The sequence below is a fragment of the Mesoflavibacter zeaxanthinifaciens subsp. sabulilitoris genome, from assembly GCF_014191595.1.
Taxonomy (GTDB): Bacteria; Bacteroidota; Bacteroidia; order Flavobacteriales; family Flavobacteriaceae; genus Mesoflavibacter; species Mesoflavibacter zeaxanthinifaciens.
The window spans coordinates 15562-73232 of record NZ_JACHWV010000007.1; the positions used below are offsets into that span (position 1 = coordinate 15562).

General features: G+C 30.6%; 54 protein-coding genes and 1 tRNA gene (1 of these 55 running past the window's edge). 30 read left to right on the forward strand and 25 right to left on the reverse strand.

The window, feature by feature from the left end:
* Positions 1-110: 110 nt before the first annotated feature.
* From corA to FHS04_RS11140, 7 genes are read right to left on the reverse strand one after another with little or no spacing between them, the layout of a single operon-like run.
* Complete coding sequence (corA, locus tag FHS04_RS11110; RefSeq protein WP_106678724.1) at positions 111-1190, reverse strand: magnesium/cobalt transporter CorA; 1080 nt, start codon at positions 1188-1190, stop codon at positions 111-113.
* 2 nt (positions 1191-1192) lie between these two features.
* Positions 1193-1720 carry a mechanosensitive ion channel domain-containing protein gene (locus FHS04_RS11115; protein ID WP_106678722.1) on the reverse strand — a complete coding sequence of 176 codons (528 nt, stop codon included), beginning with the start codon at positions 1718-1720 and terminating at the stop codon, positions 1193-1195.
* 40 nt (positions 1721-1760) lie between these two features.
* Positions 1761-2663, reverse strand: a complete 903-nt coding sequence (locus tag FHS04_RS11120; protein WP_106678720.1) for a septum formation inhibitor Maf — start codon at positions 2661-2663, stop codon at positions 1761-1763.
* A 33-nt stretch (positions 2664-2696) separates the two neighbouring features.
* On the reverse strand, positions 2697-3290 hold the full coding sequence (locus FHS04_RS11125) for a Maf family nucleotide pyrophosphatase (protein ID WP_106678718.1): 594 nt from the start codon (positions 3288-3290) through the stop codon (positions 2697-2699).
* Positions 3291-3292: 2 nt separating this feature from the next.
* Positions 3293-4201 carry a geranylgeranylglycerol-phosphate geranylgeranyltransferase gene (locus FHS04_RS11130; protein WP_106678716.1) on the reverse strand — a complete coding sequence of 303 codons (909 nt, stop codon included), beginning with the start codon at positions 4199-4201 and terminating at the stop codon, positions 3293-3295.
* A gap of 44 nt (positions 4202-4245) precedes the next feature.
* Complete coding sequence (locus tag FHS04_RS11135) at positions 4246-4776, reverse strand: KdsC family phosphatase (RefSeq protein ID WP_106678714.1); 531 nt, start codon at positions 4774-4776, stop codon at positions 4246-4248.
* Positions 4766-5527: a Rossmann-like and DUF2520 domain-containing protein gene (locus tag FHS04_RS11140; RefSeq protein WP_106678712.1), complete on the reverse strand. Its 762-nt coding sequence runs from the start codon at positions 5525-5527 to the stop codon at positions 4766-4768. The genes FHS04_RS11135 and FHS04_RS11140 overlap by 11 nt, the downstream gene beginning before the upstream one ends.
* Before the next feature lie 59 nt (positions 5528-5586).
* On the opposite strand from FHS04_RS11140, the gene FHS04_RS11145 reads away from it, so the two are divergent.
* The 3 genes from FHS04_RS11145 to mscL all read left to right on the forward strand — a co-directional run bounded on the left by FHS04_RS11145 (position 5587) and on the right by mscL (position 10105).
* Positions 5587-5994, forward strand: a complete 408-nt coding sequence (locus FHS04_RS11145; RefSeq protein WP_106678710.1) for a group III truncated hemoglobin — start codon at positions 5587-5589, stop codon at positions 5992-5994.
* A 75-nt stretch (positions 5995-6069) separates the two neighbouring features.
* Positions 6070-9282, forward strand: coding sequence for a cytochrome c biogenesis protein CcsA (gene ccsA, locus FHS04_RS11150; protein ID WP_106678708.1), 3213 nt, complete (start codon positions 6070-6072; stop codon positions 9280-9282).
* Between the two features lie 364 nt (positions 9283-9646).
* The gene (gene mscL, locus FHS04_RS11155) at positions 9647-10105 is read left to right on the forward strand and encodes a large conductance mechanosensitive channel protein MscL (RefSeq protein WP_106678704.1); all 459 of its coding nucleotides are present in this window, start codon (positions 9647-9649) and stop codon (positions 10103-10105) included.
* A gap of 27 nt (positions 10106-10132) precedes the next feature.
* On the opposite strand, the gene FHS04_RS11160 is transcribed toward mscL, so the two are convergent.
* Positions 10133-10504: a hypothetical protein gene (locus FHS04_RS11160; protein ID WP_027879720.1), complete on the reverse strand. Its 372-nt coding sequence runs from the start codon at positions 10502-10504 to the stop codon at positions 10133-10135.
* A gap of 142 nt (positions 10505-10646) precedes the next feature.
* Between FHS04_RS11160 and FHS04_RS11165 the strand changes: the two genes are divergently transcribed.
* The 4 genes from FHS04_RS11165 to FHS04_RS11180 all read left to right on the forward strand — a co-directional run bounded on the left by FHS04_RS11165 (position 10647) and on the right by FHS04_RS11180 (position 13574).
* On the forward strand, positions 10647-11801 hold the full coding sequence (locus tag FHS04_RS11165; protein WP_106678702.1) for a trans-sulfuration enzyme family protein: 1155 nt from the start codon (positions 10647-10649) through the stop codon (positions 11799-11801).
* A 4-nt stretch (positions 11802-11805) separates the two neighbouring features.
* Complete coding sequence (gene rlmF / locus FHS04_RS11170) at positions 11806-12696, forward strand: 23S rRNA (adenine(1618)-N(6))-methyltransferase RlmF (RefSeq protein ID WP_106678700.1); 891 nt, start codon at positions 11806-11808, stop codon at positions 12694-12696.
* Positions 12697-12700: 4 nt separating this feature from the next.
* Entirely contained in the window at positions 12701-13417 is a 717-nt protein-coding gene (gene bshB1, locus FHS04_RS11175) for a bacillithiol biosynthesis deacetylase BshB1 (protein ID WP_106678698.1), read from the forward strand.
* A gap of 81 nt (positions 13418-13498) precedes the next feature.
* Positions 13499-13574: transfer RNA gene (locus FHS04_RS11180), tRNA-His, on the forward strand.
* Positions 13575-13619: 45 nt separating this feature from the next.
* Here FHS04_RS11180 and FHS04_RS11185 read toward each other — a convergent pair.
* The 5 genes from FHS04_RS11185 to FHS04_RS11205 all read right to left on the reverse strand — a co-directional run bounded on the left by FHS04_RS11185 (position 13620) and on the right by FHS04_RS11205 (position 18186).
* Positions 13620-14072 (reverse strand): hypothetical protein, encoded by a 453-nt coding sequence (locus tag FHS04_RS11185; protein WP_106678696.1) that lies wholly within the window; start codon positions 14070-14072, stop codon positions 13620-13622.
* A 136-nt stretch (positions 14073-14208) separates the two neighbouring features.
* The gene (locus tag FHS04_RS11190; RefSeq protein ID WP_106678694.1) at positions 14209-15768 is read right to left on the reverse strand and encodes a M28 family metallopeptidase; all 1560 of its coding nucleotides are present in this window, start codon (positions 15766-15768) and stop codon (positions 14209-14211) included.
* Between the two features lie 95 nt (positions 15769-15863).
* A complete protein-coding gene (locus FHS04_RS11195) occupies positions 15864-16898 on the reverse strand; it encodes a M28 family metallopeptidase (RefSeq protein WP_106678692.1) in 1035 nt (344 codons plus the stop codon).
* A gap of 160 nt (positions 16899-17058) precedes the next feature.
* Entirely contained in the window at positions 17059-17391 is a 333-nt protein-coding gene (locus tag FHS04_RS11200; RefSeq protein WP_106678690.1) for an FUSC family protein, read from the reverse strand.
* Positions 17392-17394: 3 nt separating this feature from the next.
* On the reverse strand, positions 17395-18186 hold the full coding sequence (locus FHS04_RS11205; RefSeq protein ID WP_027879728.1) for a DUF3108 domain-containing protein: 792 nt from the start codon (positions 18184-18186) through the stop codon (positions 17395-17397).
* A gap of 132 nt (positions 18187-18318) precedes the next feature.
* Between FHS04_RS11205 and FHS04_RS11210 the strand changes: the two genes are divergently transcribed.
* The 4 genes from FHS04_RS11210 to FHS04_RS11225 all read left to right on the forward strand — a co-directional run bounded on the left by FHS04_RS11210 (position 18319) and on the right by FHS04_RS11225 (position 22109).
* Positions 18319-18711: an HYC_CC_PP family protein gene (locus FHS04_RS11210; protein WP_244906280.1), complete on the forward strand. Its 393-nt coding sequence runs from the start codon at positions 18319-18321 to the stop codon at positions 18709-18711.
* Positions 18712-18775: 64 nt separating this feature from the next.
* Positions 18776-19501 (forward strand): heavy metal translocating P-type ATPase, encoded by a 726-nt coding sequence (locus FHS04_RS11215; protein WP_106678686.1) that lies wholly within the window; start codon positions 18776-18778, stop codon positions 19499-19501.
* Position 19502: 1 nt separating this feature from the next.
* Positions 19503-21740 (forward strand): TonB-dependent receptor, encoded by a 2238-nt coding sequence (locus tag FHS04_RS11220; protein ID WP_106678684.1) that lies wholly within the window; start codon positions 19503-19505, stop codon positions 21738-21740.
* A 12-nt stretch (positions 21741-21752) separates the two neighbouring features.
* Complete coding sequence (locus FHS04_RS11225) at positions 21753-22109, forward strand: heavy-metal-associated domain-containing protein (protein WP_106678682.1); 357 nt, start codon at positions 21753-21755, stop codon at positions 22107-22109.
* 45 nt (positions 22110-22154) lie between these two features.
* On the opposite strand, the gene FHS04_RS11230 is transcribed toward FHS04_RS11225, so the two are convergent.
* Entirely contained in the window at positions 22155-23549 is a 1395-nt protein-coding gene (locus FHS04_RS11230; RefSeq protein WP_146131304.1) for a TlpA family protein disulfide reductase, read from the reverse strand.
* A 191-nt stretch (positions 23550-23740) separates the two neighbouring features.
* On the opposite strand from FHS04_RS11230, the gene FHS04_RS11235 reads away from it, so the two are divergent.
* Positions 23741-25360, forward strand: a complete 1620-nt coding sequence (locus tag FHS04_RS11235) for an ABC-F family ATP-binding cassette domain-containing protein (protein WP_106678678.1) — start codon at positions 23741-23743, stop codon at positions 25358-25360.
* Between the two features lie 9 nt (positions 25361-25369).
* On the opposite strand, the gene FHS04_RS11240 is transcribed toward FHS04_RS11235, so the two are convergent.
* Entirely contained in the window at positions 25370-26350 is a 981-nt protein-coding gene (locus FHS04_RS11240; protein WP_106678675.1) for a hypothetical protein, read from the reverse strand.
* Between the two features lie 169 nt (positions 26351-26519).
* On the opposite strand from FHS04_RS11240, the gene FHS04_RS11245 reads away from it, so the two are divergent.
* Complete coding sequence (locus tag FHS04_RS11245) at positions 26520-27098, forward strand: fasciclin domain-containing protein (protein ID WP_181256116.1); 579 nt, start codon at positions 26520-26522, stop codon at positions 27096-27098.
* Positions 27099-27168: 70 nt separating this feature from the next.
* Here the strand turns inward: FHS04_RS11245 and FHS04_RS11250 are convergent, their stop codons facing one another.
* The 5 genes from FHS04_RS11250 to pheT all read right to left on the reverse strand — a co-directional run bounded on the left by FHS04_RS11250 (position 27169) and on the right by pheT (position 31765).
* Positions 27169-27396, reverse strand: a complete 228-nt coding sequence (locus FHS04_RS11250; protein WP_106678673.1) for a putative signal transducing protein — start codon at positions 27394-27396, stop codon at positions 27169-27171.
* Positions 27397-27446: 50 nt separating this feature from the next.
* Positions 27447-28163, reverse strand: coding sequence for a hypothetical protein (locus FHS04_RS11255; protein ID WP_106678671.1), 717 nt, complete (start codon positions 28161-28163; stop codon positions 27447-27449).
* 100 nt (positions 28164-28263) lie between these two features.
* Entirely contained in the window at positions 28264-28458 is a 195-nt protein-coding gene (locus FHS04_RS11260) for a hypothetical protein (RefSeq protein WP_106678669.1), read from the reverse strand.
* 12 nt (positions 28459-28470) lie between these two features.
* Positions 28471-29328 (reverse strand): phosphatase PAP2 family protein, encoded by an 858-nt coding sequence (locus FHS04_RS11265; RefSeq protein WP_106678667.1) that lies wholly within the window; start codon positions 29326-29328, stop codon positions 28471-28473.
* 7 nt (positions 29329-29335) lie between these two features.
* Positions 29336-31765 (reverse strand): phenylalanine--tRNA ligase subunit beta, encoded by a 2430-nt coding sequence (gene pheT / locus FHS04_RS11270; RefSeq protein WP_106678665.1) that lies wholly within the window; start codon positions 31763-31765, stop codon positions 29336-29338.
* Positions 31766-32055: 290 nt separating this feature from the next.
* Here pheT and FHS04_RS11275 point away from each other — a divergent pair, with 290 nt between their 5' ends.
* The 3 genes from FHS04_RS11275 to FHS04_RS11285 all read left to right on the forward strand — a co-directional run bounded on the left by FHS04_RS11275 (position 32056) and on the right by FHS04_RS11285 (position 34320).
* Positions 32056-32268: a hypothetical protein gene (locus FHS04_RS11275; protein WP_106678663.1), complete on the forward strand. Its 213-nt coding sequence runs from the start codon at positions 32056-32058 to the stop codon at positions 32266-32268.
* A 2-nt stretch (positions 32269-32270) separates the two neighbouring features.
* A complete protein-coding gene (locus FHS04_RS11280; protein ID WP_106678661.1) occupies positions 32271-33026 on the forward strand; it encodes a coiled-coil domain-containing protein in 756 nt (251 codons plus the stop codon).
* Positions 33027-33114: 88 nt separating this feature from the next.
* On the forward strand, positions 33115-34320 hold the full coding sequence (locus FHS04_RS11285; protein ID WP_106678765.1) for a peroxiredoxin family protein: 1206 nt from the start codon (positions 33115-33117) through the stop codon (positions 34318-34320).
* Positions 34321-34324: 4 nt separating this feature from the next.
* Here the strand turns inward: FHS04_RS11285 and FHS04_RS11290 are convergent, their stop codons facing one another.
* The 3 genes from FHS04_RS11290 to recG form a co-directional block, all read right to left on the reverse strand.
* A complete protein-coding gene (locus tag FHS04_RS11290; RefSeq protein WP_106678659.1) occupies positions 34325-35299 on the reverse strand; it encodes a hypothetical protein in 975 nt (324 codons plus the stop codon).
* Between the two features lie 291 nt (positions 35300-35590).
* Entirely contained in the window at positions 35591-36121 is a 531-nt protein-coding gene (locus tag FHS04_RS11295; RefSeq protein ID WP_244906279.1) for a CIA30 family protein, read from the reverse strand.
* A 54-nt stretch (positions 36122-36175) separates the two neighbouring features.
* Positions 36176-38314, reverse strand: a complete 2139-nt coding sequence (gene recG, locus FHS04_RS11300; protein ID WP_106678763.1) for an ATP-dependent DNA helicase RecG — start codon at positions 38312-38314, stop codon at positions 36176-36178.
* 355 nt (positions 38315-38669) lie between these two features.
* On the opposite strand from recG, the gene FHS04_RS11305 reads away from it, so the two are divergent.
* Both FHS04_RS11305 and FHS04_RS11310 read left to right on the forward strand, forming a co-directional pair.
* Positions 38670-40718: a M1 family metallopeptidase gene (locus tag FHS04_RS11305; RefSeq protein ID WP_106678655.1), complete on the forward strand. Its 2049-nt coding sequence runs from the start codon at positions 38670-38672 to the stop codon at positions 40716-40718.
* A gap of 25 nt (positions 40719-40743) precedes the next feature.
* On the forward strand, positions 40744-41676 hold the full coding sequence (locus FHS04_RS11310) for a patatin-like phospholipase family protein (RefSeq protein ID WP_027879747.1): 933 nt from the start codon (positions 40744-40746) through the stop codon (positions 41674-41676).
* A 3-nt stretch (positions 41677-41679) separates the two neighbouring features.
* On the opposite strand, the gene FHS04_RS11315 is transcribed toward FHS04_RS11310, so the two are convergent.
* Complete coding sequence (locus tag FHS04_RS11315) at positions 41680-42198, reverse strand: DUF7935 family protein (RefSeq protein WP_027879748.1); 519 nt, start codon at positions 42196-42198, stop codon at positions 41680-41682.
* A gap of 248 nt (positions 42199-42446) precedes the next feature.
* Between FHS04_RS11315 and FHS04_RS11320 the strand changes: the two genes are divergently transcribed.
* The 9 genes from FHS04_RS11320 (at position 42447) to FHS04_RS11360 (ending at position 51390) form a co-directional block, all read left to right on the forward strand.
* Entirely contained in the window at positions 42447-42887 is a 441-nt protein-coding gene (locus tag FHS04_RS11320) for a hypothetical protein (RefSeq protein WP_106678653.1), read from the forward strand.
* Positions 42888-42896: 9 nt separating this feature from the next.
* Positions 42897-43562, forward strand: coding sequence for a hypothetical protein (locus tag FHS04_RS11325; protein WP_146131303.1), 666 nt, complete (start codon positions 42897-42899; stop codon positions 43560-43562).
* Between the two features lies 1 nt (position 43563).
* Complete coding sequence (locus tag FHS04_RS11330) at positions 43564-44010, forward strand: hypothetical protein (RefSeq protein ID WP_106678649.1); 447 nt, start codon at positions 43564-43566, stop codon at positions 44008-44010.
* A gap of 11 nt (positions 44011-44021) precedes the next feature.
* Positions 44022-44339 (forward strand): hypothetical protein, encoded by a 318-nt coding sequence (locus tag FHS04_RS11335; protein WP_106678647.1) that lies wholly within the window; start codon positions 44022-44024, stop codon positions 44337-44339.
* A 4-nt stretch (positions 44340-44343) separates the two neighbouring features.
* Positions 44344-44895, forward strand: coding sequence for a hypothetical protein (locus tag FHS04_RS11340; protein WP_106678645.1), 552 nt, complete (start codon positions 44344-44346; stop codon positions 44893-44895).
* Between the two features lie 11 nt (positions 44896-44906).
* Positions 44907-45929, forward strand: a complete 1023-nt coding sequence (locus FHS04_RS11345; RefSeq protein ID WP_106678643.1) for a putative metal-binding motif-containing protein — start codon at positions 44907-44909, stop codon at positions 45927-45929.
* 49 nt (positions 45930-45978) lie between these two features.
* Entirely contained in the window at positions 45979-48816 is a 2838-nt protein-coding gene (locus FHS04_RS11350) for a sensor histidine kinase (RefSeq protein WP_146131302.1), read from the forward strand.
* The gene (locus FHS04_RS11355; RefSeq protein WP_106678639.1) at positions 48816-49553 is read left to right on the forward strand and encodes a LytR/AlgR family response regulator transcription factor; all 738 of its coding nucleotides are present in this window, start codon (positions 48816-48818) and stop codon (positions 49551-49553) included. The genes FHS04_RS11350 and FHS04_RS11355 overlap by 1 nt, the downstream gene beginning before the upstream one ends.
* 73 nt (positions 49554-49626) lie before the next feature.
* Positions 49627-51390 carry a carboxypeptidase-like regulatory domain-containing protein gene (locus tag FHS04_RS11360; RefSeq protein ID WP_106678637.1) on the forward strand — a complete coding sequence of 588 codons (1764 nt, stop codon included), beginning with the start codon at positions 49627-49629 and terminating at the stop codon, positions 51388-51390.
* Between the two features lie 54 nt (positions 51391-51444).
* Here FHS04_RS11360 and FHS04_RS11365 read toward each other — a convergent pair whose 3' ends face one another.
* Positions 51445-52998, reverse strand: coding sequence for an FMN-binding glutamate synthase family protein (locus FHS04_RS11365; protein ID WP_106678635.1), 1554 nt, complete (start codon positions 52996-52998; stop codon positions 51445-51447).
* A gap of 113 nt (positions 52999-53111) precedes the next feature.
* Here FHS04_RS11365 and FHS04_RS11370 point away from each other — a divergent pair, with 113 nt between their 5' ends.
* The 3 genes from FHS04_RS11370 to FHS04_RS11380 all read left to right on the forward strand — a co-directional run.
* Positions 53112-54662, forward strand: a complete 1551-nt coding sequence (locus tag FHS04_RS11370) for a hypothetical protein (protein WP_106678633.1) — start codon at positions 53112-53114, stop codon at positions 54660-54662.
* Between the two features lie 75 nt (positions 54663-54737).
* Positions 54738-57077 (forward strand): ATP-dependent helicase, encoded by a 2340-nt coding sequence (locus tag FHS04_RS11375; RefSeq protein ID WP_106678631.1) that lies wholly within the window; start codon positions 54738-54740, stop codon positions 57075-57077.
* A 109-nt stretch (positions 57078-57186) separates the two neighbouring features.
* Positions 57187-57671, forward strand: the 5' portion of a protein-coding gene (locus tag FHS04_RS11380) for an L-threonylcarbamoyladenylate synthase (protein ID WP_106678629.1). The gene runs 136 nt beyond the window's last position; only the first 485 of its 621 coding nucleotides appear in the window; its start codon is at positions 57187-57189; its stop codon lies beyond the right edge, outside the window.

The following is a 57671-nucleotide window of genomic DNA, read 5'->3' on the forward strand; positions in this document are numbered from 1 at the left end:
GCTAACTGCTAACTGCTAACTGCTAACTGCTAACTGCTAACTGCTAACTGCTAACTGCTAACTGCTAACTGCTAACTGCTAACTGCTAACTGCTAACTGCTAATTGCTAACTACAGCCACTTTTTACGTTTAAAGTAGTACAACATGGCTAAGAAAATAAGAATCATAACAGCCCAAACTACATGATAACCATACTTGTATTGTAGCTCTGGCATGTTAATAAAGTTCATCCCGTAGATACCAGCAATAAAGGTTAATGGAATAAAAATGGTGGCGATAATGGTTAACACCTTCATGACTTCGTTCATTTTATTGCTAATGGTTGTCATGTACATATCCATTAAACTCCAAATCATTTCGCGATAAATATCTAAGTTTTCTGTAACCTGTATAATATGGTCGTAAACATCTCTAAAAAAGTGTGTTGTCTGTTCTTCAATTAAACTATTTGGGTCTTTTTCTATGCGACCAATAATTTCGCGAAGCGGAAAAATAGCGCGTCGTACTTTTAAAACTTCACGCTTTAAATTTTGTATTTGTTGAGAGATATCTTCTTGAGAAATTCCATTAAAAAGCTCGTCTTCAAGGTCTTCAATTTTATTACCCATAGTTTCTATAATGGCATAATAATGATCTACGATAGCATCTATTAAGGCATACAATAAATAGTCTGCACCTTCTGTACGTATACGTCCTTTTTTGTGTCTTATACGATCTCTTACATTTTCAAAAACATCACCTTCGGCTTCTTGAAAAGTCAATACATAGTTTTTGCCTAGTACAAAACTTACTTGTTCTGATATAATAGTTTCATTATCATCGTAATACATCATTTTTAAAACAATAAAGATGTAACTTTTATACTCGTCAATTTTTGGGCGTTGAGAAGTATTTACAATGTCTTCTAATAGTAATGGATGAAGTTGATAGTAACTACCTATGGTTTCTATCTCGTTTATATTATTTAATCCGTTAAGGTTAACCCATGTTACAGACTCTGTATCTTTAAACACAAACGCTTCTTCTATGTTAGAAAGGTCTTTTTCGTGAATGTCGTTATCGGTATAATCAAAAGAATGAAGGTGTAATTTTACGTCTTCTTTTTTTCCTGTATAAACCAATGCGCCAGGTATTTGACCTAAGTGCTTTTTATAGTTTTGTGTGCGTTTTTTTTGTTTGTTTTTTGCCATAATTAATGGAAATCTCCAAAGTCTTCAATTGCGTCTTTCTGAACTAAAGTTACAGCTTTTTGTAGAATTAAATTGTTTGGATACGTCACTAAATCTCCATTATCTAATCTTAGATGAAGTTGAAACGCACGAATATCTTCAATAATACCTTCTAAAGGCGAATCTTTATCGTGGATTTTTATTTTGTCTCCAACTTTATAAGGAAACGAAAAAAACATGATTATTCCAGAAGTAATGTTACTTAAAATAGACCAAATGGCAAATAAACCAATACCAATAACGGCAAAAACCGAAGAGAAAAGTAGTGTTAAGTTTTCTAGTGTTGCACCAAATATATAAGAAACAAATAGTAAAAATATTAGAATTAGAGTAAAGGTAGAATATCTAGATATTAACCCAATTCTAGCATCATTGATGCTACTTTTTTGTCCTATTTTTTTAATTGAAATTTTTAAAATAGACCTTATTATTAAAAATATAATAAGAAGAACTATTGTTTTTAAAATTTCGTCTTGTAAATGCTCAAACATATATTAAAATTTTGGTAAATATAGATTTTAAACTGAATTGTTAATCTAGTTGCAATGTTTTTCTTAACGGTAAATCCTTATTACTCTTTTGACTCCAATATGCGGTATTTATAGTTTTAAGTTTTGTCGCTTTTGTGGTTAATCCGTCTATAGTTTCTTCCCAACTTGTAATGGTAAAAGGGAAATTGTTTTCAAAATTAATAGTAAGTGTTTTGTTTAATTCTTCAATTGAAAGCTTGTATTTCCCTTCTGAAATTTCCGCGAAAGCGTTATAAGCTTTTAAAGGTTTATGTTTTAAACGAATGTATTCTAAACTTGGAATAATTTTAAAATCGCCAGTAGGAAGGCTTTTTGGATTAATGCGAAGTTGTGTCCAAATTTCGTTCTCTAATACTGCTTTTTCTAAGTTAAAATTTTGATCTGCTTCACCTTCAAAATAAGAATGTGATATAACTTCAAATTGCTCTCTGTTGTTAATTTGTGTGTAAACTTGTCCGCACCATTCTTGTATAGAAGCACTAACTTTTATAGCGTGTTGGTTGTTTGCAACGGGATAAAATGTGCTTTGCATAATGCTGTACGGATAAATACCAGTATTGAATTTTTTAGTGGCATTTAACTTTAAAACGCTTATGTTTTCTGGGTTTTTCTGGTCTGCTTTTACTTGAATATTTGGTAAAAAAGGTTCGGTGACATATACTAAAACAGCTTTTCCGTCACGTAACTCGCCATAACGTGCCTGTTCTATTGTATAGGAAGTGATTTCAGCTTTTCCAGCATACCAATAGTCTTTAAATTGTTGGTTAGGTTTATAGGCTGTCGGTAGTTTTTTTTCTTCTTTTTTAGTTGTAATTTTTTTAGGTGAATCTGTAGTTTGTTTTTGTTCTTTGCAAGCAAAAATAAAAATACAAAAAAGTAGAATTGTGGTTAATTTTAATCGCATGGTTATAAGAAATTGTAGTATAAATTTACAATCTTAAAACTCTTCTGCAATGGTATTTAACGTTTTGTAAACAAGGTGAGTTGGCATACCAACAACGTTAAAAAACGAGCCTTCAATACTGGTTACGCCAATTTGTCCAATCCATTCTTGTATACCATATGCGCCAGCTTTGTCTAAAGGCGAGTAGGTTTTAATGTAATGCCAAATCTCTTCATCTGTAAACGCTTTAAACGTCACTTTTGTAGTTGCATTTACCGTTTTTTGAAAGATTTTTGTACGTACACATACAGATGTAATCACTTCGTGCGTATTATTGCTTAAAGATTTAAGCATTGCAAATGCTTCATCATTGTTTCTAGGTTTGCCTAATGCTACGCCTTTATGCCAAACAATGGTATCGCTGGTTACTAGTATTTCATGTTCTTTAAGTTCGTCTAAAAAAGGTAAAGACTTTAATTGCGCAAGATAGTCGCTAATTTCAAAATGCATTAAGCGATTAGGGTAATCTTCTTTAGTGTCTTTCAATCGGACTTCAAAATCTAATCCTAAATCTCTAAAAAACTGTTGTCTTCTTGGTGATCCAGAAGCTAATATTATATGTCTGTCTTTTAGTTTTTCTTTCAGCATAATTATATGATAAAATAGTACACGACCATAGATAGCATGCCTAATAGCATTACGACTTTTAATAATCTGCTAATCAATTTGAAATCTTTTTTGTTTTCAGCAGAAAACAATTTTATAGCAATATAGATTAAAGGCGCTATCACAGCAATTAAAAAGTAAATAATGGCTATGGTCTGCATATAAAGATACGCATTTAAGTAATAGGCTAATATTAAAATGGAAGCAATAGTTAACCCAAAAGCAATTTTTGCAGCTCTGTTTTTACCTAAGACTATAGGTAAAGTTTTCATCTGCGCGTTGTAATCGCCATCTATATCTTGAATATCTTTTACAATTTCTCTAATAAATGTGATTAAAAATGCAAAAACGGCGTAATCTACAATAACTTCAAACATAGAAGATTGTATAAACTTATTTTGCATGTTTATGGTAGGTAGTAAATCGAAAATACCAACAACAATTAGACTTAATGCTACAAGACCACTTATTACAATGTTACCAACAAGTAGCATTGGTTTTAAAAAGGAAGCATAAATGTAAAGTAGTGCGGCAATGACTACAAAAATGCCAAAAAAGGTACTTCTGTTAACATCGTTAGCTAGGTAAAACCCAGTAACAACGCCAATAAAAGTAAATGCCATATAATAATTATAGGCTTTATCTTTTGCAATGGTTTTTCCTACTATTTGCTTGTTAGGTTTATTAATTGCGTCTGTTTCTACATCAAAAATATCGTTAATAATATAACCGCCAGAAGCGATACATACAGTTGAAATAACCAAAATGATAAATTGAAAAGTACTAAGCGTTGTATCTACATTAAAAGCAGGAAACATAGCATATTTTATAAGCACTTGTACTAACGCAATTAAAATTAAGTTTTTATATCTAATTAGGTTGATAATATTCACTAGTTGTTGGTTTTTTAGTTTTTTGTTATTCTAATTTTGTTGCATTAAAATGTTTGGGCATCAAAATCGCTGTCCCATTTACCTTGAACTTTTAATACTTGTTGTATAACATCTCTTACGCAACCTTCGCCACCTAATTTATGTGATACATAATTACATATGTCTTTAACTTCTGGTACTGCGTCTTGTGGACAAGTAGCTAATCCTACTTGTTTAAGTACTGGGACATCTGGTATATCGTCTCCCATATACAACACGTTTTCTGCATTGATGTTATTATTGCTAATATATTCGTTATACTGAGTTAATTTTTGATGAGCGCCCAAATAAACATCTTTAATACCCAAATGTTGTAAGCGCAATCTAACACCTTCGTTTGTCCCGCCAGATATAATACAAATATTAAATCCATGATTAAGTGCTTGTTTGATTGCATAACCATCTTTAACATTCATATGTCTTATCATTTCGCCAGAAGTAGTTATAGTAACCATTCCGTTAGTTAAAACGCCATCTACATCAAAAATAAAGGTGTTGATTTGGTGTAAGTATTCTTTGTAGCTTTTATCTTCCATTATGTGTTTTTTTTATAGATGAGGTCATTAGTTTATAAATAGCTTCATGATGCTCATTATCTAATAATTTTAAATGTCTTTTTATTGTTTTTTTGTCGTTACGTTTAGCTGGACCAGTTTGTGCCTTGTATGGCGAAACGTCTTGAACTTTTTTACCAGTTTCGGTAATTAATGGTTTTAAAATATCAAATTCTGCACCATGGTGTTCTGTTATTTCATGTGCAACCCTATACAATTGATTAGTGAAATTATTTACAAAAACAGCAGCTAAATGTAAAGCTGGTCTTTGATCAGGATTAACTTTGTAGGTTTGACAACCTAACGCTTCTCCAACAGATTTTAAAAGTTTAAAATCTTGTTTTCTTAATGTTTCTATACAAATTGGTACTGTTGTAAAGTCTAAAGCAACATCTTTACTAAAAGTTTGCAACGGATAGAAAACACCACGATAGTGTTTTTTGTCAATATCATATAAACTAGCACTTCCAGAAGTATGAACAACTAAACGCTTTTCAAAAGGAAGGTTGTTGCTTAAAGTTTCAATTGCATCATCGCTTACGCAAATAATATATAAATCAGCATCAACTAATTCGTTTAAATTATCGGTAATATTAACTTCATTTTTGTATAATGAAATATTGTTTAAAGTACGATTATACCATTGTATAACGCTAATGTTATCAGTAGCAGAAATTGCTTTATATAAATGAGTGGCTACATTTCCTGCGCCAAGCAAAACTATTTTTATCATGGTGTAAAAATAATAAGAAAATATCTATAAAAAACGGACATTAACGTATCTTTGTTATAATGATTAAAGACGATATAAATACACGAGAAGATGTTGCTTTATTAGTAGATCAATTTTACAAAAAAGTAAGAGCAAACGCTATTTTGGGACCAATTTTTAATCAAGCTATTACCAATTGGGATCAACATTTAGATCACTTAACCACGTTTTGGGAAAGTAGCTTGTTTATGGGGAAACCTTTAAAGAAAAAATATACAGGAAACCCATTAGAAGTGCACGTAAAAGTAGATAAAGCAAATAATAATAGTATTACAGAACATCATTTTGGTATTTGGTTAAACCTTTGGTTTGTAACTATAGAACACTTATTTGCAGGTGAAAATGCAGAGTTAGCTAAACGAAGAGCAAGAAAAATGGGTACATTTATCCATCTTAAAATTTTTGAAGCAAGGCAACAAAACAGTTAAACTTTTTAACTATTTAAACTGATTTTAAACCAACAAAAACAACTATCTTTGCACGAGCAAAAAAAGGCTTTACCTATGCAAAATAAATTGGGCAAGATTCTATTCTCAACACGATTAACAGCTATATTATTTATTGTATTTGCCATCGCTATGGCTACTGGTACATTTTTAGATGCCAAAATGGATACATCTCCAACACCTTACACGCGTAATTTAATTTATAATGCATGGTGGTTTGAAGCCATAATGGTACTTTTTGTGGTTAACTTTATAGGTAATATTTCAAGATACAGGTTGTTACGTAAAGAAAAATGGGCAACACTTTTATTACATCTAGCATTTATATTAATTATAGTAGGTGCAGGAATAACAAGATATTACAGTTTTGAAGGTATGATGCCTATACGTGAAGGAGAAACTAGCAACGCATTTCTTTCTCAAAAAACATACATCACAGCATATATTGATGGTGATTATATGATTGATGGCGTACCACAACGTCTACCAATAGAAGAAGAAGTTGATTTTTCTGGTAGAATGAAAAATAGTTTCAATCTAAATACGGCTTATAATAATCAACCGGTAAGTATTGAGTTAGTCGAGTTTATTAAAGGTGCAGAAGAAACAATTATCCCAAATGAAAATGGCGAAAATTATTTAAAAATCGTAGAAGCAGGTCAAGGCGCACCACACAATCATTTCTTAAAAGAAGGCGAAGTACAAAGTATACATAATGTGCTTTTTGCATTAAATAAGCCAACAGATGGTGCTATTAATTTAACAAAGTCTGAAAACGGAATTACAATTAATTCTCCTTTTGATGGCGAATATTTGCAAATGGCAACAATGAGCCAAGGAAAACTTGTTAAAGACAGTATTCAACCATTTATGTTACGTTCGCGTTACATTATTGGAGACATGCAATTTGTAGTTCCAAATCCAATAATTAAAGGAGAAATAGGCGTTGGTAAAAAATCTCAATTATTAAAATTTGATGAAGATGGTGTTATACTAGACGTTACCGCAAACGGAAAAACCAAACGTGTTGGTTTAATTGGTGGACAAGGAACAAACAATCCTTTCAAAAAAATTACGATTGATAATTTAGATATTAACCTAAAATACGGCGCAAAAGTCTACAAATTACCATTTAGTGTAAAGTTGAATGATTTTATCGCTCAAAAATATCCAGGGACACAAAACTCTTATCAAACCTTTGAAAGTAAAGTGACCATTTTTGATAAAGAAGAAGGCGATTTTGATTATCATATTTACATGAACCACGTTTTAGATCATAAAGGTTATCGATTCTTCCAAGCTGGTTTTGATCCAGATGAAAAAGGAACAAAACTTTCTGTAAATCATGATTTTTGGGGAACTTGGGTAACTTACATTGGTTATTTCTTATTATACATAGGTTTGATGGCGATTATGTTTGATAAAAATTCACGTTTTGGAGATTTAAAAAGACTTTTAGAAAAAGTAAAAGCTAAAAAAGCAGAACTTTTAACTATATTTTTCTTGTGTTTCGCTTTAAGCGGAATAGCTCAAAACGACCATGATCACACAGAAGACGATGGTCATGATCATCAAGTTACGGTACCAAAAACACCATCAAAAAGGCAAATAGATTCTATTTTAAAGGCAAATGTAGCACCAAAATCTCACGCCGAAGAATTTGCAAAGTTAGTTTTACAAGATTTAGATGGTCGTATGATGCCTATAGATACCTATGCTTCAGAATTACTTAGAAAATTAAGTAAATACGAAGCTTATGAAGGTATGACTGCCAATCAACTCTTCTTAAGCATTCAAGAAAGTCCGATGTTGTGGTATAACGTGCCAATTATTTATATAAAACCACGTAAAGGAGATTTGATACGTAGTATTATAGGTATTAGTAAAGACCAAAATTATGCTAAGTTATTAGATTTCTTTGGAGACGATTTTAACTACAAATTAGATAGACAATTAGAAGAAGCTTATGAAACGCAAGTAAAAACAGCTATTCAAAAAGAGTTTATAGAGGTTAATAATCGTGTTAATTTATTAAGTAATGCAATAGAAGGTAGATCGTTAAAGATTTTCCCTGTACCTAACGATGATAATAATACTTGGATTTCTCCATTCGAATATAAAAATGAAGGTTATAGTGAGAAAATTCAAGACTCTACCTACGGAAGTTTTATAAACGCCGGATTTGATTGGTATTTATATAGCTTAAATGAAGCTAAAAAAACAGGAGATTTCTCCCAGCCAGAAAAACTATTAAAAGCTTTTAAAACCTCTCAATCTAAAGTAGGAGCCGAGGTAATGCCAAGCGAATCTAAGATAAATGCAGAAATACTTTACAATAAATACGATGTATTTAAAAAATTATTTATTTACTATTTAACAGCAGGAATTTTATTGTTAGCCTTATTAATATGGCAAATTTTTAAAATAGATAGCAAATGGTTAAAGACAAGTATTAAAGTATTTAAAGTCGTAATAATAATACTTTTTGTTATCCATACACTAGGCTTAATTGCAAGATGGTATATTTCTGGACATGCACCATGGAGTAATGGTTACGAGTCTATGATTTATGTGGCTTGGGCAACCATGTTTTTTGGTTTAGGATTTGGAAGAAAAAGCGAGCTAACTATTGCAGCAACTTCCTTTGTAGTTTCAATATTATTAATGGTAGCGCATCTAAGTTGGATGGATCCTGCAATAGCAAACTTACAACCGGTATTAAATAGTTATTGGTTAAAAATACATGTAGCAGTCATTGTTGCTAGTTATGGTCCGTTTACGCTAGGCTTTATAATTGGTTTAGTAAGTTTATTCTTAATGGCATTTACTAATAAAAATAATAAAACCAAGCTAGATTTAAGTATTAAAGAATTAACTTATATAAATGAAATGGCTTTAACCGTTGGTCTAATAATGCTTACTATTGGTAACTTTTTAGGCGGTCAATGGGCTAATGAAAGTTGGGGAAGATATTGGGGATGGGACCCAAAAGAAACCTGGGCTTTAATAAGTATAATGATATATGCATTTGTAATACATATGCGATTAATACCTGGCTTAAGAGGAAGATGGACATTTAATTTATGGTCTGTAGTTTCTATTGGAAGTATTATTTTTACTTATTTTGGTGTAAACTTCTATTTATCCGGATTACATTCTTATCAATCTGGACAAGATATTAGCTTAATTTATATTGGTGTATCAGCTATTTTAATTGCAATTTTAGGTGTTTTCTCTTACAGAAAATATATCAAGTTTTATAAAAAGTAAGTTTTTAATTACTATCTAAGAAAATATTGACTAACTTGATACAAATTATAAATTGTTAATTTTTAGTGGAATATATTAAAAAGTTAGGTTGGGCTAACATATTTATGTTAATTCTTTGTCTAGCAATCATTATAGTAGCCGAATACTTGTTTCTTAACGGATATCAACTTCATGGAATATTTATTGGGCTTTGGGCACCAATGCTTATTGGTATATTGATTTTTATAAAGCTTATAAACGATGGGAAATAATATTGTATTTTGGTTTTCTATTATAGTATTTATTTTAGTGGTTTTATGGGCTTTTTTCATGCTAAGAGCTTATAATAAAATCCGAAAAAAATAACTTCACGTTAAATATTTAGATGAAATTTTTAAAAGAATTTAAGGAGTTTGCCGTAAAAGGCAATATGATGGATATGGCTGTAGGTATTATTATTGGTGCCTCATTTAATAAAGTGATAGATGTTTTAGTGAAAAAAATATTTATGCCACCATTGTCACTAATGACAGATGGATTAAACTATCAAGATAAACGATATGTGTTAAGAGAAGCTATTACCAATAAAAATGGAGAAGTAACTACACAGGAAGTTGCTATTTATTACGGCGAGTTATTTGAAGCTTTTTTAGATTTTCTAATCGTTGGACTAACTGTCTTTTTAGTTGTTAAAGCAATGAATAGGTTAAGAGCCAAGTCTCATGATACAAAAGATAAAACTGTAACAACACCAAAAGACATAGAGTTGCTTAGCAAACTTTCAGATTTAATGGAAGAACAAAACAAACTCCTTAAATCTAAAGCAGATATAAGTTCAAAATAAATAAGCCTGTTTTAAACAGGCTTTATGTTATAGTTTAATAAGGTTTTTATCTAAATTAAGATCATCTAAAATTTTATTTGTAAAACTATAATGACCTTTTGTCGTAATAATTTTAAATCGGCTGTTTTTCATTCTTGAAACTACATCAATCAAACGCCATTTGGTTTTTAAAAGATTAGGTTTTTTACTTTTAATACCAAGCTCAAAATAATATTTCCTACTTCGTTTAAAAGCAGTTATATCTGGTGTGACCGTGACCTCTCCATTCTTTTTGGTAAAAGAATTTGGCGTATCATAACCATCAAGGTCTGCTTTAATGTTTTCAAAACCTAAATATTCTAGGTGTTTAATAGATTGTTCTAAAATGTCCGTATGTTCTTGCTTATCAATTGTTACCATAACCCATAGTATACAAAAAGTAGATGTTTTTTTAGGTTAAAGAAGTGTTAAAACCAGTATAAAGTCAGTTTATAAATCTATAATTATCAATGTTAAAGATGCATATTTTTGTATTTTAGTTTTTTAAAAATTGCAATATAAAATGAAACATAAAAACTTAGGGTTAAACACTATTTGTTCTCACGTCGGAGAAGTAGAAGATAAACAATTTAAAGGCGCAGTTTCGCCTATATTCTTATCTTCTTCATATGAGTTTATGGATGTAGAAGTAAAACGCTATCCAAGATATTTTAATACACCAAACCAAGAATATTTATCCAAAAAAATAGCAGCTTTAGAGCATACAGAAGCAGCAATGATATTTGGTTCTGGTATGGCAGCTATTAGTCATATGTTTTTAGCATTTTTAAAAGCAGGAGATCATATTGTGGTACAAAACACAATTTATGGAGGCACAACAAATTTTATAAGAGAAGAATTTCCTAAGTTAAATATAGAATTTACTTTTACAGATGGTTATCAAGTAGAAGACTTTGAAGCAGCAATACAACCAAACACGAAGTTAATTCATATAGAAACACCTTCAAATCCATTATTAACAATTACAGATATTAAAGCTATAGCCAAATTAGGGAAAGAAAAAGGTATTGTTACTAGTATTGATAACACATTTGCAAGTCCTGTAAATCAAAATCCAGCAGATTTTGGTATCGATTTAATTATGCACTCTGCAACTAAATATTTTGGTGGACATAGTGATATTTGTGCAGGCGCAGTAGCAGGAAGCAAAATACACATGGATCGTATATGGAATGTCTCTAAAAACCTTGGTGGTAGTCTTAGTGACTTTACGGTTTGGATGTTAGAACGTAGTATGAAAACCATGGGACTACGTGTTAAAGCACAATCTAAAAACGCTTTAAAAATGGCTAAATGGTTAAATAAGTTAGATGAAGTTAAACAGGTTTATTATCCTGGTTTAAAAGATCATCCTGAGCATAAATTGGCAAAGTCACAAATGAAAGATTTTGGAGGTATGTTATCTTTTGAATTGAAAGATCATTTAGACGCAGAAGCTTTTCAAAAAGCATTACAATTAATTAAACCATCAATGAGTCTTGCTGGTGTAGAAAGCACTATGTTATCTCCAGCGCAAACATCACACTCTTTACTAACACCAGAGCAGAGGAAGCAATTGGGTATTAGTGATGGATTAATACGCTTTTCTGTAGGGATAGAAAATACTAAAGATCTAAAAGCAGACATAAAACAAGCTTTAAAAAATATCAAAAAGTAACATTTTGAAATCTGCTAAAGGACATACAAATAATTATAACTTTGAAGTTTTAATAGATAACTACCCTAAACTTCAACCATTTGTTTTTAAAAATAAGTACGGTAATTTAACTATAAATTTTTCTGATGCTAAAGCAGTTAGAACATTAAATACTGCAATCTTAAAAGCAGATTACGGTATTAATTATTGGCAATTTGATGACAATAATCTAACACCTCCAATACCAAGTCGTGTTGCATATATTCATCTTTTAAAAGATTTATTACTAAGTAGTAATTTAGATGGAAACATAAAGGTTTTAGATATTGGTACTGGCGCAAATTGTATTTATCCGTTACTTGGTCAATCAATTTATAATTGGCAGTTTGTTGGCTCAGATGTAAATAGAAGTTCGATAAAACAAGCTGAAAAAATTATAGCTAAAAACCAATTAGAGGATGAGGTATCAGTAAGATTTCAGAGTAATCCTAATCAAATATTTCAAGGTATTTTGACTAAAACAGATACCTTCACCTTAACTATGTGTAATCCGCCTTTTTACAAAGATGAAACTGAAGCAAATTCAGCCACATTAAAAAAGTTAAAAGGATTAAATCAAGACACAAATAGTATAAACAGAAACTTTTCTGGAATATCAAATGAATTGTGGTATAAAGGTGGAGAAAAAGCATTTTTACACAATTATTTATATGAAAGTAGCTTGTTTAAAAATAAGTGCTTTTGGTATACAACATTAGTTGCTAATAAAGACAATATAAAATCGATGTATGCGTCTTTAGATAAATTAGGGGCAAAAATTATAAAAACTTTACCAATTAATATTGGTCAAAAAAAGAGTAGAGTAGTAGCTTGGACTTTTTTAAATAAAGACCAACAAAAACAGTGGAATAAATAACATAATGAAAGTAGATATATTAGCATTTGGGGCACATCCAGATGACGTAGAGTTAGGCGCAGGAGCAACCATAGCAAAAGAAGTAGCAAATGGTAAAACAGTAGTTATAGTAGATTTAACTAAAGGAGAACTTGGTACACGTGGTACAGAACACACACGTAAAGCAGAAGCCGAAGACGCAAAAAATATACTAGGTGTCGCAGCAAGAGAAAATTTAGACTTTGCCGATGGTTTTTTTACTAATGATAAGCAACACCAGTTAGAAGTCATTAAAATGATACGCAAATATCAACCGGAAATAGTGTTGTGTAATGCTATAGATGATAGACATATTGATCATGGTAAAGCTAGTAAACTTGTTAGTGATGCGTGTTTTTTAAGTGGATTATTAAAAATTGAAACAGAAATAGAAGGAAAGCCACAAGAAAAATGGAGACCCAAACAGGTTTACCATTACATACAATGGAAGCATATAGAACCAGATTTTGTTGTAGACGTTTCAGATTTTATTGATATAAAAATGAAAAGTGTCTTAGCTTATAAAACACAATTTTATAATCCAGACAGTAATGAGCCTCAAACACCAATTTCTAGTAAAAATTTTACAGATAGTATTATTTATAGAGCAAGAGATTTAGGGCGTTTAATTAATAGTGAATACGCAGAAGGTTTTACAGTTGAGCGGTTTGCAGCAGTAAATAGTCTTTTTGATTTAAAATAGTATAAAAATTATTTAAAAATCTTTTGTGATATTTAGTAAATAAACTACATTTGCACACGCATTTTAATATGCGTTATACACGGTGGTTGTAGCTCAGTTGGTTAGAGCGCCTGATTGTGGTTCAGGAGGTCGTCGGTTCGAGACCGATCTTCCACCCAAAAAGTAAAAGCCTTTCAGAAATGAAAGGCTTTTTTTGTAAACTTTATTTAAAAAACTTTTCTTTTAATAATTTATAACCATTCCAATTACAAGTATCATCTTTTCTTACTATACTTTTATCGTTATTTAACTTAAACGTGTAAGAGTTTACTGTTGTGCAGCCTCTTTTTGTGTTGTTTATATTTATTAATTGTGTTTCAAATTCAATTAAATAGTCAATTTCTGTTGGTTTTATGATTGTCGATTTTTTAATATCGTTGCTTAAAAGTGTAGCTGTAAGAGTTTTGTCTAAATATTTAAATTCTAAAGTTTCTGAATGTTGATTAAAACAACCATAGGATTGATAAGTTATACTTAATTGATCTCCTTCTTTTAAGTTTTTAAAAAAAAGGGATTGATTTTCTTCTTGTTTAATAGTCTTTAAGACTAAAGAAGCTGATGTATAATATATGTTTGTATAAGAAAAAAGGATACTAAATAAGAGTAAGAATTTCATTTTAATAAATTTTTAATTACTCTAAATAAAAAATAATCTACCTTTTATTAAAAGCGTAATGAGTAAACGTTACGTTTTAATGAGTAAAAGATAGATTATTAATGGTAAAAGTTATTTTACTTAGCAGTAGTTATATTTATTCTGCTTTATCTACAACTATTCTTTGGTCACGGTTAGCTAATTCCCAAGCTGTATAAAATACTAAACGCGCTCTATTTTCTAATAGATCATAATTAATTTTTTCTACAGTATCGCTTGGTCTATGGTAATCATCATGTGTACCATTAAAATAGAATATAACCGGAATATTGTTTTTTGCAAAGTTGTAATGGTCACTTCTGTAGTAAAAACGGTTTGGATCGTTTTCATCATTATAAGTGTAATCTAATTCTATATTAGTGTACTTACTGTTTACTTCTTCAGAAATATTATGTAATTCTGTACTTAGCTTATCGCTACCTATTAAGTAAACATAATTTCTGTCACCTTCACGTTTTGGGTCAATACGCCCAATCATATCTATATTTAAATCTGCAACGGTTTGATCTAAAGGAAAAATAGGATCTATATCTGTATAATAGCTACTACCTAATAAGCCTTTTTCTTCTCCTGTAACATTTAAAAATACAATAGAACGTTTTGGTCCGTGACCATCTTTTTTAGCTTTAGCAAAAGCTTCGGCTATTTCTAAAACTGCAACAGTACCAGAACCATCATCGTCTGCACCGTTATTAATTTCGCCATCATGATTACCAATATGGTCTAAATGTGCAGAGATTACAATGTACTCGTTTGGTTTTTCTGTACCTTCAATAAACGCAACAACGTTGTTTCCGTTTAAAGCTTCAGATTTGTTAGTGTAATCTATAGCAATATTTGTATTGTAAGTTTTGTTAGTAAACGCATTGTCTATTGCTGTGTCTGTATTTAAAATAGCTTTTGCAGCTGCATTATTTAATAACATATAATACATATTATTGTCATTACCACTTAATACCATACGACCGCTAGAACTACCGTAACGTCTTGCAGCCATACCAAAAATATTTGGGTTGTAGTATAGTACTGCTTTAGCGCCTTTTTCTTTAGCAATATCACGTTTTGTAGCAAATTCTTGTCTTAGGTTAGACCATTTAGTAGCTTCTTCTGTACCAGAGATTAGGTAAGTGCCATCTTCGTTTTTAGGTTCTCCAGAACGTATAAAAACGACTTTACCAGAAACATCTATATTTTTATAATTAGAGTAATTGTCGGCCTCTATACCATAACCTAAATCAATAACTTGGTTTGCAGAAAATTGACTTGTTGGCATTGCTGTGATAGATACAATGTCTTCTAAGTTTTTTAAAGCGGTACCATTAGCAGTTAAGGTTACATCCGGAGCTGCTAGTTTTTCTAGTGGTACTTTTTGAAAATAATCATTGTTTCCTTTGGCAGCAGGAACACCATAAGTCATGTAGTGGGCTTTTAAAAAGTTTACTGCTTTTTCTTCACCTTCTGTACCTGTTTCTCGTCCATTAAATTCATCTGATGCATATTCATAAAGAAGAGTTTTTAACTCGGCTTCAGTAATTGTTTCGGCATAAGTTGTTGGACTAACTTCTTTTTGAGTTGTTTTTTGTTCTGCTTGTTTTTGTTGACTACCACAAGCAGCAAGTAGTAAGCTAAAGCTAGCAATAGATAATAATGATTTCATATGTATTTGTTTTAAGAGCTATAATTGCCTCTCAAAAATAACACAAAATTCTAGTTTGAAGGTCTAAGATTTAATAATTAAGAAGAATTTAGTTGTTAAATATCACTGTTATGTAATAGGAATTCTTCTTTATGCGCTAAGTACCATGCTGTAGAAAAAATAAGTTTAGTACGCTTAGCTAATAAGTTAAAATTAATTTTATCTGCAGTATCAGAAGGTTTGTGGTAATCTTCGTGAGTACCATTAAAGTAGAAGATTACAGGAATATTTTCTTGAGCAAAATTATAATGATCTGATCTGTAATAGTATCGGTTGGGATCATCTTTTTGATTAAACGTATAATCTAATTCTATGTTTGTTGAGGTAGAATTTACCATTTCTGAAATAAAATGAAGCTCTTTACTAATTCTGTCAGAACCTATTAAGTATATATAATCTGGATTGTTTTTATGTTTATCATCTACACGTCCAATCATATCAATATTAAGATCTGCAATGGTGTTTTCTAAAGGAAAAAGCGGATTTTGTGTGTAGTATAAAGAGCCTTGTAAACCAATTTCCTCTGCAGTAAGGTGTAAAAATAATATACTTCTTCTTGGTGAAATCCCATTACGTTCTGCTTCTTTAAAAGCTTGTGCTATTTGCAGCATGGCAACAGTACCAGATCCATTATCGTCTGCACCATTATTAATCTGTCCATCAGTTACGCCTAAATGGTCGTAATGTGCAGAGATAATTAATACTTCTTCAGGTTTTTCTTTACCTTTTATGAAGGCTACAACATTTTCTGTAGCATTATATTGTTTTGGAAGAAATGACTTTGGTATATATTGAAAATACGTTGAATCATTACCAGGTAATATTTTTTCTTTGACATAAAAATCTTTAATGTAGTTTGCAGCTAACTTTTGACCTTTACTTCCAACTTCTCTACCATTAAAAGAGTCTGAAGCTATGTTATAAATTTGAGATTTAAGTTCTTCTACAGTAATTGTTTTTGCATATTTACTAATTGTTGCAGAATCTTTTATAACAATAGAATCTTTAAGATTATTTATTTTAGTTGAATATTTAGTGGTTGTACAAGAACCAACTAAGGATAATGCAGAGATTATTAAAAGCGATTTCATTATCAGGATGAATATTTGGTCGGTAAAGATATGCTTATTTGTTTCAAAAATATATATTTTTCTTTTCAAAATTTATCAAAACACATTAATTATCAAGACAATAAAAAAGAGGAACCTTAAAATAAGATTCCTCTTTTTTGATTAGATAGGATTTAATCTGTTATTCTAGATCAATATCTAAATCTTCAAGTTCTTCTAAAGCTTTTTCTTCATTTTCTTTTTCACGTTGCTCAAGTTCTTCTGTGTTACCAACTTCTTGTACAGTAAAAACAGTTTTATAAGTAGATAAGCCTAAAGCTATTATTACTAATAAAAAAGAAACCTGTACGACATGCGTAGATTGGTTATCTTTTTTTGATTTTATAAAGGATATAATACCAAAAACTAACGCTAAAATTGCTGGTATAAAAGCTAATTTAAATAAAGGTAATATAGCTAAGATAATTGCTAAAATAGCACAAACTAAAGATAATATTAAGGTTACTTTTTTCATAATTTAATTTTTTAAGCCAGTTGCAGATTTAATTTTTAATTCTCCACTTCCAACCGCTATTTTAAATTTAGCATACACAGGTATCTTATTCTCATCTGCGGTAAGCCATATAATATTAGCGTTACTTCCTTTTAAAACATTATTATTAGTAACGTTTATGGCTATTTTATAGCATTCTTTTCTACCAATAGCAGTGTTAATAGTTTCTTTACCTAAAAGTTTAAAACTACATTTAACTTCTTTGTTATCAAATAAAACTGTAAAGGTATCACTAGCGCCAACAGGTGCTTTGTGTATGTCTAAAGTTCTTAATTTATATAAAGTAGAAACTATGTCTCTTGTACCTGGCTTAATTTTTATAGTATTATTTCTGTCCCAAAAACCAGAAGCAAAGTTTTTAGATTTTTTTCTAATTAAACTAGAAACTGTGTTGGTCTTGTAACTGTACTTGTACTTTACAAATTTATAATAACCACCTTCACTAATATCTCTTTGGTATAAATATGGAGCTACTGTTTTTGGATTAACATAGCTTTCATATAAATCTCTAATTTTAAAAAAACTATCAAAATTAGAATACGTAGTGGCAGAACATTTTAAACGATATAATGTAGTTCCGCTTGTATTTACAGCGCTTGTTTCCATTTTAACTTCGGCTATATCTGTTAAAATACCAGACATATTATAAGCTGCTGAAAATGTTAGTTTTTCACCTGCTTTAAAAGCATTATTATTTTGAGCAAAAGAAGCACAGGATAATAATAAAACAGTAATAGTTGTAAAAAGATGTTTCATAGGTTGTTTATTATAATTTCAAAGATATAATATAACACGAATTGTGCCGAATATTAATCTACAATATTTTAAAGACATGTTAAACCAAATGTTAAACGCTTAGTAAGTCATTTTATTTTGTAAATTTGCATCGTGAAACTAAAAATTTTACATAGCGTCTTTTCAGTATTAATGGCATTTTTAGTACTGTTCTCTACATTATCTTTTACTGTAGAAAAGCATTATTGTGGTGATCGTTTGGTAGACTCAGCAGTGTTTTCTAAAGTAAAAAAATGCTCTGATGTTATTGAAATGCCAAAATCATGTTGTAAAGACGATGTAGAAATAATTAAGGGACAAGACAAGCTTAAAGTTACTAAGTTTGAAGACTTAGATATAAGTAAGCAAATTGTTTTTACAGCGTTTGTTTATAATTTCTTTTTGTATAAAGAAAGTTTGCCAAAGCAAACTATTCCGCATCAATTTTATTCACCACCAAATCTGGTTGTAGATTTACAGCAACTTCACGATGTTTACATAATTTGATTTACAATTTTTATATAGCTCCGCTTTTGCGGAATTAAAAATTGTACAATTAAATTAAAAAATCATGACACACACATATAACGTTACAGGAATGACCTGTAATGGTTGTAAAGCTTCTGTTGAAAAAGCTTTACAAAGTTTAGACCACGTAACAGATGTTTCGGTAGATTTAGAAAATGCCGAGGTTGAAATAAGCATGTCTAAACACATTTCAATAAATACTTTACAAGACGCATTGTCTAGTAAATATACTATTAATAAGAAAAGTAAAGAGAACAACGTTTTTGATTCAGTTTCTAAAGAAAAAGAATCATTAATAAGACAGTTATTTCCACTATTTTTAATCTTTGGATATATTATTGCTGCCTCATATTTACTAAATAGAAATAGGTTTGATGTTTCAAACTTTATGCTAGATTTTATGGGTATTTTTTATATCGTATTTAGCTTTTTTAAGTTTTTAGATTTAAAAGGTTTTCCTGAAAGTTTTAAAATGTATGACCCGTTAGCTAAAGCTTTACCTGCATATGGTTGGATTTACCCTTTTATAGAATTAGCTTTAGGTATAATGTTTTTAATGCGAATAGAAATTTCTGTAGCATTAATAATTACAATAATAATTTTAGGCATTACAACAGTTGGTGTAACAAAATCTTTATTGGACAAAAAAGCAATACAATGTGCTTGTTTGGGTACTGCTTTAAAATTACCAATGACCAAAGCTACATTTATAGAAAATTCCATTATGATTATAATGGCAATAGTAATGCTAATAGAAATTTACGGGTAATATGAAAAAGCTATTTATATTACTATTTTGCTTTTTACCATTAACCATTTTTGCGCAAAACCAACTTAAGGGTTATGTGTATGAAGCAAATGAAGAACAAAAAGAAACCCCTTTACCTGGCGCTAATCTAGTTTGGTTAAACACAACAGTAGGAACATCTACAGAGTTTGACGGCAGCTTTAGTTTACCTTTAAGTAAAACATCTAATAAATTAGTGATTAGTTATGTTGGTTTTAAAACAGATACAATAACAGTAAACTCTAGTAAAACGATAAAACACTGGTTAGAACCTACAACAAGTTTAGATGAAGTGGTTTTAGACTCTAAAGTTAAATCTACTTCAAGGTCTTATATACAATCAGAAAACATACAATATGTAAGTAGTGATGAGTTATTAAAAGCTGCATGTTGTAATTTGTCCGAAAGTTTTGAAACTAACCCATCTATAGACGTTAACTTTAGTGATGCAGTAACAGGCACTAAGCAAATTAAAATGTTAGGTCTATCAAGTCCTTATATTTTAATTGCTACCGAAAATATTCCATCAGTTCGTGGTGCTTCTCAAGCTTACGGATTAAGCTTTATTCCAGGGACATGGGTAGAAAGTATACAAATAACAAAAGGTGCAGGAAGCGTTGTCAATGGGTACGAGAGTATTTCGGGACAGATTAATGCCGAATTGCAAAAACCAATGACAGATGATAAAGTGTTTGTTAACATGTACGCAGCAACAAGCGAAAGGCTAGAACTTAATACACATTTTAACACAAATGTTTCTAAAAACATTAGTACAGGTCTTTATATACATGGTAATACGAATCAAGAAGAGCATGATCGAAATGACGATGGATTTTTGGATATGCCAAAGTTTAATCAAATTAACTTGATGAATCGTTGGCAGTATACTAATACTCAAAAGGGTATTGTTACTTTTTTAAACCTTAAGTATTTAGATGATTATAAGCAATCAGGACAAATAAACTTTAATCCAGATACAGACAAATTAACAACTAATAACTGGGGAAGCGAAATAGATACTAAACGTTACGAAGTTTCGGGTAAATTTGGGTATGTAAATGCAGATCTACCTTGGCAAAGTTTAGGTATTCAAATGGCATTAAGTAATCACCAACAAGATTCTTACTTTGGTTTAAATGAATATAATATAGAACACACAAGTGTGTATTCTAACGTTATTTATAACTCGATAATAAGCGACTCTAGACATAAAATAAAAACAGGTGTAAATTTTACGTATGATAATTATGATGAGTTTGCATTAAATACAAATTATGATAGGGTAGAGCGTAGCTTTGGTGGATTTTTTGAGTATTCTTTTGATAATTTAAAAAAACTTAACCTTACTGCAGGATTACGTTTTGATACGCATAATTTGTTAGGCGAATTTATTACACCACGTTTTCACTTAAGATATTCTCCTTGGAGCAAATCTGCTTTTAGAGCCTCTTTTGGTCGCGGTAAACGTAGTGCTAATATTTTTGCAGAAAACCAGAACTTATTTGCGTCTTCAAGACAGTTTTCAAATTTAAATAATAATGGACCAATTTATGGTTTAGATCCTGAAATTGCATGGAATTATGGTGTTTCATATCTACAAGGTTTTAATCTTTTTGGAAGAAAAGCAGATGTAACTTTTGATTTTTATAGAACAGATTTTAAAAACCAAGTGGTTGTAGATTTAGAAAATGCTCAAGCTGTTAGTTTTTATAATTTACAAGGTAGTAGTTACGCAAATAGTTTTCAAGTTGAAGTAAACTACGAAGCATTTAATAACTTCGATTTAAGAACAGCATATAAATATTACGATGTTAAAACCGACTACCAAACGGGTAAATTATCAAAACCATTAACACCAAAACATCGTTTTTTTGCTAATGCAGGATATAAAACAGAATTAAAAAACCAAAGTCAATGGAAGTTTGATGCTACTTTTAATTGGTTAGGAGAACAACGATTTTCTTCAACAATAGATAACCCAATCCAATATCAATTAAATAAATTTACTCCAACAGTAGCTACATTAAACATGCAAGTAACTAAAGTGTTTTCATCTAAATTTGAAATATACTTAGGAGGAGAAAATATAACAAATGTAAAACAAGATAATCCTATAGTTAGTGCAAATGACCCTTTTGGAACAGCATTTGATACTAATTTTGTGTACGGTCCAATTTTTGGAAGTATGTATTATACAGGATTACGATATAAATTAAATTAAAAATAGACTACAATGAAAAAATTATTGATTTTATTAATTATGACAGTTACTACAACTACGTTTGCTCAAAATAAAAATAAAAGAGCTTCTTTAGAAGTAGATGGTATTTGCGGTATGTGTAAAGCACGAATAGAAAAAGCATGTTACCAAACTAAAGGCGTAAAAAGTGCTAATTGGAATGTAGAAACACACGAATTAAAGCTAATTTACGATGAGCGTAAAACAAATTTAGATAGCATTAAAAAAAGTGTAGTATCTGTAGGACACGATACAAAAACGCTAAAAGCAACAGAAGAAGCTTATAACTCTGTACACGCATGTTGCAGGTATAGAGATATTGAAGTACAAAATGATCATAAGAAAGACTAAAAAAAAAGCCTGCTTATTAGCAGGCTTTTTTTTTATAATTATAATTTACTTATTAATCAAGGCTAATAACTCGTTTTCAAATTTGATGTCAAACATATTACCTTTTGGATTAACAATATTACCTTTTTTATCCACTAAAAATACTTTGTTAATAGGACTTATCGCTAATAATTCTACAGCTTTTTTAGGCGACTTAAAATGATACTCATTAACAAAAGGTAAACGGTTACGCTGTAAAATATCTGCTTGTTCTCTTGTACTAATGTTATTTACATTTATAGCAATAAATTCTATTTCAGGGTATTTTTTACTTAATTCTGCAGCTTTTAGATGTACATCTTTTAAGTGGTATCTGTAGCGTTTGGATACGTCCCAAAAGTATATAACAGTTGGTTTCTCAATTATCTTTTTAATAGATAAAAACTCATCATTTTTATTAATTACTGTTACGTCTGGCAAAGTGTTACCAGGCTTTAATCTTTTGTATGTGTTAACAAGTTTGCTAGCCTTAACTATTTGATCATTATTAGTACTTTTCTTTTTAAATAAATTTAAAAGCGTCTCGTAATCTTTATCATTTTCAGATCCATTAATAAATTTAACCATGTTATAGTAAAGCAGTCTGTTTTTAATAAATGTATCACTTATTTTGTCGCTTATAAGATTAAACTTATCTATGTTATACTCTAAAGACTTATTATTATAGGTACTATCTTCAGAGTGTTTAAAATGTTGTTGTAGAGCAAGATTATTAAAGTGTACTCTTAAAAAAGATACGTAAGGTCTGTACTCTCTTAATAAATTACTATTGTAGTCTATATCTTTTCTGTAGCTGTAAAAATTTTCAGGTAGTTCGTTAAAAATTTGTTCTTCGTTTTCTCTGTAATTTATAAAAGGATACGCTTCTTTACTATAATAATAATTATAATCAATCTTAGCTTTTGCTAAAGTGTTAAAAATCTCAGTAGTTTCGTTTTTTTCATTAAAACTTTTAAACTTTTCTAGTTTTTGATTTCTAATTTCATCTAACTTTTCTTCAAATTCATCAGGCTCTAATTGACTAATTTTTAAGACAGAATCTTGTAGTTTGTCGTTTAGAAGAAATAAATCAATTAAAAAGTTATTTTCTTTTTCGCCAATACCGGTAAACACTAAAGATTCATCAAATTCAATAGTATTTAACCTAAACATCAAACTATCATTGGGTTGTATAAGTACAGATTGAAATTCTTTACCGTCATAAAACCTAAAAAGACCAGGCTCAAAGTTTTTAAAAATATAAGAAAAACGGTTGTTTTGATCTAAATAAACACTGTCTAAAACTTTGTTTTCTTTAAGTATTACAATAAAGTTAGAATTTGGGTTAATAATTTCGCCTCCAAAAAAAGCATTACCATCTAGGCTAGCCTTTTTATCCTTTTCGCAAGAAAAAAAACTCAAAGATATTGCTAAAAAAAAGTATACGAATTTATAATTCATTATATATTAAGGGCTTATTATCTATATATCAACAAAAATATGTTTTGCAATATATTCATAATGTTAATGCGTTGTTAAAACTTATAATAAGGCAATATATAGTGTTTTTTGATACTAATTTTCTACTTTTGCAAAAAATTAAATTATAGCTTATGTTATCAGTATCTAATTTATCTGTTCAATTTGGTAAACGTATTCTTTTTGATGAGGTAAATACCACTTTTAATAACGGAAACTGCTACGGAATTATCGGAGCCAATGGTGCAGGAAAATCGACATTCCTTAAAATACTTTCAGGAAAAATGGAACCAACTTCTGGACATGTTAGTTTAGAAGCAGGAAAACGTATGTCGGTTTTAGAACAAAACCACAATAAGCACGATGAAGATACAGTCTTAGAAACTGTTTTAAAAGGAAATAAACCTTTATATAAAATTAAAACAGAAATAGATGCGCTTTATGCAGATTATACTGATGAAAATGCTGAAAAAATAGGTGAGCTTCAAGTACAGTTTGAAGAGATGAATGGTTGGAATGCAGATAGTGATGCTGCAGCTATGCTATCTAACTTAGGTATAAAAGAAGATTTACATTACACCTTAATGGCTGATTTAGATGGTAAACAAAAAGTACGTGTGCTTTTGGCTCAAGCTTTATTTGGTAATCCTGATGTGTTAATCATGGATGAGCCTACCAACGATCTAGATTACGAAACAATCTCTTGGTTAGAACATTTCTTAGCAAACTATGATAACTGTGTAATTGTTGTATCTCACGACCGTCACTTTTTAGACGCTGTTTGTACGCATATTAGTGATATTGACTTCGGAAAAATCAATCACTTTTCTGGTAACTATACGTTCTGGTATGAGTCTTCACAATTAGCAGCAAGACAACGTGCACAGCAAAACAAAAAAGCAGAAGAGAAGAAAAAAGAATTAGAAGAGTTTATTCGTCGTTTCTCTGCTAACGTTGCAAAAAGTAAGCAAGCTACATCAAGAAAGAAAATGATTGATAAGCTTAATGTAGACGAAATTAAGCCAACATCAAGACGTTATCCAGCTATTATTTTTGAACGCGAGCGTGAAGCTGGTGATCAAATATTAAATGTTGAAGGATTAGCAGCATCTTTAGATGGCGAAGTACTATTTAAAAACATCGATTTAAATCTTCAAAAAGGAGATAAAGTGGTTGTGTTTTCAAGAGACTCTCGTGCAACAACAGCATTTTATGAAATATTAAACGGTAACCAAAAGGCAGATGCTGGCGAATTTTCTTGGGGAATAACCACAACACAATCTTACTTACCATTAGATAATAGTAAGTTTTTTGAAAACGACTTAACGCTAGTAGATTGGTTACGTCAATGGGCAAAAACAGAAGAAGAAAGAGAAGAAGTACATATTAGAGGTTTCTTAGGAAAAATGATTTTTTCTGGAGAAGAAGCACTTAAAAAATCTAATGTACTATCTGGAGGAGAAAAAGTACGTTGTATGCTATCAAGAATGATGATGATTAGAGCTAACGTGTTAATGCTAGACGAACCTACAAACCACTTAGACTTAGAAAGTATTACAGCTTTTAATAACTCTTTAAAGAAATTTAAAGGAACTGTTCTTTTTACAACTCACGATCATGAGTTTGCTCAAACTGTAGCAAATAGAGTAGTAGAACTTACACCAAATGGAGTAATTGATAGATATACTACTTTTGATGAGTATATGGAAGATAAAAAGATTAAAGAGCAGCGTGATAAAATGTATGCTGTATAGTTTTAATAATTATAAGCTACAATTCCCATTTTGTAAATCTTCAATAGTAGGATTATATAAATTATTATTTGTATCTATACTAGCTATGTTAGCTACATTTATGGCACAATAATTATTGAGATTATTATTGTTAGAGATAAATAAAGAAGCATTCTGTAAATTTTCTAATCCATTAAGATTAGTTAAACTAGGATTATTTTTAATTGAAACTCCGGATCCATAATAATCGAGTTGAACGTTTTGTAAATTTTCATTATCTTCTATAAATATATTTCCTGTTGAATCTGTATAATTAATAGGAGGTAAGTTAGTAGCTAAATCATTATTATCGAAAAAAAATGAAAATGTAAAGCTTATATTTTGAACAGTAGAAAAATCAACTAAAGAATTATTACCAGTAATATCAAAAAATGTCACTTCACCGCTTAAACCAGAAAACCCAGAGATGTTTGTTAGATTTTCATTATTTCTTAGTTCAAAAAGATATGTGACTTCTGTAAGACTAGTTAATCCATTTACTTCTGTTAAAAGAGGATTGCCACTAATTTCAAAGAAAGAAATTTTTTTCGAAATATTATTTAATCCGCTTATACTTTGTAATTGAGAGTTGCCAATAATATTTAAGAATGTATTTTCATCAGAAAAGTTCAAGTCATTCAATCCATTAATAGATGTTAAGTTGGTGTTTAGAAATGATAAATCTCCTTTAATCCATTTTATAGATTCTAATCCATCAACATTTTGTATTTGATTTCCTATAAATTGCATACTTCCTGTAACTCTATCATATTCTTCTAATGCAAAAGCATCAACTTCTGATTGACTAGTAAAGCCAATATTACCATAATATACTTTTTCTCCTTGACTGTTTGTATTAGAGTTTGAGTTATTGTTATTATCATCAGAAGAGGCTGAGCAACCACTTAAAAAAGATAATATTAACAAAGTATATAGGTAAGGGTTAATTATTAATGTTTTAAATTTTTTCATTCTTATTAGTTTTTATCAAAGATATTTTTTTTAAAACAAATATTCAATCTATTAAAAATATCTTCTTAACATTTTTTTGTTAATTCTCTGTTAAATTGAAAAAATATAAAACCAAGCAAAACTTAACTGCGTAGATAGACTGAACATAAAAACCAAAAATCAATTTATTATGAAAACAGAAAAATTATCAAAAATCGTATTAGGGCTTAGTTTATTCTTTGTGACTTCTTTAGGATTTGCTCAAAACAAAATGATGAAAGAAGATACAAAAATGGTTGGTGGAGCAGCAATGTATCCTTCTAAAAATATTGTAGAAAATGCGGTAAACTCTAAAGATCATACAACTTTAGTAGCAGCAGTAAAAGCAGCAGGTTTAGTTGAAGTTTTACAAAGTGAAGGACCATTTACTGTATTTGCACCAACAAACGCAGCATTTGATAAATTACCAGAAGGAACAGTAGCAACTTTAGTAAAACCAGAAAATAAAGAACAATTACAAACTATTTTAAAGTATCATGTTGTTTCAGGAAAGTGGAATGCTAAAGCTTTTGCTAAATTAATTAAAAAAGGCGATGGTAAAGCAATGATTAAAACTGTTTCAGGAGGAACATTAACTGTTTGGACAAAAGGAAATGACGTTTATGTAACCGATGAAAATGGAAACTCAGCTAAAGTGACTATTGCAGATGTAAATCAATCTAATGGTGTGATACATGTTGTAGATACTGTATTATTACCAAAGTCATAATAAACCGTGTAAATGCTATTTGAATTAGTGTTAAAAGCCTCTTCGTTTTGAAGAGGCTTTTTTCTTTTAATTATATCTCGTTTTTAATAGCATCAACAACTGTTTTAGCTTTTTCAAGTTCGGTTTCATGTACATAAATATCTTGTAAGCTTGGTACAGGATTTGCAAAACCAGCCAGTCTTGCAGATTCGTCTTCATTTTTTACCACTGCATTAATGCCAATATCTTCTAATCGTTGTTGTATGCGTTGTGAGGTTAAAAAATCTCCAGTATAAATTTTTATATATTCAGTTTCCATAGTTTTTTAGTATTGATTTCTATTAAAGATACTAAAAATTATGCAATAAATTACTTACTGTATTTATTATTCCAAATTGCAGAATTTACATTTTTTCCTTGTGAAATCGCATAGTAAATAACAATGCCAACTATAGATTTAAACATGAATAGAAATAATAAGAAAAAATAACTTGTGTAGTTGTTGTCTTGTGGTAAGTTATAATTAAAAAGATAGGTTAATGCAAAACTAACAATTAACGCAAAGACCAATAAGTTTTCATAACTTTTAAAAGGTAGCATACGCCATTTTCTTAATGGATTTAAATCATTTCCCCATTTGTGTATTAAGTAATAATAATCATTTCCTATGGGTGCAAATAATAAAGGATCATCAGGGTTTTCTAACTTAAATAGTTTAGAAGGTGCCATAATTTTAAATCCGCTTAGTGTGATGTTGTGTTCTTTTTCTAAAGCTTTTATTTTATTAATGGCTTCTTGCGGAAATTCATTTTTAAAATACTTAGTATCTAAAAATCGAAGTCGGTAATCAATACACGTTTTTTTAATGCTGTCTATGTGAAAAATTTGATCACTTTTTAAAAGTTCTATATTAAACGAATTGCTAGTAGTACTATTGGCAGATTTCAATTCATTTTCAATATTGATTTCTTTTACATTTTCAGCATCAAAAATGGCTTGTACTTGTTTTAAAATGTCTGGTTGTGCTATTTGCTTAGATTGTTGTAGACGTAGTTTTTCTTCTATGTTTGTAGGGTTAAAAATCATAGCATTTATTTTTTAACCTAAAAATAAAACATACTTAGCTTAATTGCAAAGGTTTAACATTTAGAATACTAGAAAAAGTGTTTTGTTTAACAAGTAATTATTATGGTTGTTTTGATTTTTTATATCGGGATAAAATAAATATACCATATGCAATAAAACCAATACCAAGTATAGCTCTAAAAGAGCTTACTTCATTAATAAAATATCTGTAGACTCTGTAAATGCCAAATAATATAAAGAAAATACCTAGGATTAAACTAAAAGTGTCACCTTGATTTTTTGAAATGTTTGACATGTTTAGTTTTTATTAGAAAGTACCAATAAGTCCAACTTTATTACCGCTAAACATAAAGTTCCAAGAAATTTTATTTGAAGTTCTATTATGGTCTATGTCAAATGCGTTATTTTTCTTTAAAAACTTGTCAATACTATCTACAACAATAATACTTAAAGCAGTGCTAAAAGCTATATCTGTAATCCAATGTGCGTCATCCACCAATCTTGATAAAGGTGGTATGGCACCAAAAGCATAAATACCTGTTTTTACCCAAGGGTTTTTAAACTGTTTTGCAATTGCATGCGTCATAGTAACTGACAATACGGTGTGACCAGAAGGGAAAGAGTGAAATCCACCTTCTTTAGAAAGAGGTTTAAAGTAAAATGCTCCTAAGTCTCTTCCTGGTCTAGCTCTTCCAAATGCATTTTTGGCTAAGGATTGCAAAAATCCAGATGTAATGGACGAGGATATAATTAAAACGCTAGTATATCTAACTTTTTCGTTTTTAGCAAAAAGACCATATCCGTATAATCCAGCATTAGCCATAAAATAGTTTTGAGGACTACCAAAATACCAACCAACATCTCTAACTAATTTTGGGAATTTATCAGAATGTTTGTTAGCAAAATTATTAACACTTTCATCTGTTAAGGATAACAAAGCTGTACCTGCAATTAAACCTCCTAACTTAGTGTAATCCTTTTTTTTCCAGTAAATAGGTCTTGTAAAGGCGTGTTTTACACTCTGTAAGGTTGTATTTATATCATATTTTAAAAGACCAAGTGTAGATGTAGAGTCTTGATTAATTTTATACAGTTTATTTTGACTATTAACTGTATTGCTAATTAGCATAGCAATGCTAAAAACTATTAAAATATGATTTTTCATGAGCGTATTATCTTAATTCAGCACCAAGTTCACTTTCAAAGTTGCTTTGTAGCTTACTCATAATTTTATCTACAACCTTATCTGTAAGCGTTTTGTTTTCGTCTAAAAATGTAAAGCTTACTGCATAACTTTTTTTACCGTCAGGCAAGTTTTTACCTTGATAAACATCAAATAGATTAATGTTTTTAAGTAATTTCTTTTCGGTTTTCTTAGCTATTTTAGTAATGCTTTCAAAGGTTACATTATTATCTAATAGCAAAGCAAAATCGCGTCTTACTTCTGGATACTTAGGTATAGGTGTAAATTTAATTTTGTTTCGTTTAGCTACAACTAAAATTGTATCCCAATTAAAATCTGCATAAAACACATCTTGGGTAATATCAAACTGTTTAGTTATTTTACTTTTTAAAACTCCAAACTCAACTAAAGTATCACGTCCAATATTTAATTGTAAACCTTCGCTAAACACGTCATTTTTAGCTGTGCTTTCTTGATATCTATCAATTCCTAATCTTGATAATATTGCGGCAACACTTCCTTTTAAATGGAAAAAGTTAGTCTTTTCTTGTGGTGTATGTGCCCAATTCTCTTCGTTTTTAAAACCTGTTACAAATAATGATAAGTGTTTATGTTCTTCTCTTGTACCGTTATAATTGTGATAGGTTTTACCAAATTCAAAAAACTTTAAATTGGCTTGTCTTCTATTTATATTATAGCTTAAAGCTTCTAACCCTGAAAAAACTAAACTTTGACGCATTACGCCAAGATCTTGACTTAATGGGTTAAGCATTTGTATATTATGCTCTTCTTTTAACTGCTCGCTTAACTCTATGTATTTAGCGCTTGTTAAAGAATTAGCCATAATTTCGTACCAACCTTGTGAGGCTAATAAGTTACCAACAACGTTTTGTAGCTTATAATCTTCAAAACGAGAAGAGTTAGATACAGAAGCATTCATCTTTGTGCTAATTTCTATATTGTTATATCCGTATACTCTTAATATTTCTTCAATAACATCTGCTTCTCTTGTAACGTCGTTACGATATGGTGGTATGATTAAACCTAAATTAGTTTCTGTAACACTATTTATTTTAATATCTAAAGATGCTAGTATAGATTTTACTTCTTCTTTAGGTATTTCTTGCCCTACAAGTTTTGTAATTTTATCAAAACTTAAAGTGACTTGAAAATCTTCAATTTTCTTTGGGTAAAAATCTAAAATATCACTAGTAATTTCTCCACCAGCAAGTTCTAATATTAATAAAGCCGCACGTTTTAAAGCGTATTTGGTAAGGTTTGGATCTATACCACGTTCAAATCTAAAAGATGCATCTGTGTTTAATCCATGACGCTTAGCTGTTTTACGCACACTAACAGGATTAAAGTACGCGCTTTCTAAGAAGATGGCTGTTGTGTGTTCTGTTACACCACTATCAGCACCACCAAAAACACCAGCGATACACATTGGTTTTTCTGCATCACAAATCATTAAATCGTCTTCATGTAACTCGCGTTCAACACCATCTAAAGTGGTAAATTTTGTTCCAGCTTCGCAAGTTTTAACTTCAACTTTATGTCCTGTTATTTTTGTAGCATCAAAAGCGTGTAAAGGTTGTCCTAACTCGTGTAATACATAGTTAGTAGCGTCTACAATATTATTTATTGGTGCTAATCCAATAGCTTTTAATCTATTTTGTAACCAAGCAGGAGATTCTTCAACTTTTAGACCAGATAAAGTTACACCGCAATAGCGTGGTGCTAAATCATAATCTTTTACATCTACATCTATTTTTAAAGTTCTGCTATCTACGTGGTAAGAACTTACACTAGGAGTAATAAGTTCTAAATTAATTCCTTTTTGTAATAAACCAGCTCTAAGATCTCTTGCAGTACCAAAATGGCTCATAGCATCTGCACGGTTTGGTGTTAAACCAATTTCAAAAACTTGATCATTTTCTACTTCAAAAAGCTCTGCACAAGGTGTACCAACTATAGTATCTTCTGGTAATACCATAATACCGTCATGAGATTTACCTAAACCAAGTTCATCTTCTGCGCAAATCATTCCATGAGATTCTTCGCCTCTTATTTTACCTTTTTTAATAGTCCATGCTTCACCATCTTCAGTATACAAAGTCGTGCCAATAGTTGCTACAGGTACTTTTTGTCCAGCAGCAACATTTGGTGCGCCACAAACAATTTGTACAGGTTGTTCTTGTCCAATATTTACTGTAGTTACTTTAAGTTTATCTGCATTACTATGTTGTACGCAAGTTAAAACTTCGCCAACAACAACACCTTCTAATCCGCCTTTTACACTTTGGTAAAGGTCTAAACCTTCAACTTCAAGACCTAAATCTGTTAGTAATTCGCTAGTTTGTTCTGCTGTCCAATCGGTTTTTATAAACTGTTTTATCCAGTTGTAAGAAATCTTCATTTATCTGCTAATTAAGGGCACAAATATAACAATACTTGGCAGCAATAGAAACGCCTAAAAACGTTTTTTGTAAAAATTAAATTATAAGTTTTAAATTAAAGCAAATTAAAAGTTTTACTGAAGAAACTTCTTTGCTAATTTTTCATCTTAAGTTATTGATATTAAGTTTTTTATGTTGTGTGTCGTTAAAAAATGTAGTTCAACTAAAAAACAGTGTTAAACCTCTAAATCGAAAGTCTATTTAATTAGATGATACGTAATTTGAACAATGATTAATTAATTTCATAAAAATGAAAACAATATTTAGTATCGTATTTTTTATGCTTACTATTTCTTTAACATCATGTAGAGAAACAAAGACAGAAGACAATAATAATGTTGAAACCGCAGTAGATTCTATTCAATCTATAGAAGAAGAAACAGTAAAAATGGTTGAACAGTTAGACCAAGAAGCTAAAGATATAGACCAAGACTTGCAAGACTTAGAAAACTTAGATCAATAATTATGAAAATCTTACAACCACTTTTAATGCTTGTCTTTTTTATAGGATTAGCATCGCAACCATTATTGGCGCAAAACAAATTAAATGAAGCCAAAAACAAGATCGAGCAACAAAAGGAAAAGAAAAGGGAGAAAATCCAACAAAAGCATGAAGCAAATCGTAAAGATATTCAAGAAAAGCGTGAAGAAATAAAAGAAAAACATGCCAAAATGAAATCGCAACATAAAGCAGTGTATAGCCAAATGCAACAGCAAGCAGAAGCGATTAAAGAAAAAATGAAAGAGGCATCACCAGAAGAACGTAAAGCGTTACTGCAAGAATTAAAACAACTGCGTCAAGAAGAACATGAAGAGTTAAAAGAAATCCATAATTCTTATAAAGAAGAGTTAAAGGCACGAAAACAAATCTTAGAAGAGCAACGACAACAATCTGGAATAAGTCAAAAACAATTTGGTCTTAAACGTGCAGAGATGGCTAAACAACGTTTAAAAATAAGTCAGAAACATATAGAAAAACGTCAAGAATTTGTTAGTAACAGCCAATCTAGGTTAGAATTAGCAAGAGTAAAAACAAGACAAATGCTAGAAGACAAAAAGCTAACCATTGAAGAAGCAAAATCTAGGTTAGATAAGATAAATAAGATTGAAGAACGCTTAAAACAACACGAATTAAAGATTAAAGAAGTAAAAGAAAAAGTAGCTTTAAAACGAATTGAAATAAGTAAACAAGAGCAAAAAATAGAACAAATAGAAGAGTAGTGCAGTCTTAATATTTACATAAAACTAAGGTGTTGTTTTGGCAACACCTTTTTTTGTGACTATTTTTACCACCTTAAACTCTTATAACATGCGTAAAATAACAATTCTACTAATAGCAGTGCTTATTTTTTCTTGTCAACAAGATACAACTGAGTTTTTATATTCAGGACTTTACAGAGCAGAACTAAAAATAAAAGACAATCTTAATCTGCCATTTTTATTTAAAGTTAAAGATGCTAATACTTTAGAAATTTATAATGCAGAAGAAGTTATAACGGTAGATGAGATAAGTTACAAAAACGACTCGGTTTTTATACAAATGCCAGTATTTGAAAGCTACATAAAAGCAAAAGTAGAAAACAAAATAATTAAAGGACATTTTATTACCGAAGGAAAAGATCGTAGCGTACCATTTACAGCAAAACCAGAAAAAACACGATTTAATACCTCTAACTTGCCAAAAACTAACATATCTGGTAATTGGGAAACTACATTTAGTCCTAATACAGATGATAGCTACAAAGCAAAAGGAATATTTAAACAAAACGGAAACACTGTAACAGGAACATTTAGAACCGAAACAGGTGATTATCGTTACTTAGATGGAGTAATTAGTGGTAACCAAATGCAATTATCAACTTTTGATGGCTCACATGCGTTTTTATTTACAGCAACCGTAACCGATAGTATATTAAATGGAACATTTTATTCTGGTAACCATTGGGAAGAACCTTTTATTGCTAAACGTAATGACGATTTTAAATTAGCAGATGCCAACACATTAACTTATTTAAAAGATGGTTATGAAACTTTAGAATTTACATTTCCTGATGAAAACGGAAACCAAATATCATTAACCGATGATAGATTTAAAAACAAAGTAGTAGTTGTACAAATTATGGGTACGTGGTGTCCAAATTGTTTAGATGAAAGCAATTACTACGCACAATATTACAACAACAATAAAGACAAAGCTATCGAGTTTGTTGCGCTAGCGTTTGAATACGCAAAAACCGAAGAAGTAGCGTTTAAAAACATAAAACGCCTAAAAGACAGAGTAGGGATTAACTACCCAATTTTATTAGCGCAAACCGGTACGACTAGCAAAAGTAAAGCCAACGAAAAACTACCAATGCTTAACAACGTATTAAGTTATCCTACTTCTATTTTTATTGATAAAAATGGTAAAGTACGTAAAATACACACAGGTTTTAACGGTCCTGCAACTGGAGAAAAATTTACCGAGTTTAAAGAAGAATTTACAACGTTTATGGATAAATTGTTAGCGGAATAGTAAGTTATTTTCTTACCTTTTCAATTAATTCAATTATTTTTTCTAATAGTTTAGGGTCGTAATCTGATGTTGATTGATTAGAAAATTCGCTATTTTGATTATTGATATTCCAATCTCTAAAAATTTCTTTTATTTCATTTGGATTAATTTGTTCATCAAAAACTTGTAAGTAAAATTTACCAAATGAAATTGCATGTATCCTGTCTGCAATTTTTAGAGATTCACTCATGTATGATTTAGCTAAAGTAAATGAGTATTTAGATGATGCTATTAGTAACAGAATTATAAATATACTTTTTAAAGTGTAAAAAAATGTAAGACTCCAATTTTCTTTTTCTTGAAATCCAATGATGGTTGAATCGGAAAAATAGACGGCAACCCAAATTCCAATTATCAGTGAAATGAATCCTAAAAAATACCAAAAAAGAGCAGTCCAACGTTTGTACCTCTCCCGATTTTCTAATTCTAAAATTGTCTCCGATATATAAGTTGGGGCAGTTTTTTCAATTTTTTCTTTTATTTCTTTAGCTTTTTCGTCTTTAGCAATTTTTCTGCCCAAAAAAGAGTTAATCGCCTCATTTATTTTTTTACTAATTAAGTCTAATTCATTTTCGTCAAATTTATCATCTACTCTAATAAATTTTATTGCAATAATAGATTCAGGTAAATTAGAAAGAACAACGTCATTATTTACCACAGGAATTAATATTTTATCTTCTTTATGGCTTACATAATTTCTGATTTGAGTTAATTGATCATAAAATTCTTTTGATTTCAATGAACTTTGTGTAATAACAGGAATTATAACATCTGCGGATTTTAATAAATTTTGAAAATCAGAACTTCTTTCTTTTCCAAAATCTCTATCTAAAGTGATTACTTTGTGTTTATTAGCTTGTAGTCTGTAAGAAATCTCATAAAATAGACTTATGTTTTTATCAGGGTCAATTTCCTGTCCAATTAAAAATATTGATGCCATAATTTTTTCTCGTGATTTCGTTTTCTACTTTAATTATTACTGTGATATATCAATCTTACAATTTTTCATTGTAAAGTGAAGTTATACTTTCAATACTTCACACGAAAATTCATTCGATATAAAACCAATAATTCCATATTAAATACAGTTAGGATTTAAAAAGGGTAAAAGTATCCCTTAGTCATGTCGAACACACGTGAGACATCACACAAGTAGCACAAATCAGAGTAAGCAAATCCAACACTACAAACCAAGATGCGATTTCTCCTATAACGTAAATAATAAAACAGTTTACTCCAGCCAAATCTTATCTAATACTAACTTAAAAGACTGTGGTTTTTTATTAGCAATTAAAAAAGTAAGCTGTTCAATGCTGTTGCTGTTAAAATTTGGTATATCTAAAGATCTACCTCTATAAGTTGGTTGCAAACTATCTAGTTGTAATTTAATAGTTTGCCAATCTCCGTTGGTATTGAATTCTTTTTTATAAGAATAGTAGTCGCTTTGGTCTTTTTTTAATCTAAATTGATAGTTGTTACCATCGCCTTTTAGCTTGATACAAACCGTTTTGTAGTTGGTAATATCTAAAGCATCAAAAGTATATTGCACAGAGCTAAATCCGCCATTATTTTCTAAAGATACGTCGCCGCTAAATACTGCACGACCATCCTCATTTAATTGAAAGTTTCCGTTAGATTTTCCACCCATAACGACATCATCTACAATTTGCCAATTATCTAAATTACTGGTGTTATTAAACTGAAAAATTGTAATTGAAGTCATAAAAGCAAAAAGGATTAAGGTTAAGATTAGAGTTTTCATAGTTTTTTACTCTAAAAATACGGATTTTATAACAGTTTATTGAATGAATTGGTGTTAGGATATGTAATTCCAGATGTTTTTAAACTTAGCCATTTGGCGATAGGTGTTTAAAATAACCGCATTTTCTGGATGTGATAAGCTAGGATCTTTGCTTAGTAGTTGTTTAGCCCAATAACGTGCGTGTTGTAAAATGTTGCTGTCTTTTACCACATCTGCAATGCGCAAGTTAAGTACACCGCTTTGTTGCGTACCCATAACATCTCCTGGACCACGAAGTTTTAAGTCCACTTCGGCAATTTCAAAACCATCGTTGGTTTGACACATGGTTTGGATGCGTGTTTTACTGTTTTCTGATAGTTTGTGGCTAGTCATTAGGATACAATAACTTTGTGCTGCGCCACGACCAACACGACCACGTAATTGGTGTAATTGCGATAAGCCAAAACGCTCGGCACTTTCAATAATCATTACAGAAGCGTTTGGCACATTTACACCAACTTCTATGACCGTTGTAGCGACCATAATTTGAGTTTCGCCTTTAGCAAAACGTTGCATTTCAAAATCCTTATCGGCAGGTTTCATTTGTCCATGAACAATCGAAATTTGATACTTAGGCGCAGGGAAATCTCTAGCGATACTTTCGTATCCATCCATTAGATCTTTATAGTCCATTTGGGCACTTTCTTGTATCAACGGATAGACGATATAAACTTGTCTTCCTTTAGCTATTTCATCACGTATAAATCGGAACACTTTTAGTCGATTATTATCGTATCGATGAACGGTTTTTATGGCTTGTCTTCCAGGTGGTAATTCGTCGATAATCGAGATGTCTAAATCGCCATAAATTGACATGGCTAAAGTACGCGGAATTGGTGTTGCTGTCATCACCAAAATATGCGGTGGAATAGGAGCAGATTGTTCGCCGTTTTCTAAAATTATGGACGGACCTTTTTTCCATAATTTAGAACGTTGCTTAACTCCAAATCGATGTTGCTCGTCAATAATTGCGAGTCCTAAATTTTTAAATTTCACCTTATCTTCAAGCAATGCATGTGTGCCAATTAAGAGGTCTAATTCGCCATTTTCTAGCAAATTATGAATTTCTTTTCGTTCTGAAGTTTTACTTGAACCTGTAAGTAGTTTAATTCTGATTTTCAAATCTTTACACAACTCAACTAATCCGTTGTAGTGCTGGACTGACAAAATTTCAGTTGGCGCCATTAAGCAGGCTTGGTAACCATTGTCAAGCGCCATTAATATTGACATTAGCGCAACAATGGTCTTTCCAGAACCAACATCACCTTGCAATAAGCGGTTCATTTGCGCATGACTACCTAAATCTGAACGAATTTCTTTTAAAACACGTTTTTGTGCATTGGTTAATTCGAACGGTAAATGGTGTTTGTAAAAGTTGTTAAAGTGTTCTCCAACTTTATCAAAAGGCAATCCTTTTATCTTCTTTTTATTGATTAAATTTTTTAAAATTAATTGTAATTGAATGTAAAATAATTCTTCAAATTTTAACCTAAATTTTGCTTTAGAAAGTGCTTCTTGATTTTGCGGAAAATGGATGTTGAATAAAGCTTCAGGTTTGGAAATTAATTGGTTTTCTTTTAGCAAATTTTTAGACAAAGTTTCGGCAAATTTTCCCTTCGTTTCTAAGAATAAATTTTGCATGATTTTTGTCATCACACGATTGCTAATTCCTTTGTTAGAAAGTTTCTCTGTAGAAGGATAAATGGCTTGCATATTACTACGCAAATTTGCTTGATGCTCGGATAGTAATTCGATGTCCGGATGAGGCATGCTAAACTTGTTTGCAAACAAATTTGTTTTACCAAAAATGACGTATGGTGTATTTAGTTTTAAACTTTCTCTAATCCATTTTTGACCTCTAAACCAAACTAGTTCCATAGTGCCAGTTTCATCTTTAAAAGTAGCAACTAATCGTTTGCCTCTTTTTTGAGCAACTTCTTCAAACTTGATAATTTTACCAACAATTTGAACTTCGCTAGCATTAGGTTGTAACTGGTTAATTTTATAGTACTGCGTGCGGTCTAAATACCGATTAGGAAACAGATTTATTAAATCTTGATACGTATGAATACCTAACTCTTTACGTAGTAAATCTGCACGATTTGGTCCTACGCCTTTTAAATAATCTATAGGAGTTTGTAAGTTGGTACTCATAAGCAACGAAATTACATTTTTTTGAGTTAAGGTGAAAGTGTTTAATGTCACTTCGAGTGTTTTGTGAAGCATGAGCAAAATGTATCAAGAAGTTGTCATGTCGAACGTATGTGAGACATCACACAAGTGGCTCAGTGTAGAGTAAGAATATTATAAACTCCAAAAGTACTACAAACTAGATGCGATTTCTCCTACCGTCGAAATGACAAGCCTAAGTCATGTCGAACATAGAGAGACATCAAACATACAGCTATGAGTGTAGTTGAAAAATATTAAAAAACATATGATGCGATTTCTCCTTTCGTCGAGATGACAAAAAATTGTATTTTGGTCTAGTCCTTGATAAAAATAAACTATGAGATATTACCTATTACTTCTTTTTACATTTTTTAGTTGTCTTGTTTCTGCACAGCAAACCGATGTTGTGGATTTTGAAAAAGCAGAAGTAAATATTACTGTACAGACAGAGGATAAATCAATTTTTGGTTTGGTTACTTATTATTTTAATGTTTTAAAACCAATAGATTCTTTATATGTAGATGCAAAAAACATCGAGTTTGAAGATGTGTCTGTTAATGGAAGTAAAGTTGAGGTTAATTTAACATCAAATCATTTAATTATTAAGAAAAAACTTGATGTTTCGGTAGATAATGAGCTTTCGTTAAGTTATAAGTCAAAGCCTAAAAAAGCTATGTATTTTGTCGAAAAAGAAGAATATACACAAGTGTGGACACAAGGACAAGGTAAATACACTAGTAATTGGTTGCCAAGTATTGATGATATGAATGATAAAATTGAGTTTGATTTAAGTATAATAGCTGATGAAGATTATTATGTTATTTCAAACGGTAAATTATTAAATATTGAAGAAAATAATGGTTTTAAAACTTGGCATTACGACATGCAACAACCAATGTCAAGTTACCTTGTTGCTTTAGCTATTGGTAAATACGATAAAAAAGAAATCACTTCAAAAAGCGGTATTCCTATCCAATTGTATTACTATCCAGAAGATTCTGCAAAAGTAGAGCCAACGTACCGTTACACAAAGCAGATGTTTGATTTTTTAGAGGAAGAAATTGACGTACCATATCCTTGGCAAAACTACAAACAAGTACCTGTAAAAGACTTTTTGTATTCAGGTATGGAAAATACAAGTTGTACGATTTTTTCAGACGATTTTATGATTGATGAGGTTGGTTTTACAGATAAAAACTACGTTAATGTTAATGCGCATGAGTTAGCTCACCAATGGTTTGGCGATTCGGTTACCGAAACTTCAGGTACACACCATTGGCTTCAAGAAGGATTTGCTACGTATTACGCGCTGTTAGCAGAACGTGATATTTTTGGTGACGATTATTACTATTGGCAATTGTACCAATATTTAAAAGAATTAGAAGCACAAGAACAAGCTGGACAAAGTACAGCATTATTGGATCCAAAATCTAGCAGTACGACATTTTATAAAAAAGGCGCTTGGGTTTTGCATGTTCTAAGAGAAAAAGTAGGCGATAAGGCGTTTAAAACAGCTGTTAAACGCTATTTGAAGAAACATGCTTATGGTAATGTAGAGACTAATGATTTTATAAGTGAAGTTGAAAAAGCTTCCAAAATGGACTTGTCTAATTTTGTACAAGTTTGGTTGAAAAATAAAACGCTGCCAATTAATGAGATGACAAACGCATTACAATCTAACGAAACGTCTGCATTTTTATTAACTATCGAAGAACATCCGTATTTAACCTACAGAACAGATGATGATGATAATTATGTACCATCAAGTTTGGTAACGCAATTACCAGAAGGATTTTATCCAATGCAAGTTGCAGTATTAAAAAAGGCGTTGTCTAAACCAGACTATCCAACTTACAACGATTTGGTAAAAGAAGCGTTTGCGTCTAAAAACTTTCATTTAAGACAAGCATTAGCATTAAACATGTCTGAAATTCCGGAAGACTTTCAGCAGGATTATGAAACCTTATTAAACGATCAGTCGTACGTCACCATTGAAGCTGCTTTGTATAATCTTTGGGCAAATTTTCCGCGAAAGCGAAATGAATATTTAGAGCAAACTCAATCTATTTATGGATTTAACGATTACAATGTGCGTACGTTATGGTTAACATTGGCTTTGGCAACACCAGAATTTCAAACAGATAAAAAACAAGATTTTTTTGAGGAATTGGTAAGTTATACCAATCCAAAGCAACCGTTTAGTTTGCGTCAAAACGCATTTGGTTATTTGTCTAGTATTGGTGTGTTTAATGAAGATGCTTTAAAACATTTAATAGAAGCTTCAAAACATCATAATTGGCGATTTAAAAGTTTTGCTAAATCGCTATTAGAAAAATTATCTGAAGACGATAGATATCAATCAATAATTAGTAATTTGCAAAAATAATAGTAATCCAAATACAAGATTAAATTTGAAAGCTTTAGTAATTTCTGGTGGCGGAAGTAAAGGTGCGTTTGCAGGTGGCGTCGCGCAATATTTGATAGAGCAAGAAGGTAGAGATTATGATATGTATTTGGGCACATCTACCGGTAGTTTGTTAATTCCGCATTTGGCAGCGCATGATATTGGTAAGCTGTATGATATTTATACGCATGTTAATCAGCATTCTATTTTTAATATTAACCCTTTTGTTGTTAAGAAAAAAGGCGATAGAGAATACGTGTCTATTAATTACTTTAATACTGTTTTACAGTTTATTAAACGTAAGAGAACCTTTGGAGAAAGTAAAAATTTAAGAAAGAATATTAAAGAGAATTTTACTAAAGAAGAATATGATCGTATTCGTGCTACTAAAGAAGACGTGATTGTTACTGTAACTAATTTATCTAAAAATAGAGCAGAGTATAAGTCTATTAAAGATTTTAGTTATGAAGAATTTTGCGACTGGATTTGGATTTCGTGCAATTTAGTACCGTTTATGTCTTTAGCAACTAAAGATGGTTTTGAGTATGCCGATGGTGGATTAGCTTGTGTTGTGCCAATAAGAGAAGCTATTTTAAGAGGTGCAACCGAAGTAGATGCGATTATTTTAGAAAGTGAAAACTTAGAGTATAACAAGGTTTTAGGTAAAAACCCGTTTTCTTTAATGATTAATCTATTTGGACATTTGTCTGATCAAGTAGAAAAAGGCGATATCGCAATAGGACGATTGGCAGCAAAACATAGAAATGTAAAGCTTAATCTATATTTTACACCTACAAAACTTACCGAAAACTCATTAATCTTTAATAAACAATTAATGGAAACCTGGTGGCAGCAAGGGTATCATTACGCTGAGTCCAAACATGCTATAGGGCAACCGATGGATCAAAGTGAAAAGTTTAAGGACGAAATAGAGCCTTAACTCTTACCAGATTTCAGATACTTCTTTTTTAATATAGTGTAAACCTGCATTGCTTGGTGCTGGTTTATCTAGCATTTCGTTTAAGATAGCTTCACGAAGTTTATCTGCATTATCAATTTTTTCGCTCATAGCGACTTTTCTAATTAATTGCACAGTTGCGCTTTTAGATGCATTGATAACACTCCAACAATTATCACTAAAGTAGATTTGTTGTGCTAGGTTGTGCTCAAACTCTTGCTCGATATTTTTTATTAATAAAGTTTCGTAGTCTTCTTTATTGTTTCCTACAGGAGCAACACGAAGTAATAATTTATTAGGAGAGATACGTTCTAAAAACAGCGTTAAACGTTCGTAAGCTTGTAATCGTATTGGTAAAGATTGTTTGTTAAGCTCTTTAGCTACTTCATATTTTCTGCGCTCAAATTCATTATTAAAGTATTCTCTAAAAAATAAGTAAGCAACAATACCAGTAATTAAAGCAGGTATACAATATAATAATAAAGTTAAAACTTGATCTTCCATGGATGTTTTTTGTTTATACAACAAACTTAATGTGTTTTAAATTATTGTACAAGTAAACCGATAATTGAATGAAAACCAACTTTGGTTGAACGAGAATCCTTACAAATAGATTGGTAGTACTTTTCTAATGTCTACCTCTTTATTTTTGGATTGCTATTAATCTTTTAAAATAAATCGTCAAGTTTCCTGATAGAGTTATTCTTGGCGATTTGTTATTAGATCATAATTTAACCTCAAAATTTTTAAAAATGAAAACCTTATTTAAACAAGCATTAGTCGTATTAGTACTTATAACATTATTTAATTGCGATAATGATGATGGTAATGCGCCAAATGAAAACGTTTGTAATTATCAAGGTCTTACTGCCGAAATTAATAGTACGCAAACTTTAATTCCAGAATCCGATTTACAAACAGATTATTTTCCAAATAATGATGGAACAGGTATGCCAGCTGTAGAAGTTTGGAGCACAGCAAGTCCAGGTGATACTTTTATAGTAACAAGAGCTGTAACAGATGGTGCTGTAGATGCAAATCCTGAAATTAGAATAGGTACTGTAGATTATACAGGTACTGTAACATGCCAAAGAGGAAATAGTGCTGTTGGTGATGAAATGAGATTTGATATCGTTTTATCTAATGGTAGTGAGGCTGAGTTATGTGTAATTATAGATACTGTAACTCCTTAAACTATTTGTATGAAATCTATAAAGTTTTTATTTGCAGTATTGTTAGTTATCACAATGTTTAATTGTGATAACAACGACGATGCACAAACAGATCCTGTAACTCCAACAGATGGATTTACACATAACAATGTATTTTACAATACACCAAATGCTTATTTTGAAATAGATGAAGATGATGACGATCCTAATATTGGTGGTGATGGTTATCCAGACAACTATAGTTTTTTCTTCTCTAATGGACGTATGTTTGATAATGACCCAGCAAATGTCAATGGTTTAAATGATGATTTTTTATTCTCTTTAAATACTACTAACTGGGTGTTTTTAAATGTAGAAGTTGTAGGTAATCCAAGTTTGTCTAATGCAGGTCCTTCTGCAGGAAACACTTATGTGGTTTCTAGTATAAACGACTCTGTAATAATAGAAAACGGTCAAATAAATGGTTTAAATCCTGCTTATTTTATTAACGGTGTGGAGTATGGAACAGGAGACGAAAATGTAGGCGTTTTTAATACTCCAGGTACGCAAGGTCCAAGTATAACAATTAATACAATAGATTTAGACGCTAACAATCCTTCTGCCAGTACAATAGATGTCGATTACACTTTTATGAATCAAAATGGAGAAGTCATTACAGGACATTACGAAGGAACCTTTGAAGTAATTTTAGATTAAAATGAAAGTATTTAGAAATATAATAGTTGCTTTAGTTCTTTTTACATCTTGTAATAATGACGACGATGTAAATAACGATGCAACAAATGAAACCCAATGCAACTATCAAGGGTTTTCATATTTAGATAACAATAATAACGATCAAACTTTAATTCCAGAGTCAGAATTAAATACACAGTATTTTCCAAATGCAAGTAATGGTCCATATGGAGCTCCAGGAATAGAAATTGCTTCATATACAGGTTCAACTACGCTGTTTTTTACTACTAATGTAATAGCATTAAACGATACAGGAACTGGATTAATTACTATTGATAATGGTACTGAGCAAACAGTTACTGTTACTTGTCAACGTGCTGGAACAGCAGTTGGTGACGAGGTGAGATTAGACGTTGTTTATGGAAGCGTAGAGGTCGAATTTTGTGTAATAATTGATGAGGTTTTATAAAATAGATAATTATGAAAATACAAATTAAGTATATAGTGATTTGTTTAGGTTTATTAGTTTTTAATTGTAAAGATGAAAATAAATCGCAAGCATTAGAAAAAACTACTAAAACCGAAACTTCAAAGCAATTAAGTAAAGCAGAGAAAACAGAAATAGTAAGATATTACTTAATAAATGGCAGAAAACTTCAAGAAAAAGATTTTCATGAAATTATTTTTTTAAATGATGCTTTTGATGGAGTAAAAGTAATTTACTACGAAGGTAAAGACGCTTTTTTTGGTTTTAAATTCTCTGAAGCATTACAATTTTATAACGCTAATAAAAAATAAAATTATGAAATCAATATTAAAAATTAGCTTACTATTTAGCATAATATTTTTAGTAGCTTGTAGTAATGATGACGATGGGTCAACAACTACAGGAAATACAAACGAATATTTTAAATACACAATAGATGGTGTAGAACGAATATTTGATTATGAGGTAGAAGGACATTTAGAAACAGATACTTCTACAATAATAGATAGATTTGAGATAAATGCATCAGGACAACAACCAAGTGGCGATTTAAGAAGAATTGCTGCTAGTTTTTCTTTTGATAGTAATGGTGTTTTTATGCCAGCTTCTACTTATAATTGGGGATTAGCTTTAGATAGTACTCCAACAGAAAAATTCTATTTTGCAGAAAGTACATCTACCAATTTGTTTGTTTTATCTGGTGATTTTGCAACGCACCCAATAGTTGCTTCAGTTACTTCGGCAAACCCATCAAATATAGGAGATTATTTAGAATTTACTTTTTCAGGAACTTTTGATGATAATGGTACAACCAGAACTATTTCAGGTGAATGTAGAGTACAACGAGATGCAGATCAAAATTATTAAAAATATAGATTATGAAAACAATACTAAAATTAAGCCTACTATTTACTTTAGTATTAATAGTAGCATGTGGTAACGATGACGATGAGTCATGTGTTGAACAAACATGGTATCAAGATGCAGATGGAGATGGTTTTGGAAATGCCAACCAAACACAAAATGCATGTACACAACCAAATGGATATGTATCTGATAATACAGATTGTGATGATTCTAATTCAGCATTATATCCAACTTCAATATCTATGGATGGAATAGATAACGATGGAAATGGATTAATAGATGAATGTGGCGAATGTCCTTCAGAAATATTAGGCAATAATATGGATGATGATTGTGATGGTGTAGTAGATGAAGAATGTGATATTGATTCCGATTGTGGAGTAGGAGAAACATGTTTTGATGGAAGTTGTCAAACAGTAACAACCTATTATGCTGATAATGACAATGATGGTTATGGAGATGCTTCAAACTCAACTCAAGCTGGTAATACACCACCAACAGGATATGTATTAGATAATACAGACTGTGATGATACTAATGCTTCTATAAATCCAGGAGCAACCGAAATACCAGATAATAATATAGACGAAGATTGTGATGTAAATTCTAGTAAAGACTATACTTTTTATGCAGATGTTGATGGCGATGGTTATGGAGATATAAATAATCCTTTAGTTGCTAGTTGTCCTGCACCTTGTAATGCAGAAGAACAAATGACAATACCAACTGGATATGTGTTTAACAGTTTGGATTGTGATGATCAAAACGCAAGTATTAATCCTTTTGAAGCTGAAAACACAACAGATGGTATTGATAACAATTGTAATGGTAATATAGATGTGGTGTATTATTATCAAGATGTTGATGGAGATGGTTTTGGAGATTCCAATGATGCAGGAACAACAGTAAACTTTACAGGAAGTTCTACAAATAATACAGATTGTAATGATAATGATTCTAATGTTTATTTTGGAGCTCCAGAAATTCAAGATGGAATAGATAATAATTGTAACGGTTTAGTAGATGAGTTTTAATAAACTTCTAAAACCATTACTTTTGTAATCATCAATTAAATAAAAACTATTGAAACATAAAAAATTCCATATCATATTGCTCTTCTTTTTGATATGGAGTTTTTCTTTTTCACAACAATACACCAATTATACGACTCAAGATGGTTTACCAAGTAACCATGTGTATAAGCTAACTCAAGATTATAAAGGGATTATTTGGTTTGCTACAGATAAAGGGTTGGTAAAATACAATGGTTCTACCTTTAAAACTTTTACCACAAAAGATGGTTTAGCAACCAACGATATTTGGAATATTTTGCCAACCAAAGACGATAAGCTTTGGTTCTTGTCTAAAACATCTAGTTTAGGTTATATTAAAAATGATAGCGTTTATAATTTTAAAAGTGATAAGAAAGACGAAATTTTCTATCCAATTTTCACCAGTCATTTAGCAAATGAAGTTATTCTAACAAGTCCTTCAAAGTCACACAGGTTAATCGATAATCAATGGAAAACAGTACTAGAAAATAAATTTAGAAGCGATAATTTTTTCCTTTACGTTAAGCATTCTAACATTAAAAACATAGAGCTGATTTATCCATTAGATTCTATTAAAATTCACACAAAATCTAATGAATCAAAAGAATTTAAATTCAAAAATGGGTTGTCTAGCATCCATAAGCGTGGTCAAATAACAGATAGTTTGTTTTATTTTATAGACAATAAATCATATCACATACTTAATCTTAGTACACAACAATTACATAGTAAAACATTTAAAGAGCAACTTAATGTAGAATCTGTAAAATATTCTCGTATTAATTTGGTTAACAATAAATTGCAAATAACAGGAAATGGTTTTGTTGGTGTATTAGATAAAGATTTCAACATTAAAAACAGATTTGATTTTCCTGAAGCACTAGAAGCACATTTTGGATTGATTGATAATTCTGGTTCTATTTGGTTAAGCTCTTTTAATAATGGTGTGTATCAAATTTCTAAATCGCAAAAAGAGAATCGCTACTATTTACAAAATGATAAAATTTTAGATCTAAAATCGGTTAATAATAAACTGCTTATAAATGTATTTAACAAAGGTTTTTTTCACTATAATATAAAAGATAAAACCCTAAATCCATATGTAACACAAGACGATTTCTTTTTTGATGCCAACTTTATACAGCAAACAAATACTGAATATTTTCTTTCTAAAACATCTATTTACAGTAAAACAAAAAGCAAAATTTCCAAAAAACAATATGCAATAGATTTAGAAGCAGAATCAGACATCTTTAGGCAATTTGTATATTTCAATAATACTATTTACGCTGTGTTTTCAACAGGAATAGCAAAATTAGACTCTAAAACATTTCATGTTGAGGAAGAATATTACCAAAACGGAATCACGCAAATATTACTATTTAAAAACCGACTGCTTATCGCTACCAACAATGGTTTAAAAGAATTAAAAGATAGTAACATTGAAACCGTACGTTTTAAAAATGAAAAGTTTAATAAGTCCATTTTAAGCTTAACCAAAACTAAAAATCAAATAGTTGTTAATACCGACGGTTTTGGAAGTTACATTACCAATTTAGAGACTATTGCACCATTACAAAAATCAGAATTTTTAATCGTTAATAATGCTTATTCAAATAATAATTCAATTTGGCTAGCAACCGTTTCTGGTGTATTGCAATACGACAAAACCGATCAAGAATACCAATATTCAAAAACGTTTGATACTTCAAATGGATTACCAACAAACCAAGTAAACACTGTTTTTGTAGAAGATAATACGTTGATTGTAGGCACAAATTCTGGTTTAATTTCAATACCTTTAATGGCAAAAGCTACCAATCAATTTATCGATATATATGTAGATGAAATCTATTTTAACGACAATAAGATTTCAAACAAAGCTTACTTTAAATTTCAAGATAATAACAGTCTTAATGTTACTGTTTCAACTATCGATTTTTCAAATGATAAAGGCAAAACAACGTTTCAATATAAATTAAACCCAATTCAAAATCAATGGACTGTTTCTAATACATCGCTTATAAATTTCAACAATTTAAAACCAGATAAATACACGCTTGTTATAAAAAAGAATGATAAAGAAAAATTATTTCAATTTACCATTCAGCCTTTATGGTGGCAAACCTTGTGGTTTAAAACTTTACTTGGTTGTTTAATCACTACCTTGTTGGTATCTACAGTTTGGAAGGTAAGTCAGCAAATACAAAAGAAAAAAGACCAAAAGCTTATTCAGGAAAAGCAATTATCAGAAATTCAATTAAAAGCCCTTCGAAGTCAAATGAATCCGCATTTTGTATTCAATTCTTTGTCGGCAATTCAGTATTACATCAACGAAAATAATTACGAAGCATCAGAGCAATATTTAGTAAAGTTCTCAAAACTAATTAGACAATTTTTTGAACTGTCTAAACAAAATGAAATCACTTTAAAAGATGAAATTAATTTACTAAAAAGTTATTTAGAAATTGAAAAACTACGATTTAAAGATCGATTAGATTTTGAGATTTTTTGCGATGAAAACATAAACACCAACAAGGTTAAAATTCCAACCATGTTACTGCAACCCATAGTTGAAAACGCTGTAAATCATGGTGTTTTTAATAAAGTTGAAAACGGAAAAGTAACCTTAAAATTTAATCAAATTGATGAGCAAACAATAAAGGTGAAAATTATAGATGATGGTGTTGGTTTTGAAAATACAAAAACCGAAAAAAACAAGCACAAATCATCAATCGTAATATCAGATCGAATAAAGTTTTTAAACCAAACCGATAAATGGAAAATCACATATAAAAATGAGGTTTTAAGTCCTGATTTAGACGATAAAGGAAATCAAGCTATATTTACAATAACCAATTTAAGTTGATGAGCCAATTAACAGCCATATTAGTAGACGACGAAATTTCTAACCTAAAAGGCTTAGAAAAAAAGCTTAATACGTTTTTTCCAGAAATAGAGATTGCTGGTATGTTCCAATCGCCAGAAGATGCTATAAATGCCATAAACGCAACACAGTTTGATGTTTTGTTTTTAGATATACAAATGCCAAGAATTGATGGTTTTGAGTTGTTAACTCGATTAAAACATATCAATTTTCAGATCATTTTTGTGACGGCTTACAGCGACTATGCAATAGAGGCTTTTAAACAATCTGCAGTCGATTATATTTTAAAACCAATAGATAATGATGATTTAAAAGTTGCGGTACAAAAAGCATTAGCAAATATTTCTTCAGAAAAAGAAAAGCAGTCTAGTTCTAAACTATTGGATTTATTATCAGATACAGTTAAAAAAAATAAAGTAATTGTACCAACCTCAAAAGGTATATCTTTTATTCCTGAAGAAGAAGTGATGCATTTAGAAGGTTATGAAGGTTACACAAAAATTCACCTAACCAACAAATCAATGTTAACAAGTTCTTACAATTTGGGTAAGTTTGAAAAAGCTTTAGGTTCAAAGTTTTTTAAATGTCATAAATCGCATATCATCAATTTAGAACACGTTAGACACTTTGAAAATGAAGGTTACATTGTTTTAGATAATGACTACCGTGTGCCAATTTCTAAAACAAATAAAAAGGCATTCTTAAATCTTTTTAAATAAAAACACAAACAATAGGGTAACAAAAAAGAAGTGCTACTTATATAAAAGTGAACTAAAAAATAAATCAGTAATTATGAAAACAACAAACAAAACCTCAAAACAATTACTAGCAATCCTGTTAGTAATTAGCGCTTTCTTTTATTCTTGTGAAAAAAACGAAAGCATTGACGATCCTTACATTGAGGATCCATCAGGAAGCACTTTAAACCAAGGTGCAAGCATACAAAGAAGTTTTATGGGTAGAATTGTAAACCAATCTAATCTAGCCTTAGATAACGTTAATATTACTATTGGCACTAAAACAGCTGTTACGGATAGTAATGGTTATTTTATAATAAATGATGTTACGGTATCCGAGAGACAAGCATTTATTTTGGCAGAAAAACCAGGTTTTTTAAATGGTATGCGATCTGTTGTGCCAACACAAGGTGTTAATCAGGTAAAAATAATGATGGTTACAGAAAACCTAGCTGGTACAGTAGCTTCTGGAACAAGTAGTGAAGTTACTTTAACCAACGGAACAAAAGTTGCGTTTGATGGAAATTTTAAAGATGAAAACGGTAACGCCTATTCAGGAAATGTAGATGTGTACATGTATCATTTAGATCCTGCAAATCCAGAAGTTGAAAACATTATGCCAGGAAATTTACAGGCACAAAACACTAATGGTCAAGAAAGATTATTAGAGACTTATGGAATGATAAACGTAGAACTAAAAGGTGATTCTGGTCAAAAATTAAACATTGCAGATGCTAGTGTAGCCGAAATTGAATTACCAATAGATCCAGCACAAAGTGGTGTAGCACCATCAACAATACCATTATGGCATTTTGATGAGGTTAATGGTTATTGGGTTGAAGACGGACAAGCAACCTTAAGTGGTGGAAAATATGTTGGTCAAGTATCTCATTTCTCTTGGTGGAATTGTGATGCTCAATTTCCAACAGTAAACCTATGTTTAAATGTTGTTGATAATGCAAACTCACCTTTATCAAGTGTAAGAGTAGAATTATGGAGAAATGGTGCTGTTTACCCAAGAGTAGGAATTTCTGATGGTAACGGAGAGATTTGTGGTTTAATACCAGCAAACGAAACATTAACTTTAAAAGCGTTTGATCAATGCAGTGTAGAAGTGTATAGTACTACAATAGGACCTTTCTCTTCAGATACTAATCTAGGAAATATCGTTTTAGCTACTGTAACCTCTACAACAATTACAGGTAATTTAGTAGATTGTTCTAATGCCAACGTTACTAACGGTTACGTAGTAATGGATTATGGAAACCAAGAAGCATCGGCGCAAATAACTAATGGTGCATTTTCTTTTTCTGTATTGCAATGCCCATCTGTTACTGATTTTACAATAGAAGGTGTAGATTATGATGCGTTTCAAACCACAAATCTGTTAAACTATAACTTTTCTAACACTAGTATTGGTAATATAATTGCATGTAATGCGGTAACAGAATTTATAAGCATTCAAGTAGATACTGATCCTGTTGAGTATTTTATTGCTAATATTAACACAGATCAATACACTCAAGGATCAGGATTTTCTGTAAATGCAAATTCTGGATCAGCTGGTACTAATGAATGGTTTTATTTAGGAGTGGGCGATACTACTCTTGGTACATATGCCATAAGCAACAATGGAGTGGTAGGTATTGAAGCGAATATAGATATGGACTATAGTATTCCTAATACATTACAATTTACATTATCTAGTTATGGTGCTGTAGGGCAGTACATAGATGGAACTGTAACAGGTACTTTCACAGATAACTCAGGTAATGTTAGAACACTTTCTATAACAATACACGTATTAAGAGATAGTTAATAGACACTATAATTTAAAGAAAAAAGCCATTTCAATTTTGAAATGGCTTTCTTTTTATGCTTTCCCACCTAAATGAGGACAATTTTTTAAGCTTTGCATACCATTAAACGGGACAGCTACTTTATCGTAATGATAAGTTCCGTCAAGTTCTTTACTTAAATTATGATCGTCTACATTAACTTCAATGTCATTCATTTTAAACTGGCAAGGATGTTCGTAACCTGCAGCGTGAGTAATTTCTAAAAATTCTTTTTTAAAGGTGTTAAAGTATTGTGCTAAACGTTCGCTTTTTAAAGGTACATCAATACCACGTTGTAGCCATTTATTTTGTGTTGCAACACCTGCAGGACAACGATTGGTATGACAAACTTGTGCTTGTATACAACCAATACTCATCATAGCTTCACGCGCTACATTTATACAATCTGCGCCCATGGCGAATGCCATAGCAGCTTTTGCAGGAAATCCTAATTTGCCACTACCAATAAAGACGATACGCTCTGTTAACCCTTTGTCTTTAAATAATTTGTATAAATCACCAAAAGCATAAACCCATGGTAAAGACACGTGGTCTGCAAAACTTGGTGGTGCAGCACCAGTACCACCTTCGCCACCATCAACAGTAATAAAATCTGGACCTTTATTGTTGGCTTTCATATAATCTGCAAGTTCTTCCCATTGTCCAAGTTTACCAATAGCAGCTTTTATACCAACAGGTAAACCGGTTTCATGTGCAATTGCTTCTACAAATTCTACTAATTCAGGAATGGTATTAAAAGCCGAATGATTTGGAGGTGATAATACATCTTCACCCATTGGCACGTGTCTAATTTCAGAGATTTCTTTAGTGATTTTACTACCAGGTAAAACACCACCTTTTCCTGGTTTTGCACCTTGAGACAATTTAACCTCTATTGCTCTAACAAAAGGATTGTCTTTGACTAATTGTTTTAATTTTTCCATAGAAAAATTTCCATCATCATCTCTAACGCCAAAATATCCTGTACCAAAATGAAATACAACATCACCACCATGTTTATGATATGGTGATAAACCACCTTCGCCAGTGTTATGATATGCATCAGCTATTTTTACACCTTTATTTAAAGATTCTATAGCTTTTGCAGATAAAGAGCCAAAACTCATTGCAGATACGTTAATTACAGATGCTGGTCGGTATGGACGTTTACGATTGTTGTATTGCCCCATAACCTTTGCACATGGTAAAAAATGGTTGTCTTTTTTATTTGGATGATTGTCTTCTAATTTATAAGGAAGCATTGCATTATTTATAAAAATATGCTGATGCGCATAAATATCTCTATCGGTACCAAAACCTTCATAGTTGTTTTCGTTTTTTGAAGACGCATAAACCCAACCACGTTCTATACGATTAAATGGTAGCTCTTCTCGATTATTAGCAACAAGATATTGTCTTAACTCTGGACCAATACTTTCTAGCATATACCTAATATGACCAACAACAGGAAAGTTATGACTTATGGTATGTTTACGTTGAATAATATCGCGTACCGCAACTAAAGCAAGAGCTATAATTATCCACATCCACCAAGAGATGTTAGAAAGAAAACTTAATAGTGTATCCATGAATTTATAAGTTGTTTTTTCAAAAATAGTAAAATTACAATGCTAATATTTCTGTTAAGTTAATATAATTATAAAATTGAAAGGTTACACATTCTAAATATTATCTTTAGTATATGACCACAAAAACCAAAAAAACCGGATTAATCGCAATTTTATCAATAATCGTATTGATTGCTGGCTATTTTATTACTAAAACTAGTATTTTAAATAAAGTTGAAAACTATTTGTCTAATCTACCAGAACACATTGAGTTGCAATATAAATCTATAGATTTAGACTTGTTGAATGGTAATTTTAAGATACAAGAAGTTTTACTTACGGTAAAAGGAAAAACTACCGAAAAAATAAACACGCAGTTAGAATTTAAAACACTATCTATTAAAGATTTTAGTTATTGGAATTATTGGAAAAACAATACAATTGATGTTGAAAATATAAACGTAAAATCTCCAAAAATCACTCACTTTTATAACAAACAAGTATCATCTAAAGATTTTAATACTCAAATAAAAAATCAGGTTAAAAAACCTATTTATATCGAATCTTTTTCTGTAGAAAATGCCAATGTTGAAATTTTTGATTTTAATACTGAAGATGTACTTTTTAAATCAGAACAATTAAACTTATCTACATCAAATATTGTTTTTAATGCAAATACATCTAATGCTAAAGTTCCTTTTAGATTTGAAGAGTTTAAATTGTCAACCAACAATATGTTTTATGTATTAAACGATTTTGAAAACTTGACTGTAAATAAAACTGAAGTCCATAAAAACAACGCAACGTTTTTCGATTTAAAAATCAAAACAAAATATGAAAAGCAAGAACTTTCTAAACACTTAAAAGTAGAACGTGATTACTATGATTTAAATGTTGAAGAGATTGTAGTCAATGACTTTGCAACAAACTTTAAAAATGATAGTGTTTTTAGTTTTACAACAGAGAATATAGTTATAAAGCAGCCAAATTTCAACATTTATAGAGATAAGTTAGTAGCAGATGATTTGTCTGTAAAACCTATGTACAGTAAACAATTAAGAGATTTAAATTTCGATTTAAAAGTAAAAAATGTGCAAATTAAAAATGCTTTTATCACTTATGAAGAGAAGGTAAAACAAGATAAGCCTGCTGGTCAAATAAAATTTACTAATCTAAATGCAAACATTAGTCATTTAGGCAATGCTTTTACTAATTTGGGTACTACAAAAATTGATGTTACCTCTAAATTTATGGATAATTCCAATTTAAAAGTTAGTTGGGATTTTGACGTTAATAACCAATTAGATCAATTTGTTTTTAAAGCAGATATAGGAGTTTTAAATGCAAGTCAACTAAACCAATTTATGGAGCCTAATTTAAATATAAGATTAGATGGTCAACTACAGAAAACTTACTTTACAATAAATGGAAACTCTGATGTTTCAAATATTGATTTAAAAACTAAATATGAAAATTTTGATATAATTGTTTTAAAAGAAAATGGCGAAGAAAAAAATAAGTTTTTGTCAGGTTTAATAAATCTATTTGTATCAAATAACAGTAATGATCAATCAGATAATTTTAGAAAAGCAACAGCTAAAAATATACAACGTGTTAAACATAAATCGGTTTTTAATTTTATATGGATTAATATAAGAGCAGGACTTAAAGAAGCTATGCTGTAATTGTTTATAATTATTGATAAAAACCTTTAGTAAAACCAAGTGGTATGGTTATTTTTACAACAAAAATTTTTACCCTTGGAAAAGTATCTTTCTCAACTTAACGACGCGCAATTAGAACCAACAATACAAGTAGATGGACCAATGATTATTATTGCTGGTGCAGGTTCTGGTAAAACAAGAGTATTAACGTATCGTATAGCTTACTTAATGCATAAAGGCGTAGATTCCTTTAGTATTTTAGCATTAACATTTACCAATAAAGCTGCACGCGAAATGAAAGAGCGTATTGCTCAAATTGTTGGCGAAAGTGAAGCTAAAAACCTTTGGATGGGTACATTTCACTCCGTTTTTGCACGTATTTTAAGAGTAGAAGGTCATCATTTAGGTTTTCCGAGTAATTTTACAATTTACGATACGCAAGATTCTCAAAAACTTTTAGGATCGATTATCAAAGAGATGAATTTAGATAAAGACCTGTATAAAACTAAACAAGTTTACAGCAGGATTTCATCTTACAAAAACAGTTTAATTACTGTAAAAGCTTACTTTAATAATGCAGAATTGATGGAAGCAGATGCTATGGCTAGGCGACCACAAATGGGTAATATTTATAAAGCATATGTAGATCGTTGTTTTAAAGCTGGTGCTATGGATTTTGATGATTTATTATTGCGTACAAACGAGCTTTTAACACGTTTTCCAACCGTTTTAGCAAAATATCAGGACAAGTTTAGATACATTTTGGTAGACGAGTATCAGGATACAAACCATAGTCAGTATTTAATTGTACGCGCGTTGGCAGATCGTTTTCAAAATATATGTGTGGTTGGTGATGATGCGCAGAGTATTTATGCCTTTCGTGGTGCAAATATTAATAACATTCTTAATTTTCAGCGTGATTATGATAATGTAAAATTGTATCGATTAGAACAAAATTACCGTTCTACAAAAAATATTGTTGGTGCAGCAAATTCAGTGATTGATCATAACCAAACTAAGTTGGATAAAGTAGTTTGGACAGCTAATGAAGAAGGACCAAAAGTAAAAGTGCATCGAAGTTTAACCGATGGTGACGAAGGTCGTTATGTAGCAAGCACCATTTGGGAAACCAAAATGAATCAGCAACTTAACAATAGCGATTTTGCCATTTTATACCGTACCAATGCACAGTCTAGAGCAATGGAAGACGCGTTACGTAAACGAAATATTCCGTACAGAATTTATGGCGGTTTAAGTTTCTATCAACGTAAAGAAATTAAAGATGTATTGTCTTACTTACGTTTAATTTTAAATCCATCTGATGAAGAAGCTTTAAAACGAATTATTAATTATCCAGCTAGAGGTATTGGTCAAACGACTATAGATCGTTTAGTGGTTGCAGCCAACGGTTTAGGAAAAACCATCTGGGAAATTTTAAAAGAAATAGATACGGTTCAAGTAAATATAAATAACGGTACCAAAAATAAATTGCGTGACTTTGTAACCTTAATTGAAAGTTATCAAGTGATGAATCAAACAGCTACCGCTTTTGAACTTGCAGAACACGTTGTGAAATCTAGTGGTTTAATGCGCGAGTTTAATAAAGACGGAACTCCAGAAGGTGTAACAAGACTAGAAAACGTTGAAGAATTGCTAAACGGTGTTAAAGATTTTGTTGAAGGACAGCAAGAATTAGCAGATGCCAAAGGTGATTTAGCCGAGTTTTTAGAAGATGTTGCATTAGCTACAGATTTAGATAATGAAAAAGGAGATGATGATGTTGTGGCATTAATGACCATTCACCTTGCAAAAGGACTAGAATTTAATAATGTTTTTGTAGTAGGTTTAGAAGAAGATTTATTCCCAAGTGCTATGAGCATGAATACGCGTAGCGAGCTGGAAGAGGAACGAAGACTGTTTTACGTAGCTTTAACCAGAGCCGAAAAACAAGCCTATTTAACGTATGCTTTATCACGTTACCGTTGGGGAAAATTAGTAGATTCAGAACCAAGTAGGTTTATAGAAGAAATAGACGATCAGTTTATAGAAAATATTACTCCAAAAGAAGAAAGACGTATCAATCCAATGTTATCTGCAGACATCTTTGGAGATGTAGAACCAAATAAGGTTAGGTTTAAAAAGCCAATCCAACCTAAGTTTAAAAAGAAAGAAAAGAAAGCGCCGGAAAAGTTTACACCATCAACACCTAAAAACCTCAAAAAAGTAGATGCTTTAGGTAAAAACGATGTGCCAAGTACCAACTTATTTGATGGTAATTTAGCTGTTGGTAATATTGTAAGTCATATGCGATTTGGAAAAGGAGAAGTCTTAAAAATAGAAGGAAAAGGAACCGATACCAAAGCAGAAATTAAATTTGAAGTTGCTGGAGTTAAAAAGCTGTTATTACGTTTTGCAAAATTAGATGTAATAGGGTAACTTTAGTTCAAAGTTCAAAGTCTAAAAGTTTGAAGAGTAACGTCTCTTCGAGTGTTTTGCGAGGTATTATCAAAATGTATCGAGAAGTTTTAATTTAATAATAAAACAAATGGCAAATATTATTAGAATATACGAAGAAAACCCAAACCCAAAAGCGATTAAGCAAGTAGTAGAGGTATTAAAAAAAGGAGGTTTAATAATATATCCAACAGATACTGTTTATGGTTTAGGATGTGATATCACAAATACAAAAGCACTAGAAAAAATCGCACGTATAAAAGGCGTAAAATTGGATAAAGCAAACTTCTCATTTATTTGTCACGACTTAAGTAATCTATCAGATTATGTTAAGCAAATAGATACTAAAACCTTTAAAATCCTAAAACGCGCTTTACCAGGACCATACACATTTATTTTACCAGGTTCTAAAACCTTACCAGCTGCATTTAAAAAGAAAAAAGAAGTTGGTATACGTGTACCTAATAATAATATTGCTTTAGAAATTGTAAAACTTTTAGGTAACCCTATTGTCTCAACATCTATTAGAGATGAAGACGAAATTATAGAATACACAACAGATCCAGAGTTAATTCT

What these genes read in the sequence shown, in the direction of transcription:
- corA (WP_106678724.1), bottom strand. Translation starts at nt 1,190, where the DNA reads ATGGCAAAAAACAAACAAAAAAAACGCACACAAAACTATAAAAAGCAC.
- FHS04_RS11115 (WP_106678722.1), bottom strand. Translation starts at nt 1,720, where the DNA reads ATGTTTGAGCATTTACAAGACGAAATTTTAAAAACAATAGTTCTTCTT.
- FHS04_RS11120 (WP_106678720.1), bottom strand. Translation starts at nt 2,663, where the DNA reads ATGCGATTAAAATTAACCACAATTCTACTTTTTTGTATTTTTATTTTT.
- FHS04_RS11125 (WP_106678718.1), bottom strand. Translation starts at nt 3,290, where the DNA reads ATGCTGAAAGAAAAACTAAAAGACAGACATATAATATTAGCTTCTGGA.
- FHS04_RS11135 (WP_106678714.1), bottom strand. Translation starts at nt 4,776, where the DNA reads ATGGAAGATAAAAGCTACAAAGAATACTTACACCAAATCAACACCTTT.
- FHS04_RS11140 (WP_106678712.1), bottom strand. Translation starts at nt 5,527, where the DNA reads ATGATAAAAATAGTTTTGCTTGGCGCAGGAAATGTAGCCACTCATTTA.
- FHS04_RS11145 (WP_106678710.1), top strand. Translation starts at nt 5,587, where the DNA reads ATGATTAAAGACGATATAAATACACGAGAAGATGTTGCTTTATTAGTA.
- ccsA (WP_106678708.1), top strand. Translation starts at nt 6,070, where the DNA reads ATGCAAAATAAATTGGGCAAGATTCTATTCTCAACACGATTAACAGCT.
- mscL (WP_106678704.1), top strand. Translation starts at nt 9,647, where the DNA reads ATGAAATTTTTAAAAGAATTTAAGGAGTTTGCCGTAAAAGGCAATATG.
- FHS04_RS11160 (WP_027879720.1), bottom strand. Translation starts at nt 10,504, where the DNA reads ATGGTAACAATTGATAAGCAAGAACATACGGACATTTTAGAACAATCT.
- FHS04_RS11165 (WP_106678702.1), top strand. Translation starts at nt 10,647, where the DNA reads ATGAAACATAAAAACTTAGGGTTAAACACTATTTGTTCTCACGTCGGA.
- bshB1 (WP_106678698.1), top strand. Translation starts at nt 12,701, where the DNA reads ATGAAAGTAGATATATTAGCATTTGGGGCACATCCAGATGACGTAGAG.
- FHS04_RS11185 (WP_106678696.1), bottom strand. Translation starts at nt 14,072, where the DNA reads ATGAAATTCTTACTCTTATTTAGTATCCTTTTTTCTTATACAAACATA.
- FHS04_RS11190 (WP_106678694.1), bottom strand. Translation starts at nt 15,768, where the DNA reads ATGAAATCATTATTATCTATTGCTAGCTTTAGCTTACTACTTGCTGCT.
- FHS04_RS11195 (WP_106678692.1), bottom strand. Translation starts at nt 16,898, where the DNA reads ATGAAATCGCTTTTAATAATCTCTGCATTATCCTTAGTTGGTTCTTGT.
- FHS04_RS11200 (WP_106678690.1), bottom strand. Translation starts at nt 17,391, where the DNA reads ATGAAAAAAGTAACCTTAATATTATCTTTAGTTTGTGCTATTTTAGCA.
- FHS04_RS11205 (WP_027879728.1), bottom strand. Translation starts at nt 18,186, where the DNA reads ATGAAACATCTTTTTACAACTATTACTGTTTTATTATTATCCTGTGCT.
- FHS04_RS11215 (WP_106678686.1), top strand. Translation starts at nt 18,776, where the DNA reads ATGACACACACATATAACGTTACAGGAATGACCTGTAATGGTTGTAAA.
- FHS04_RS11220 (WP_106678684.1), top strand. Translation starts at nt 19,503, where the DNA reads ATGAAAAAGCTATTTATATTACTATTTTGCTTTTTACCATTAACCATT.
- FHS04_RS11225 (WP_106678682.1), top strand. Translation starts at nt 21,753, where the DNA reads ATGAAAAAATTATTGATTTTATTAATTATGACAGTTACTACAACTACG.
- FHS04_RS11235 (WP_106678678.1), top strand. Translation starts at nt 23,741, where the DNA reads ATGTTATCAGTATCTAATTTATCTGTTCAATTTGGTAAACGTATTCTT.
- FHS04_RS11240 (WP_106678675.1), bottom strand. Translation starts at nt 26,350, where the DNA reads ATGAAAAAATTTAAAACATTAATAATTAACCCTTACCTATATACTTTG.
- FHS04_RS11245 (WP_181256116.1), top strand. Translation starts at nt 26,520, where the DNA reads ATGAAAACAGAAAAATTATCAAAAATCGTATTAGGGCTTAGTTTATTC.
- FHS04_RS11250 (WP_106678673.1), bottom strand. Translation starts at nt 27,396, where the DNA reads ATGGAAACTGAATATATAAAAATTTATACTGGAGATTTTTTAACCTCA.
- FHS04_RS11255 (WP_106678671.1), bottom strand. Translation starts at nt 28,163, where the DNA reads ATGATTTTTAACCCTACAAACATAGAAGAAAAACTACGTCTACAACAA.
- FHS04_RS11260 (WP_106678669.1), bottom strand. Translation starts at nt 28,458, where the DNA reads ATGTCAAACATTTCAAAAAATCAAGGTGACACTTTTAGTTTAATCCTA.
- FHS04_RS11265 (WP_106678667.1), bottom strand. Translation starts at nt 29,328, where the DNA reads ATGAAAAATCATATTTTAATAGTTTTTAGCATTGCTATGCTAATTAGC.
- pheT (WP_106678665.1), bottom strand. Translation starts at nt 31,765, where the DNA reads ATGAAGATTTCTTACAACTGGATAAAACAGTTTATAAAAACCGATTGG.
- FHS04_RS11275 (WP_106678663.1), top strand. Translation starts at nt 32,056, where the DNA reads ATGAAAACAATATTTAGTATCGTATTTTTTATGCTTACTATTTCTTTA.
- FHS04_RS11280 (WP_106678661.1), top strand. Translation starts at nt 32,271, where the DNA reads ATGAAAATCTTACAACCACTTTTAATGCTTGTCTTTTTTATAGGATTA.
- FHS04_RS11285 (WP_106678765.1), top strand. Translation starts at nt 33,115, where the DNA reads ATGCGTAAAATAACAATTCTACTAATAGCAGTGCTTATTTTTTCTTGT.
- FHS04_RS11290 (WP_106678659.1), bottom strand. Translation starts at nt 35,299, where the DNA reads ATGGCATCAATATTTTTAATTGGACAGGAAATTGACCCTGATAAAAAC.
- FHS04_RS11295 (WP_244906279.1), bottom strand. Translation starts at nt 36,121, where the DNA reads ATGAAAACTCTAATCTTAACCTTAATCCTTTTTGCTTTTATGACTTCA.
- recG (WP_106678763.1), bottom strand. Translation starts at nt 38,314, where the DNA reads ATGAGTACCAACTTACAAACTCCTATAGATTATTTAAAAGGCGTAGGA.
- FHS04_RS11305 (WP_106678655.1), top strand. Translation starts at nt 38,670, where the DNA reads ATGAGATATTACCTATTACTTCTTTTTACATTTTTTAGTTGTCTTGTT.
- FHS04_RS11315 (WP_027879748.1), bottom strand. Translation starts at nt 42,198, where the DNA reads ATGGAAGATCAAGTTTTAACTTTATTATTATATTGTATACCTGCTTTA.
- FHS04_RS11320 (WP_106678653.1), top strand. Translation starts at nt 42,447, where the DNA reads ATGAAAACCTTATTTAAACAAGCATTAGTCGTATTAGTACTTATAACA.
- FHS04_RS11325 (WP_146131303.1), top strand. Translation starts at nt 42,897, where the DNA reads ATGAAATCTATAAAGTTTTTATTTGCAGTATTGTTAGTTATCACAATG.
- FHS04_RS11330 (WP_106678649.1), top strand. Translation starts at nt 43,564, where the DNA reads ATGAAAGTATTTAGAAATATAATAGTTGCTTTAGTTCTTTTTACATCT.
- FHS04_RS11335 (WP_106678647.1), top strand. Translation starts at nt 44,022, where the DNA reads ATGAAAATACAAATTAAGTATATAGTGATTTGTTTAGGTTTATTAGTT.
- FHS04_RS11340 (WP_106678645.1), top strand. Translation starts at nt 44,344, where the DNA reads ATGAAATCAATATTAAAAATTAGCTTACTATTTAGCATAATATTTTTA.
- FHS04_RS11345 (WP_106678643.1), top strand. Translation starts at nt 44,907, where the DNA reads ATGAAAACAATACTAAAATTAAGCCTACTATTTACTTTAGTATTAATA.
- FHS04_RS11355 (WP_106678639.1), top strand. Translation starts at nt 48,816, where the DNA reads ATGAGCCAATTAACAGCCATATTAGTAGACGACGAAATTTCTAACCTA.
- FHS04_RS11360 (WP_106678637.1), top strand. Translation starts at nt 49,627, where the DNA reads ATGAAAACAACAAACAAAACCTCAAAACAATTACTAGCAATCCTGTTA.
- FHS04_RS11365 (WP_106678635.1), bottom strand. Translation starts at nt 52,998, where the DNA reads ATGGATACACTATTAAGTTTTCTTTCTAACATCTCTTGGTGGATGTGG.
- FHS04_RS11370 (WP_106678633.1), top strand. Translation starts at nt 53,112, where the DNA reads ATGACCACAAAAACCAAAAAAACCGGATTAATCGCAATTTTATCAATA.